Source organism: Deltaproteobacteria bacterium (assembly GCA_026388415.1).
Taxonomy (GTDB): domain Bacteria; phylum Desulfobacterota; class Syntrophia; order Syntrophales; family JACQWR01; genus JAPLJV01.
In genome coordinates this window covers 57,402-105,164 of sequence record JAPLJV010000043.1, presented here as the reverse complement: position 1 = coordinate 105,164, position 47,763 = coordinate 57,402, and the positions used below count along the sequence as shown (strand labels likewise).

Genomic DNA, 47,763 nt, shown 5'->3' with positions numbered 1-47,763 from the left:
TATTCATTAGTAAAATCCGGGCTTCACGACTGCGTGGCCGTAGTCGGCTTTCAGAAGATGTCCGAGATATCCTCTGCCGAGTCGCAGGAACGGATGGGACGCGGCGCCGACATTCAATGGGAGAGCCCCTTCGGCACCATGATGCCCGCTTACTACGCCACCTACGCCCAGGCGCACATGGCTAAATACGGCACAACCTCGGAAGACCTGGCCTTGATCCGGGTCAAGGCCGCCACCTACGGCCAGATCAACGAAAAGGCCGTTTACCGCAAGGCCGTAACCCTCGATATGTTTACCCAGCCCGAGGGCTCCATGGCGGGCCCCGTAGCGACCCCGCTGCGCGTAGGAGACTGTTGCGCCAATGCTGACGGCAGTTCCTGCGTAATCGTGGCCAGCGAAGAGAAGGCCAAATCCTTCTGCAAGAAACCCGTTTGGATCATGGGCCTCGGTTCGGCCACCACGGCGGTAAACATGGCGGGACGGGACCTGTTTACGGGTCTTTCTGCAGCCAAGGCATCCGGCGAGCAGGCCTACAAGATGGCGGGCGTTACCGCGAAGGATATTGATGTAGCAGAGGTGCACGACTGTTTCACGATTGCTGAACTGCTGGCCTATGAAGCCCTGGGTTTTGCCAAGCCCGGAGAAGGCATAGGCCTGATCCGGAACAAGGAAACCTACAAGGAGGGCAGGATCCCCGTGAATGTTGACGGCGGCCTGTTGTCCAAGGGGCATCCCATCGGCGCCACCGGCGGCTCGCAGATCAGGACGATCGTCCTGCAGCTCAGGGGCGAAGCGGGCGCGATGCAGGTGAAGGATCCGGCAATTGGTCTGGTGCATAACATCGGCGGCGTTGGTCTTTACGGCAACGTCACCATCTTGGGGAGGTAGAATAATGGCTGAGAAAAAAGAAGTAGATGCGCGCTTCAAAAAATTCGGGACGGTGAGCTTTACCTCCCTGACGAAAACAAATGATTTCATCACGAAACTCGAAGAGGGCAAGGTCACGGGCACCAAATGCAAGGTCTGCGGCATGGTGTTTTTTCCGCCCCGGGCGGACTGTTACAAGTGCCTTTCCAGCGATATGGAATGGTTCACGGTGACCGGCACGGGCAAGCTCGTTACCTACAGCAAGCTGCAGTATGCACCGGTAGGATTTGAGGGCGACTTGCCCTACTCCATTGCCCTTTTGGACTACGGAACCTACAAGGTATTCGGACGGCTCGCCGCCGATGTACCCGAAGCGGATATAAAAGTAGGCATGGCGATGAAGGCCGCGCCCAATCCCCTGCCAAACGGTCAGATTAACTATGTCTTTCATAAGGCATGAGGTGAATAATGGCGTACACATACATTAAAACGGAAAAAGATGGCGGCATTGCCCGCATTATCTTCAATCGGCCCAAACACAACATGCTGAGCATCGCCATGATGAAGGAAATCAACAGCGAACTTTCGGCGCTCCTGGCGGACAAGGACCTGAAATGCTTAGTCATCACCGGCGAGGGGCCCAGTTGGTGCGCCGGCGTAGATGTGGGTGACCATAAGCCGGAACTCGTGGACGAGATGATCGCCACCTTCAACCGGCTCTTTGAACTCATGGACAAGCTGGAGATCCCGACCATCGCAGCGGTGCACGGCGCCTGCCTTGGCGGAGGGATGGAGGTGGCCATCGCCTGCGACATGATCATCGCGGCCAAAGGCGCCTCCTTCGGCCAGCCCGAAATCAAGCTGGGCTTCTTTCCTCCCTACGCGGCCATCCGTCTGCCCAAACTGATTGGACAGGCCAAGGCCCTGGAAGTCTGCGTTACAGGCAAGCGCTACACGGCCGACGAGGCCCGCTCCCTGGGGTTCGTATCCCAGACGACGGACGATGACAAGTTTAGCGCGGAGCTGGAAAAACTGGTGGGCGAAATAAAATCAAGCAGCCCGCTCATCATTCGCCTCAACAAACGCGCCGTCCGGCAGAACCTGGATAAGGGATTTGCCGCGGCCCTGGCGGATGTGGGAAATCTCTTCCTGAACACCCTCATGAAGACCGAGGATACACAGGAGGGCATGAACAGTTATTTCGAGAGACGCAAGGCGGAATGGAAAAACAGGTAATGCCTTGTTTCTATTGTTGATTTAATAACCAGGGGCGCGGAATATCGCGCCCCTTTTTTACAGGAAACCACAAATTCCCCCTTTAGCAAAGGGGGAGTAAGGGGGATTTGATCTCCATTTTCAGGTCAATCGCTGATGACAGCATGCCATCACAAAGGACAAAGAAAATCTTCCCTACCCCCTCTTTGCCAAAGAGGGGAACCGTAAATTCCCCCTTTAGAAAAGGGGGAGCAAGGGGGATTTGATCTCCATTTTCAGGTGAAACTCTTTATGCCCCGCAGACTGAAATCCATTCTCACTCACCCCTTGATTACAGTGCTGCTTTACTGGATAGTGCGCTGCTATAGCCGGACTTTCCGGTTGACCGTGGAAAATGAAGCTGCCTGGCTTGCTTACCTGCAAGGGGGAGGGAAGGTCCTGTTGTGTGGCTGGCATCAGCAGTTTTTCGCCATCATCAGGCACTTTGAAAATTATCGTTCATACCGGCCCAGCATCATGATCAGTCAGAGTCAGGATGGGGAAATGATTGCCGGTGTTGCGGCGAAGTGCGGCTGGCTCCCCGTCCGAGGCTCCTCATCACGGGGAGGAAGTCAGGCGCTGAAGATCCTTGTGGAAAAATTAAAAGAAAACGGCCTGGCCGCCCATATCGCTGACGGTCCCCAGGGACCGGCGGGCAAACTGAAACGCGGCGCTATTTACCTTGCCCAGGCCACCGGCGCGTCCATTGTCCCGATGTATATTTCCGCCGACAAGGCTTGGCACTTCAACAGTTGGGACAGGTTCATGCTCCCCAAACCCTTTTCCCGCGTCACGCTGCGTTTCGGCGCCATGATCAATCTCACTCCTACGGATACCCCGGAGGAACTGGAAAGGCAGCGGAAATATGTTGAAGACATCATGTTGCCCGGCCTGATTTTGTAAAACCTGCCAGCATATTGCCATATTCATTGACAAAGGCCAGACTATGGAGTAGCTTGAACGCATAAACAAATCCTAACTTACTAAGAGAAAATCATGATCACCGTTGCCGAAGCCATTGAGCAAATATTGCAGACCATTAATCCCCTCGGCCTGGAAAGGGTAAATATCCTGGATGCCTTGGGCAGGGTTTTGGGTGAGGACATCACTGCGGGTCGCAATATCCCCCCCAAGGACAATTCCGCCATGGACGGTTATGCCCTCCGGTTTCAAGATACGATCGGAGCATCCCCGCATCATCCCGTCGTGCTTGAGGTAATTGAAGATATTCCGGCCGGCGCCATCCCCCAAAAAAGCATTGCCGCCGGCCAGTCGGCGCGGATAATGACGGGCGCTCCCCTGCCGGTGGGAGCCGATGCCGTTCTGAAAATGGAAGATACGGAAAAAGACGGGCAAAAAATCAGGATTATGGCGGAGGCCCAAAGCGGGCAGGACATCAGGCGGGCCGGCGAGGACGTGCGGGAAGGAGAGCTGGTTATCCCCCGGGGAACCAGCGTCCGGCCGGCGGGCATCGGCATGCTGGCCTCCCTGGGACGTTCCTTTGTCAGTGTCTATCAGCGGCCCTTAATTGCCGTTCTGGCAACGGGAAACGAGCTGTTGGATATAGACGAAAGCCCTTCGCCCTGGAAAATCATCAACAGCAATAGTTATTCTCTTGCCTCCCAGGCGCTGGACTGCGGCGCCTTGGTCATGCAAATGGGCATCGCCAAAGACAAGCGCGAAGACCTCCTCGCCAGGTTCCAGGCCGCCATGCGGGCCGACGTCATTATTTCCTCCGGCGGCGTTTCCGTGGGGGACTACGATCTGGTGAAGGACATCATGCAGGAAGTGGGCAGCCGGATGCAATTCTGGCAGGTCGCCATGAGACCGGGCAAGCCGCTTGCATTCGGGAGGATAGGCAATGTTCCCATGTTTGGTCTGCCCGGCAATCCCGTCTCCTCGATGATATCTTTTGAGCAGTTCATCAGGCCGGCCATCTTAAAGATGATGGGGCACCAGGAGATATTTCGCAAAACGGTCCGCGCCGTCCTGCAAGAAGATATTGAAAAAAGAAAGGGTTTTACGCACTTTATCAGGGCCCTTGTGAAGGCCGGCGCCGGTGGCTATACCGTCTCCACTACGGGTGAGCAAGGGTCGGGAATCCTGAAATCCATGGTCCGGGCCAATGGCCTTATAGTGCTGCCGGAGAACACGGAGAAAGTGAAGGCCGGCACAGAGGTCAAGGTGCAAATGCTCGACAATTCGCTGAGTTGGACGTCGCAGCCTGAATACCTGTGACCAGAACAGGAATTTATTGTTTATTTTGCGGAAGTGCCAAGGTCACTGGTGGGCCTCTCGGACTTCAAATCCGGTGTAGGGCGCTAAAACCGTCCTGGGTGGGTTCGATTCCCATGCACTTCCGCCAATTTATTAATGAATTTCGCATTTTAGCGAATAAATATTTTAACCTGTCATTAGCTTTTGTTAACCTTCGGTTTTTAGCGCCCATAACCGGACTTGAATTTGTCCGTATCAATATTATTCATGCTTTGAAGCAGGCGCATATCAACCTCATTGTGCAACAGGTACCCCAATTAACGTTTTATAGCCACTATGTCATTGACATACAAATCTGGTCTGCTTATACATATATTAAAAAATAATACCTTATCAAAAATTATGGCAAGTTCTTAAAATATAGGGCTTTCTGACTGCTGATGCATTACTCTGGAAGATATTTCTGTTTTACCTCGGGGCTGCATGAAAGGCTGACAAGTTGAAAAAAGAAAATCTTTACATTGCTCTTATAAACACTTTGATCGGAATGGGCCTTACCTCCCTTCTGAAGGGCAGTATCCTTGCTTACGCTCTCATCGTCATCTTAATCGTCACTATAATTTTCATAGAACGAGCATGGATTTTCGAGAACGTATTTAGAGGTAATAAACGTTATGCCGCAGCGGTATATTTCTTGTTGGCCACCATAATGCTTGTCGTTCTATTTTTTATTACTGCGCCCAACCGCGATACATCCACCATCGTCAAGCGGATAAATGTTTTTATGCAAAATGTCACGGCAGGTGAATATCAGGGGGCTTATGAACAACTCTCCGAGACGTCTAAAAAAACATATACCTTGAAAGATTTCGCCGACGATCATAAGGAAAAGCAGATAAAGTTCCAAAATTTCATCATCCATGAGGTCATATTTAACAAATACGATAATAGTCAAGCTGTAGCTACGCTTTCAAGCCCCTTCTTGCTCTATGGCCGCGAAACCTTAAACCTGGAGATGATCAAAGAGGGAGGAGAGTGGCGGATCGTTTTCAGCAGAACCATTATTCAACCCAACATTCCCAGCCGAGGGGCAAGTAAAAAGAATGGCGGCCTGATCACCAATTTCCTAAACAAACTCTTTTGATAAGATTTTGTGCGGTTTTTTTAACCATTAACTTTTGTTAAGCTTCGGTTTTAGCGCCCATAACCGGACTTGAATTATCCGTATCAATTATTCATGCTATTGAAATTGTACCACCCTCCACCTAAATATTACTCCTTAAAAATGGTACATTTTGCTTGACTTTGAAACCTTAACTCCGTATGAGCTCACTAATACTCGGTTTAATATAAAAATATCGCTATAAAGTTGAGCTGACAAGGGGAAAGGAGCTTGGGGGATGAAATGGCTTTATTTAATCGCGGCTTTCTTGTTGATTATGATTTGCACGATGATCTTTATCGAGAGACAAGAGAATGTAGTTGCTCAGGGACAAGGCCCGCAACTGCAGGTTTCGATTGATACGCTAAAAGACTTTCCAACGGCGGCAGGGAAAAAGAAGTAGGGCTCCTACGGATTCAACTTTTGTTAACCTTCGTTTTTTTTGCGCACCACACCGGACTTGAATTGTCCGTTTGATTTGATCAAGGGCAATCACAACATTATCTTCTGAAATAAAATCACTGATTTTGTTTTCTTCATAACTATGATAATAATAACCCACAGTTGTAGATATGATTTTGTCAACAGAAACGAAGAATTATATTAAATTTTGCCCCGAATAGAGGTTCATATAGTTGATAATTGGAAAACAGCCGGTAGCATTAACCTTTAATAACGGGAGATTGGTATTACCCAACCGTCATTTGCGGTAATAGATTTAGACCTCTTCATTACCTTGCAGCATATAACGCATCGTTCGGGAATGGGCAAAGCTGCTGTTTCGGCAACTTACCCGGAGAGTCTGGAGGTCGGCGATGGTATCAATATCCCGCCAGGGCAGCAGGACGGAGACGTTAAAGTTCGCACGCCGGAAAACCTCCCGGGTAAGCGAATAAACTTTCCACGTACTCCAGGGCATCCCGCAAAAAATAGCCGGGAGAAAGGCCTGCGACTGAAAACCCAGCAGATAATAACCGCCATCACAGGCCGGCCCGATGACGGCGGGGTGGGTGGTCAAGCGGGTCAATCCCTCGTTAATGATTTCACTTGTGAGGTCGGGGGTATCGCTCCCGAGCAGGATTGCCCGGCTGTATCCCGCCGCAAAGCTGGCCAGAAAGGCGTTTTGCATCCGTTCGCCCAGATCACTCCCCTGCTGGGGGACGCAGGTATAGGAGCTGCCCAGCCAAGCCCGGATCTCCTGCCCGGCCTCAGGGGGATAAAAGCACACCCACAGGTCATACTTGACCCTGGCTGTGATAGTGGACAGGGTATCCAGCATATCCAGGACAAAATTACGATAGAGTTCCCTCGCCGTTACTTCGCCGACCGCCTCTGCCAGCCGTGATTTAACGGTCGTCTGCTCCGGTGCTTTAACAAAAAAAAGGATGCAATCCTTATTTCTTTCGCTCGCCGCCATAATCTTCCTGCCTTCAATTCAGATCGTGATTTGCGTTTTTATAATAGCGGGCCAGCTTTTCCGGCGGTCTACCCAGCATATAGGCCGCCAGCAGCAGCCAGTTGCGCAGGGTGGCGCAGAGCACACCCTCGCTTTCCCAGCGGCGGGGGGAAGTAACGACCGGGCGGGGGATAATGGTGATCTTGCCACCCCTTTTCTTGATCTGACGCATCAGGGCGACATCTTCCATAATGGGTATGACCGGAAATCCCCCCAGATTCCGGAAGGCGGTGCGGCGGATAAAAATGGCCTGATCACCGTAAGGGATGCGGGTAAGACGGGAACGTAAGGAAGCAATCCAGGCAATTAACCGGTAAATCCATTTACCGGAACGGATGCCCAGGTTGAAGGCCCCTCCCCAATAAGCGGAGCCGGTCATCGCCCGGCCAATCAGCTGCAGGGCGTCGGTCGGCAAGCGGGTGTCGGCATGAAGAAAAATAAGGACATCGCCTGATGCCAAAGCGGCCCCCGCATTCATCTGCCGGGCCCTGCCGGGAGGTGAGGGAAGACAGATGACATCGCTTGCCGCGATGGGCAGCATGGTGTCCTGATCGGCGCTGCCATCTACAACGATGATCTCGCAGTGCCCGGCGTCTTTCAACCGGCGCAGATGATCAAGCAGATCATTTATTCCGGCGGCTTCATGCAGGACGGGAATAATTACGGAGAAACGCATGCTCATGGCGTTATTAACGAATGCCGGCTGCCGGTCATGGTTACCAGTGTTCGTAGCGCACCAGTTCCGGCAATAGTTTTCTGTGGTTCGCTTTTTGCTGGTTTGCTGCATAGCCGATGGGCGTTAAGGCAATCGGCTCCACACCCTCGGGCAGTTTCAGCAAGGCCCGCAGCTCCTGGGGGTTGAAGGCCGCGATCCAGCAGGTGCCCAGGCCCAGGTCAGTCGCCGCCAGGATCAGGTGATCCATGGCAATCGTGGCATCCACTTCGGCATAGTTCTTGTTGTCCATCCGCAGCCAGGCCCCTTCATAAACAGCGCAGACAACGACTATTACCGGGGCCTGACTTAGCCAATCCCGCTCGTAAATTCGCTTCAGTTCCTCTGTCCGGCCGGCGGTGTGCAGGACAATAAGCTGAAAAGGCTGGTAATTATGCGCCGTGGGGGCCAGCCGGGCGGCCTCGAGCACCTTCTGCAGCTTATCATCCGGCACCGGATCGGGCTTATAGGCCCGCACACTGTATCTCTTGCCGATCAATTCCTGAAAATCCATGACAATCCTCCAGTTTTCTAGGAGTTTAAGGCCAGAGGCCCTGTTTTGTCAAGAGGGATCGCCAATCGCTCTCAAGCGATGTTTGCCGGCCAGCGCGGCGACGAGCAGCATGGCCGCCAGCGCCAGCCCGATGTTGAACAGAAAGTAGCCATGGTAGCCCCACCGACCCACCAGGGCGCCGCCCAGTACGGGGCCGAGGAAATATGCCGCCTGAACGGCGAAGAGCATCAGGTTGGCATTAAAAGGGCGAAGCCGGGGGGCGGAAACCTCCAGCATCAAGCCGTTTAAACTCGGGTTCCCCATTCCCATACCCGCGCCAAATATTAGCGCCACCAGAGAGATCGCCCAGGCCCCCGGCAGGTGGTACAGCCCCAGATGTCCCAGGGCGATAATGGCAAAGGTGGCCGCCAGCATCCAGGCCTTGTCAACGGCATCGAAAAGTCGCCCTGCCAGCAGGCGGAGGACAATCATCACACCCATCTGCACCGAGAAAAAGGACCCCACGTTGATGATACCCTGCTGATCGGCAAACCCCTTGAATAAAAAGAATATACTGCTCCAGTTCATCATGTAGACGAGGTGCAGGAGCAGCAGAAGCGCCACCGGCAGTTGCGTTATATTGGCGCGGATGGCTGCCCAGCCAGGGAAATGCGTACTTTCCGCCTCGTCCGTCTGCTCACGGTGGCGGCGACGGATCTGCCAGGTAACCCACGCCGCCGGCAGCAGCATCACAGTAGCCCCCGCATAACCGTGCGGAGGAGTTGGGATAAAAAAGGTCAGCGCATCCATTACTGCCGGCACCGTCCCGAAGGGCAACAGCATGGCCACGGAGTAGATGGCAAAGGCTTGCCCACTTTTCTCCTTGGGAATGAAGGACACGAAAAGCGCCATCGTTCCGGCTCCCAGGAGAAACTGCCCGAGACCGTTCAACATGCGCAAGACGAGTAAACCCCAAAAGGACTGGACAAAAAAATAACAAAAGCCGCAGATGGCCAGCCCTGCCATCCCCGCCAGCATTGTCCGCGGCGCGTTGGCAGGGGTAAGAAAGGGGCTCACCAGCAGGTAGAGGAACATGGCGGTGAGCGAGTAGGCGCCGATCACCAGCCCACACAGGTCGGCCGGTATCCCGAGCGTCCGCAGATAATTGAACAGGTTGTAGAAGACCGAGATATTGCAGTAGGCCACGAATGTTACGAAACACAGACCCAGGAACTCAAAGGTCAAAAGTCGGCGGGGTTCAGTCATATTGTGGGCCTTTTTTTCTCTGCCCTATAACAGAAAAAGGATGATTGGGTAGCTTTCTTGTATGTCAATGTGCCCTGCATGTCAATGGAATAACTGACCATCGTTCATCGGTGTTAGGTTTTGACAATATACAAATAACATTGCGGAGAGGAACATCGGCGGACCGGGGGTGTTCTTTGTGAAGCAACTGATTCCCGCCATCCGGTACCGGTTGGAAGATGGACGGAACATCCTCACCCTTCCGACCGCCACCATGGCCGTGCTGTGAGAGAAGGGGGGCGCGTTATCAGGCGAAACTGACCTCCAGCATGGAGAAGTAGTCGTCTAAGGTCGCGATGCTAATCACCGATACGGGAGCAATCAAAAGGATGGATGTTCTGCACGGTAATTAACGCATCTAACCGACCTTTGGGGAATCATTTTTACTTGAGCACTAAATAAACAGACTTTCTCTTGGTAATCAGCGAATCCTCTTGCAGAAGGGCATGGGGATGGCAGAAAGACTCTCCACCTATAACTGTTGGGGACGGGGTACGATAAAATGTAACAATTACTGCTTGAGATGTTGAGAAATAACATCATGTCGTCTTTGCGTAAGATATTTATTTACGACCAACGAAACATCGGTTAGCGACGCCTCGCTGCCTGCGATGGCAGAGCCATCCGGAGCCACCCTGTAAAACATAAATTTTCTAAAGATTCGATCGTTGTCCAGCAGGGAGGAATGCACATTATTCCACTGAGCCTTTATTCCATTTGTATGAAGCGCATTATTTAATACTCTTTCCACATCTTTAGGAAACCCGGGATCAATCATTCTATCCAATGGAATGCCGCATTCCCTGTTTGTCAAACCTTCAGAGCTAAGCAAGTCGCATAAAGAATGTCTATAGACTTCGTATTCTGCTTCATATTTTGCCTGTGTTGCTAGATTTTCTAATACGCCAATTACTGCTTTGACCGCGCTATAAGCCGCGAAACACACTACGAAGGCAACTATATACAGACAACAATCATAGCAGATGTTAACCCACCGCCTTTCTTCTACCTTCTTTATAAAGGGGGTTTCATTGAGTTTATAATGGGTTTCGTCTCCCCACACGAGGTTCTCCTCTCAGATGCTCCTGTTTTCCTGTGACATGTTATTTTGAACCTTGAAATGGGCAAGGGCGTCCGATACGTACTTCGCTTCCTGATTTATTATCGTCAATGAATATTCTATTTTTTCTTTTGTATCCAAATCATTGACACGTCCTTTAAGATCTTGCAAAGTAACCGTCAACTTCTCATGATCTGTCAGCAGCTGCCCGATAATGCCCGCAATTCCATCGATCATCTTATTGATTCTATCACATTCCGCCTTGAAATAATCATGTTTCCTCAAATAGACCTTGCGCGTCAAATCTCCCTCGGCAAGCTTGTTGAAGGTACGAGTAAAGTTGAGCAGAGGGCCGCACATCCTGTGTGTCATAACAATCAAGCGCGCCATCAATAGAACCAGCATGATCAAAATAGCCGGAATCAACCATTGAATCAGCATGAGAAAAGTTTGCGCTGCACGATACTCACGGTCCAGATCATTTGAGAACATCATGTCGCGTACCAGAGGATAAAGGAGGATGCTCACCATTACAAATAAAATGGCGAGTACATAGATGAGGCTCTGGCGTATCAGGTGTAACTGCAGATCGGTATCTATAAGATAATTGCGAAAGCTCCTCTTGTATTCATTCCCCATGAATCAATGCTTCCTTTCCTTAGTTTGTCGCAATGTAAAATTGTATTCGTAGGCAAGATTTGAATGGACATGCCTGACTATAACCTTGAAGTCAGGTGGACCGGAAAACTTCAATCCGTTTCCCGAAATTATTTCAATCCGAATGCCCTCCGACGGGGTAAAGGGAAGGGCATTTGCCGACAGTGTTCCCGAGGATGGCTGGTCATATTGTACGAAATCGCCCGAAGCGCCGAGATAATGCCCGTGATCAATCATGTAATGCTCCTGCGCCTTAATAAAGTCTCTTAAATCATGCTGCATGGTGATTTTCCATGCTTTTGCGATAAATACCTGAAACGCGCCGATGGCAACCCCGACCATTATCGCCAGGATAATGATGCTTACCAGTAATTCGACAAGGGAAAAACCGCTCTTCTTTGTCGGCCAGAATAGTAAACCATGTTTTGACAGTTTTTTCATATATTTCAACCAGATATTATATCGTTAACTGCGGACTATTCCAAAAGAGATTGCCTGTTGAATCGAGATTCAGTCATAAGGCTCACGGGATTACAGGGGGACTGATAATGATTGAGGGATACTCCTACGGTACGTTGCTGTCAAGAAATATTTCCGTGAGCGATACAGTTCATTTCCACTTGAACTACATCCAGTTACCTAAAACCGTTACGGCGAGATTTTCCATTTGTATTCCATAGCCAAATTATTGTACAAAACCGCAGGCTGTTTAGAAATGAAGCAATGATAGAAAATCATAAAAGTATTTTCCAACTGGAGGCTCTAAATGGCGGATACATGTTGCGTATGTGGGAAGAAACTCACGAAACGGATGAAATAGAATGCAGAGCTCATTGATAGTTTTCTGTCATCTGTCCTGGCAAACAGGAAGATTGGCCCCATCCCCCTGTGTTCAAAGTGCATAGACAGGCGCCTGGTTTCCCCTTCTTCTTCCCCAACATACTTCTGCGCCTCCTTAAGGTACTCGTCGGATATCTTGTCTATTTTTTCTTTTTCATCGTCCCCAGGTTCCTCCTAGCTGCAAACCTTCAGGGCACACAGGGTGTACCCTTCGAAACCTTAATAATTACAAGCTGACCGTTTTCTGCAAATTCTTTAAAATAGATGGTTTTTTCACCAACGGTCAGTTTATGGTTCTCATAGTTGTGACTCCTGATCCTGATATCGCCTACCCTGCGATGCAACACAACACTACCCGAACCATCGGGTTGAAGTCCATAGTATTCAAATACCCCTGCAGAAGGACTCTCTACCATGACAACAGAAACACCCTGTGATTCCGTGTATACCAAGGTTTCACGGACAGGCGCAAGATATATGGAATTAATAAACTCAAAATAGAAGGGCATTCCCACTTCCAGTGGAAGGCAGGCTGATACCCTTTTCGAATCACCGCTTAAAACAGCCAGATATACAACCGGTCTGGCTACCATGGCTGTCTGCGAACAGATCACAATACCCAGAAAAACCCATATAGAAAGTTTATGCATTCGCCAATCCCTAGCCCAAATTCATGAAGGCAAGAATATTCGTCTATAATAACAGTAGCTTAAAGACAGCAAATCTCGTTTTCTGGCACTACATATTTTAGTGGTCATAGAATCTTTTTCACCACCCGTCCAGGCACGGAAGCAATATATGCGATCCATTAAATAAGTTGACATAAATGGTGACTATTTTTCCCATTATGCCATTTAGCATTATCGATGCACAAAGTTATTCGTGAGTAATTACTGTAACTTTCCTTTATCAGGTCCATGGTTGATATGAAGGTTTCCGCATTTCCTCTGGGGATTCTTCAAACTGCTGGGGCGACCGGAACGCTTTTCTTCACTCCTATGATGCCCTTCTCGTTCACCCGCTTTACCAGATCATAAATGCCTTGGCGAGACAAATTGTGCCTACGACTCAGATGATCAATCGGGGCCTTGTCCAAACTACCAGAAGACCGTTGCAGCCATCAACGTATCAGGTTTAGTATCCACTACCATCCTAAAGCGCCTTAAAAAGGAAATCGTTCCGGCAGTTATGAAAACTGATGCCCAGATATCTCTCGCTCTCGGCTATATTTCGGGCAAAGATGAAAGAAGGTCGGGGGAATAATAATAAAATTGGGGGTAAGCACTTGACTCAACCACCTCCTACATGTTACGCCTAACCGCGGGAGACTATCCACGCAACCCCCCGCCAAGCCGCTACGCCAGCGCCGGGTTCTGACAAACTAAAATCTGATCGCCCACGACATATTGTGGTCGGTTGAGCTAAGTGCATACCCCAATAAATAAAACATAGGGGGTGATCAGGAAATGGCAAGGTATTTTAATAATAAAAAGGAGGGTTTATCTAATGGAGAGCAATACGTTTTTTGACAAAGGCAAAGAAATTGATCGGCGGGATTTCCTCACACTCACATCAGCGGCAGCAGGAACGATCTTATTGGGCAATCCTCTCAGCCTCTTTGCCCTGGAGAAGAAAAGGATTTCTATCGCCACAGGGGGGATGGGGGGGGTCTATTTTGTAATCGGGGGAGGCATTGCGAGCATCCTCACAAAGTATGCCGGTGTAGAAGCTGCGGCGGAGGTAACTGCCGCATCGGTAGACAATTGCAAACTCCTTGGCGCAAAAAAATCTGACATCGCTATGGTTATTGCCGACACTGGATATGATGCATACAAAGGTTCGGGGAACTTCAAATTACCTATTCCCCTCCGGACACTATGCGTCCTCTATCCTCACATGAACCATATTGTGACGATAGATGGGAAGGGAATAAAAAAAGTAGCTGATCTCAAGGGAAAAAGGGTATCTACCGGCGCTCCGGGAAGCGGAACAGAGGTTATTGCCTTCAGAATACTTGAAGCAGCAGGTATCAGCCATGAAAAAGATATAAAAAAGGATCGTTTGGGCGCTTCAGAATCCTCAGGTGCACTGAAGGACGGAAAAATTGATGCCTATTTCTGGTCAGGAGGCGTTCCCACCTCTTCAGTTCTCGACATTGCTGCCTCTCCGGGGGTAAATATCTATCTTATCCCCCATGATGATCTTGTTGGCAAAATGACCGCCAAATACGGTCCCATTTATTATAAGTCGGTCATTCCCAAAAAGATTTATACCGGTATAGAGGTTGATACTCCCGTATCTGCCGTGAGCAACCTGCTCATGTGTCACCAGGATATGGATGAGCAACTGGCCTATGATGTAGTAAATACGATTTTTGGACACTTAAAAGAACTGGTCGCCATTCACAAGGAAGCGCAAAATATAATTATGAAGGATAATGGGTCAAATAAATTTGTCCCATTCCATAAAGGCGCTCAGAAATTCTTTAAGGAAAAGGGGATAAACGTCTTTGCATGAAACAAGTGTGAGCGTACAGGGGGATTGCCCGTCTCCTGTACGCTTTGTTCCGGTATATCTCAAAAACTTTCCGGAGGGATAATAATGGAGAAAGAAATAAGCTTGGTCGATAGCGCTTCCGATAGTCTTACTGAAGAACAAAGGAAAAAGATTGATGAACTCATTCAAGAGGAAGAAGGTATCACAAGAAAGGTAACAGGTTTCTGGGATATTGCAATCACAGTGCTTGCCGTATCAATGTCATTATTTGCAATATACTCTGCCATTTTTCCCGTAACAACCCAGATATTGCGCGGCATCCACGTTGCCTTTCTGCTTACTCTTTCCTTTCTTTACTATCCCATGGCAAAAAGGTTTAAAGGTAAGATTAATCTCATAGACATATTTCTTGCCCTTTTAAGCATTGCATGCATTGCCTATATGTTCATTGACTTTGAGGATTTTATCTACCGTGCAGTAACGCCAGAACCCTGGGATAAGATCTTCGGGATCATATTTATCCTCCTTGTCCTGGAGGCGACAAGGAGAAGTTCCGGTTTGATTATGCCCATCACCTGTATCATCTTTCTCGCGTACACCTATTATGGTCCGTTGCTTCCTGCGCCGTGGACACACAGGGGCTATGACATAGAACGTATCATAGGTCACGTTCTGTATATTCGGCGGCTTCCTCACCGTGTCCGGCGCAGGAAAATTCTTTGTTGACTTTGCCTTTACCGCCATGGGAGGAAAACCGACCGCTGCAGGCAGGTCTGTAGTTGCAACATCCTATCTTCTCGCAATGGCTTCAGGATCAGGGGTTGCAAATACCGTGGCAATAGGCTCCGTGGCATACCCTATGCTGAGAAAAGCAGGTTATGACAGGGACAATGCGGGCGGATTTCTCGCAGCAGGAGGCATGGGCGCTGTTATCACGCCACCCGTGATGGGCGCCGCAGCATTCCTCATTGCCGAGTTTCTCAAGATCAGCTACGTTGACGTGATTTTCCTTGCCACTATTCCTGCAGCCCTCTATTACTGGGGACTCCTCCTCATGGTTGAGTTTGATGCAAAGAAATTTGGACTCAGGGCTGTCCAGATCGAGAAAAAATATACCCTCTGGCAGCTCACAAAGATGTATGGCTTCCAGTTTCTCCCCCTCATTGCCATTGTCGTCTTTTTAGTGAAAGGTTTCACTCCCCAGGTTTCAGTCCTTGCCGCAATCATCACCTGTTTCCTGGTTTCCTTTATCAGGAAGGATACACGATTTACCCTACCTAAAATCATTCGGGCCTTAAAAGAGGGGTCTATCACGGTGCTTAATGTTGCAGCCATATGTGCAGCAGCAGGCATTATCGTAGGGACCGTAAGCCTCACAGGGCTCGGCCTCAAACTCTCTACAATCATAATTGGATACGCGGGAGGTAATCTGGTAATAACCGCCATTCTTGCGGGGGTCATTCTGTGGGTGATCGGCCTTGCCGTTCCCATTACCGCAACCTACATCATTGCCGCAGTCATCGTGGCTCCTGCCCTTACAAACCTTGGGGTGCCGGATTATGCAGCCCATATGTTCATCTTCTATTACGCATTGCTTTCGGAGGTATCACCCCCCACCGCACTATCGCCCTTTGCCGCGGCGGCGATTACCGGCGGCAACCCCTACAAAACCACAGTGATGGCATGGAAATATGCCATCACTGCCTTCCTTATCCCCTTTATTTTTGTACTCTTGCCCGGAGGGAGAGCCCTCCTAATGCATTTCGAAGGTATAGGCATACCTGAAGGGATCTGGACGATCTTTACCGCCTTTCTTGGTATAGGCATGCTTGCATCCGGCTGTTCGGGGTGGTTGCTGAAAAGACAAAATATCCTTGAACGGGTCATTACCATTATAGGTGCCTTGTGTTTTGTCTATCCTCATGCATTTGGTGATATCGTCGGATTCATCTGTCTTGCCCTTGTGCTTTTCATGCAGAAGGTATTAAGGAAGAATGATTCCGGCGCCGTACATGCCGCTGCATAAGGGATATACCGGCACACTATAATTATTAACCCTATCAACGGAGGAGGGGCCCATGAGTATGTACCCAGAGATAAACGATAAACTTATGACCCTTAAAGAGGCTGTGTCACGGTTTATCAAGGACGGCAGCCAGATCGCTATAGGCGGATTTACCGTGACACGGAACCCGATGGCAGTAATATACGAAATCGTGCGGCAGAAGATTAAAGACATCCATCTTGTCTGTCACTCACACGGTCAGGGGCTTGATGTTCTCATAGGCGCCGGTTCAGTCAAGAGGCTCGAAATCGCCTATGGCGGGAATGGCAGATACGCCCCCACCTGTATTCGTTTTAAAAAGGCCATCCAGGGTGGGGAGATAGAATTCGAAGATTATTCAAACTACCAGATGAGTCTGAGATTTCTTGCAGGCGCGATAGGCATCCCTTTTATATCGACAAAATCAGGCCTTGGCTCCGATATCCTGAACTACCAAGGGTTTTCTGAAGAAGTGCGGAAAGAAAGAAAGGTTGCGCGAAAAAAGTACGTTACCATTCAGAACCCTTTCAATGATATTGACGACAAGGTCGTGCTTCTCCCTGCCTTATCTCCTGATGTGGCGCTTATTCATGCCCAGTATGTGGGTGATGACGGCACGGTACGCATCAAAGGGCTAACCTTTGCCGATCTGGAACAGGCAAAATCAGCAGATACGGTCATCGTTACCTGCGAAGAGATTGTTCCCCGCTCCTTTATCCGCCTTGATCCTGATCAGAATTCACTCCCCCCCTTCCTTGTAGACGCCATCGTAAAGGTACCCCACGGAGCACACCCTACAGCATGTTTTTCCTTTTATGACTATGATCCCATACATCTCAACCTCTATAAAAAGATTGCCGGCGATGATGCCCTGTTCAGGGCATATCTCAATGAATGGGTCTATGGTGTCAATTCACACGAAGAGTATCTTGAAAAGATCGGCACGACACAGATGCAAAAGATAAAAGCAAACTCCGTGCTTGGTTACGCAGCCGGCCTTGACAGGAAATGAATCACCCTGCGGCTTGCTGCGGGTTAATAAGGAGATTCTCATGGCAGATTATACCGATAACGAAATGATGGCCATCAGTGCAGGGAGGCTAATCAAAAACGGCGATATTGTCTTTGCCGGCACCGGCGTTTCGATACTTGCGGCAACTGCGGCAAAAAGAATCTACGCGCCGAAGGCCGTTATTTTTTTTGAGACCGGCGGGATTGACCCCTCTTTGGAAGAGATACCCATGGCCGTTGCTGATCTCAGGGTTATGAGCGGGACCTGTCTCAATTCCGGACTCATTGATGCATTTTCCATTGCAGGCCACAGAAAGCTCAACACAATAGCCTTTCTTGGCGCTGCCCAGATTGATATATATGGAAATCTTAATACCACCTCTCTGGGCAATTACATGAGGCCAAAAATACGTTTTTCCGGAAGCGGCGGTGCCTGCGATGTCGCTTCTATTGCATCGGGTGTTATTACCTTTATGCAGCATGAGAGAAGACGGTTTGTCGAGAAACTTGATTATCTTACCAGCGTCGGGTGGTACAAGGGAGGAGACAGCCGCAGCAAGCTCGGCCTTGTCCGGGGAGGGGCAACCGCAGTTGTGACCAATCTCGGGGTAATGAAATTCGACGAGGAGACAAAAAAGATGTATCTTGCCGCATACTATCCCGGCATTTCTAAAGAAAGGATCATTGAAAATACGGGCTTTGATATTGACGTCTACCAGGCCAGTGAGTCCCCTGCTCCCTCCCGGGAAGAATTGAGGATATTAAGAGAAGAAGTGGACCCTCAGAAATTGATTCTTTAAGAGAAAGAATGATAAAGCTGCAATATCATATCATTAAAGAATGTGGATCGCGTGGTAAAACAATTTCGGCAGTATTTTTCGGGTAATACCGCAGAACCAAACATGAAAGGCGGGAAGTGGGAAATCACCACAAAGATGGAAATGAAAGGTGTGTCGTCTATGCCTGCTACGACAACAACGAGCTACCTTACACAAAAAGGCACGGTACCTCCAAACAAACAGAAACCAAAATAATTAGATGTTGTTTATTTCCGATTGTGGCCGCTACTTTTCAAGACATGCAAAGCCGTCGTAGAAATTGCCACAATCGAGATAGTGGTAAATAACCTGCTCGATATAGGGTTGGCAAAACCCATACTGATATGGATAATGTTCATCATAACTCAGGGGAAGGTCTCAAAATTGTTATCTACGCACTTTTAATAGCCAGGTAACTGTGGATTTATGCGGCGATTGATAGCGGCAGACAGTCATGGTCGGTATTGATAACGGGGGAAACAAGTGGGGCTTTCTTCTCAGCTCATGCGTAAGGAAGGAATTCTTTCCCTAAAAGTCCTTGACCTATTTCCATTTTTAGGGTGGCATTAGCAATTTGTATTGCTTTCACATCCCTGAGATAGCGCTCAAATGGGAGCTCCTTCGAATACCCCATTCCTCCGAATACATCCATTGCATTGTTAACTACTTTATAAGCGGTTTCTCCTCCGATTAAGTTGCCCATCGCCGCCCAAACCGAAGCTTCATCAGCGCCTTTCTCAATCAAAGAGAGTGCCCGATAGCATACAAGTTTTGCAGCTTCAAGCGAAGTAAAATCATCCGCCAGTCTAAATTGGATTCCCTCGAACTTCCCTAGAGGCTTCCCGAACACATTGCGTATCTTCGCATATTTTATAGCTTCTTCCAAGGCTTCTCTGGCGGTGCCCAAAGCGATGAGACCTGTTAAAGCCCTCTGTTCCTGTACTGTGTTTTTCAACATAGATAGGGCACTATTTTTTTCTCCGATGAGATTCGCGATTGGAACTTTCACCTCGTTAAAAGCAACGTTTCCCCATTTTGTGGCTTTCCAGCCAAAACCCTGAAGTAGTTTGATTTCTATTCCCGGTCTGTCAGCCTCTATAAAGATGCAACTGATACCTCTTCCTCCCTCCCCCTCTGTTTTTACAAGGACGATAAACCCTTGGGCAACTCCGGCAAAGGTGATCATTGACTTCTCCCCGCTCACTACATAAAAATCGCCCTCTACCCGTGCAACGGTTCTTGCTGCTCTGATGTCTGAGCCACTCTCTGGCTCCGTGGCACCAAACGCTACAATACTCCTGCCTTTTACGATATCGGTCAAGAAGGTATCTTTAATTTTTTCCGATGCCTGTAAAAGTACTCTCCCAGTAATGTTACAGGCGCAAAGGATGATGGCGCAGCTCTGGTCAAATCTGGCAACTTCTTCCAAGGCTATGCCAAAGGTTATCCGGTCGGCTCCTGCTCCACCATAAGCCGATGGCAGCCGTAAGCCCGTTAGCCCAATTTCTGCCATCTTCTTTACACAATCCCATGGAAACTCTTCAGAGGTGTCCCAATGAGAAGCCCGGGGAGCTAATTCTTTTTTAGCAAACTTATAAATGCTCTTCTTAATTAATTTTTGTTCTTCATTAAATTCAAACATAGCAGCTCTCCTAACTTTTTCAGAATTTCATTTTCCACGAGTAAAAGAATCAGGAGAGTTGTGCCTCAATAATCAAATTATTCACCTGTCCGGATGTCTCTTACTGCCTTTGTGGGTGGAGATTTACTTTACGATGTAGTCAGTCAAGGCGGCCTCCAAACTTGATATATTCGTCGGCTAGGCGTTTTATGCGGGTCAGAATACCTACCGCGAGACACAGGTCAGCGATACCCCCCCGTTCTTGTTTGCAAGAAAACGGGGTTGTATCAGCCAGTCCATATTCCCTCCACCATGGTTATACGGCATGGGACTTATTTAACGGTCTTTAATATTTCAGGATTCACTATCACAATTTATGTTCGAAATCTACTAATCAACAATAATTCGCGTCCACACACTTTTAGATGAAGTTGTTTTTGACTGCCTACCCCAATGATCCTTGACCCCAATCACCAGCAAAGTCGTCCTCCAAAAGCTGAACCTTTCGACCCGAAATAAACGGGTGAGATCACCGAATAAATGAAGTGTGCCGCCTAGTTACAGCACATACAAAGGCGTAACTTTCGATTCTGCGTTGAGGTGAGGAATACCGTTTGAACTCAAGCCTCCGCAAGCTGAAAACCTTTTTCCCGAAATAATTTCAGGCAGGCATCGGAGACGGTGCTATCGTAAAAGATCCCTCTGTTTTCCACGATTTCCTCCAGAGCTGCATCGATTCCCAAGCCTGGACGATAGGGCCTGTGCGAAGCCATGGCTTCCACCACGTCGGCAACCATCAGGGTGCGGGCCTTGATCAGAATTTCATCCCCTTCAGGCTCCTTGGATAGCCGGAACCGTCCATCCGCTCATGGTGCTGGTAGACAATCTCAGCCAGCGGCCAGGGCGATTCTACATCCTTCAGCATCTCGAATCGTTTTTGGACATGTTCTTTAATAGGGGCAAATTCAAGTTCAGACAGTTTTGTCGGTTTGGATAATATTTCCGCTGGGACGGATAATTTCCCGATGTCATGTATGGTCCCCGCCATGCGGATGCCGTCAATTCTCTCCTGGGATAGTCCCATTTCTATGGCCATTGCGCGGGCGAGATCTGCCGAACGGATTTGATGACCAGCGGTATAGGGATCTCTTGATTCAACGGCCGCCACCACCGGCTATACCGCGGCTGAAATGACGGCTGGCACAAAGTCGTTTAAATTGTTCTAACGAGAACCCTCGCGGTCGGCCGGCCTATAGAACCTGTCCATCGGTATTGAAAAATCTCTCCTGTAGCCCCCTTCAGGACTTCGGAAAGACATTCAGACGGGGCACACGCGGCGGCGCGATCCGGTGGGGATCGAGCGCACGGTTACACCCGGCACCAGGCCCGGGCGATGTGCAGATAGATCTCGGCTGCCCGGTGGATGTCGTCCACCCGGCACCATTCGTCGGTCTGGTGCGCCTGGGTGGCTTCGCCCGGCCCCAGGATGAGGACGGGAGGGTTTCCAAGTCCCGGGGCGAGTGTCGAGGCGTCGGTGAAGTAGTTGACATACCCCGGCCGGGCGGGGAAGTCTGCCGCTTCGAGCAGTTGCAGCACCTCCCGGATCCAGGGCTCGTTCTCGTCGGTGAGGACCGGGGGAAGGTCGAGCAGCTTCAGGATCTCCAGCGCGGGGCCGAGCCGGTCGCAGACCCGCCGGTAGAGCCATTCGTGCGACAGGCCCGGCACGGTGCGCATATCCACGGTGAATTCCGCCAGGTCGGGGACCATGTTGATTTTGGTGCCCCCGTTGAAGGTGCCCACGTTGAGGGTGGGCCGGCCCAGGCGGGGGTCGGCGGCGACCTCGTCCAGCAGGCCCTCCAGGGCGAGGATGGCGCGGGCCGCTGCGATGACGGCGTTCTTGCCCTGATCGGGCATGGATCCGTGGGCCGACTTGCCCCGGACGCGGCACTGGAGCCACAGGGTGCCTTTGTGTCCGAGGAACGGGACATTCCCCGACGGCTCGCCCAGAATCAGCGCCCCTGCCGGTGACGGCAGCACGCCATCGGTGACCATTCGGCTCGCACCTTCGCTGCCCGTTTCCTCCCCGGCGGTGAAGATCGCAACCACGTCGGCCTGCCGCCGGGGGACGGCGGCGAGGCGCAGGATGGCAGTCGTCATAGCGGCCAAGCCGCTCTTCATGTCGCTCGCGCCCCGGCCGATGATCTTGCCCTGGCTGAAGCGCGCCTCCAGGGGATGGCCCTGCCAGGCTGCCCCGCCTGCGGGTACCGTGTCCAGATGGCCGCAAAAACACAGGGCCGGCCTGTCTCCTTTGCCCGGCAGTGTGGCCACGAGGCCCCTGCGGCCGTCGGCCAGGGTATGATAGGCGACCCGCAGGCCGGCGGCGGCGAGGATTCCACCCAGAAAGTCCGCCGCGACCGACTCGTTGCCGGGCGGATCCATGGTGTCCAGTTCGATGAGCGAGCGGGTCAGGTCAACGGGGTCCGGGGGTTCGGGAAACTTTGTCATGGCTCCTCCTTAGCCGCTCTTAGCCGAAATAGGCCTGGCGGAATTCTAGGTTCTCGCTTAACTCCTGCGCGGGGCCCCGGGCCGCCACCCGTCCCTTGGAAAGGACGTAGCCGTAGGTGGAGACGGCCAGGGTCTGACGGACGTTCTGCTCCACCAGGAAGATGGTGATTCCCTCCTGGTTCAGGCGCTGGACGATACGGAAGTTTTCCTTGACCAGGAGGGGGGAGAGGCCCAGGGAGGGCTCATCGAGCACAAGGAGCTTAGGCGCCCCCATGAGTCCACGGCCGATGGAGACCATGGCCTGCTCGCCGCCGCTCATGGTGCCCGCGGTCTGGCCCATCCGGAGGCGCAGGGCCGGGAAGAGTTCGCAGACCCGCTCCAGCCGCCGTTCGATCTCGCCGCGGTCCCGTTCCTGGTAGGCACCGAGCCGCAGGTTCTCCGCTACGGTCATGGCCGGAAAGACTTTCCGACCTTCCGGGATGCTGGCGAGGCCCGCGCGGACGATGCGGTGGGTGGGCAGGTCAGTGATGTCCCGGCCGAAGAAGGTGATGCGGCCCGCGCGGGGACGGGTGAGCCCGAGGATTGAACGGATCAGGGTGGTCTTGCCCGAACCATTGGAACCCAGAAGACAGGTAACCGATCCCTCGGCGACCTCGAGCGTGAGGTCCTCCAGGACGTCCACGTGGTCGTAGGCTGTGTAGAGTCTTTCCACCGTGAGCGCGTTTGCAGCCATCAGTCCACCCCCAGGTATGCCTGTTGGACCTGCGGATCTGCCGTCACCTCCTCATAGGTGCCCTCGCAGATCTTCTGTCCAAAGTTGAGCACCACGCAGCGGTGGGTAATCCGCTCGATCACGGACATCTCGTGTTCGATGATGATAATGGTCAGATCCTCCACCCGCTGCTTGATCTCCAGGATATCGTCCACCAGGCTGAAGGTTTCCTCGTGGGTCATGCCTGCCGAGGGTTCGTCCAAAAGGAGGAGCTTGGGGCCGGAGATGAGGGCGCGGCAGATCTCGATCCTCCGCCGGGAGATCATGGGGAGGTTGGCCACGGGCTCGAACGGATTATCAGCGAGGCCCGGGTCGAAGATGGCGAGGAGCTCGCGGGTCCGCTCCAGGCCCTCTTCGAACTGGGCCTTGAGGCGCCGACGGCGGAAGAGGTTGTCCACAAGCCCGTCGTGGATGTGCCTGCGGTCCCCCAGGATGACGTTGTCGAAGATGGACAGGGGCAGCCAGAGCCGCGAGCGCTGGAAGGTGCGCGCGATGCCCGCCCGGTACACGGCCTGGGGGGAGAAGTTGGTTACGTCGCGGTCCTCGAAGCTCACCTTGCCCGACGTGACCGGATAGATCCCGGTGATGACGTTGAAGAAGGTGGTCTTTCCCGAACCGTTGGGTCCGATGAGCCCCAGGATAGCGTTGCGTTCCACCGCCATGTCCAGATTGCACAGGGCCGTGAGGCCCCCGAACATCCGGCATAGCGCTGCGGTGGTGAGCAGAGGTTCACTCATGGCCGCCCCCCCGCCTAAGCAGTTCGAACCGGCGCACCCGGCGGGGCAGGAGCCCCTGGGGCCTGAACAGGAGAATGACGATGACCAGGGATGCGTAGAGCAAGAAGCGGTACTCCTGGAGAATCTGAAACTTCTCGGGCAGGATGATGACGATGGCCGTGGCCACCACCGTGCCCCACAGAGACCCCAGGCCACCCAGGATGATGATGGAGATCAGGATGAGCGAGTCGCCGAAGGCAAAGTTCGCTGGTGCAATGTAGCCCAGGAGGGTGGCTAAAAACGCGCCAGCCACGCCGCAGTAAAAGTTGCCGATCGTGAAGGCCAGGATCTTCCAGCGGGGGATGGCGAGGCCGAAACAGGCGCTGCTCACCTCGTCCAGGCGTACCGCGTCGAGTTTGAGCCCGAGCCAGGATTCCTCGAGCCTCCGGGCCAGGACAAATCCCAGCACGACCAGCGTCAGGATCAGGGCGAGGTAGCTCAGGTAAAAGGAGCCTGAAGAGGAGCCGAGGGCGATGTCGCGGTTGAATTCCCAGCCCAGGAGCTTGAACCCGCCGCTTTTGAGCCCCTGTGGCCCGCCCAGGACGTCGTTTACCTCCAGGAAGACCTTGAAGAGGAGGGCGAAGGCGATCGTCACCAGGGCCGCGTAATGGCCCCGGGTCTTGAGCACCGGCACCAGGAGCATGCTCCCCACCAGGGCCGCGGCCAGCCCCCCGGCCAGCAGGACCAGGAGGTGGGGCATGGCCGTGTGCTTGGTCAGGATGGCAGCGGTGTAGCAGCCCACCCCCAGGAAGGAGGCCCCGGCGAAATTGACCACGCCCACGAAGCCGAACTGGATGTTCAGCCCGAAGCAAGCCAGCATGTAGACCATGACCGTGGCGACGAGGAAAAGCACGAAGGCGTCGTCGTGAAAACCGAGGCAGACGGCAACCGTGGCGGCCACGATTGCCATGCCGAAGGCACGCGGCCAGGCAGCGGCGCTACTGCCCACCCGGTCTAGCCACCCCAGACGGTGCGCCAGGAGGGTTCCCGCGCCCCCCCCCGCCAGCAGACCGAACACCAGGGCTTGTGATTCGCTCCCCAAGACGAGGGCGGCGAAGGCCGCGCTGATCAGAACCGCCGCAAGCGATGGGTGGAAGGAAATCGGGGTAGGTGCCTGCTGGTTCATGGTCTATACCCGCTGGGTTTCCTTCTCGCCCAGAAGCCCGGTGGGCTTTATGGCCATGATGAGGATGACGACCCCGAAGGCGAAAACGTCCTTGTAGGCGCTGGCAAAGGGGAGGACCGCCGCGCCGACGGTCTGCAGGAGGGCGAACAGGAACCCGCCGATGATGGCGCCGTAGAGATTGCCAAATCCCCCCACCGCCGCGGCGCTGAACCCGATGGCCCCGAGCATAAGCCCCATGTTGAAGGTAATTTCGTTGTAGTAGAGCCCGGAGACCACCCCGGCGAACGCGGCCAGGGCCGAGCCGATGGCGAAGGTGATGAACACCACCAAGTTGAAGTTGATACCCATCACCCTGGCCGTTTCCTCGTCCTGGCTCACGGCCCTAATTGCCATCCCCAGCCTGGTGTGCCGGATTGCGAGCTGCACGGCCACGATCAGGAGCAGCCCCGCGACCAGCAGGACCGTGTTATCGAAGCGGAGGGAAAAGTGCCCCCAGGACAGGCTCCAGTCCGGCAGCAGGGCCGGGAACCGCTTCGGGTTCGCGCCGTCGGGGAAGAAGAGCCGGATGGACTCGCGGAGTACCGTGCCCAGCATCAGGGTGATGAGCAGGACGTTCAGCGGCGGCGCGCCCTTCAGGGGAAGCACCAGGACCTTGGCGATGACCATGCCCAAGAGCGCCATGGCGGCCATGCTCAGGGCTCCGATGATGACCAGCATCAGGGGCTTCGATTCAATGCCCAGGGCCTGCAGACCCAGGAAGGCGGCGAAGGCGGTGAATACCCCGCAGGTGACCACGTCTCCGTGAGAAAACTTGATCACGTCCAGGACGCCGAAAAAGAGGGTGAAGCCTACGGCAACCAGGGCGTAGATGAGCCCCAGCATCAAACCGTTGACCACAAGCTGGCCGATGAAGGATAGATCCATTGGTTAGTGTCGCCTCATGCCGGACTGGGTCTGACCTCTACGGCAGCCTCTTGAGTTGCCGCTTGCCCGAGGCGTACAGGGACTCCTGCCAGGGCACCCACTTGCCGTCCTGGACCACGTAGCGGGTGATGGAGGGGTTGATGTTCTGGCCGTGGTCGTCGAAGGTAACCGCGCCGATGATGGCCTGGTGGTCCTTGACCTTTCTCAGGTATTCCGTGACTGCCTTCCGGTTCGGGCCGACCTTCTCGATGGCCTCCAGGACCAGGTTCATAGCTGAAAATGCGAAGGGGCCGAAGGCATCGGGGGCCTCCTTGTAGCCGGCTTTCCCGTATTCGGCCATGAACCACTTGCCTCCCGGCAGGTGCTCTACCGGCTCGCCCTCGCGGAACGCCAGGGTCCCCTCGCCCAGTTTGCCGGTCCCTTCGATGTAGGCGTCGGAGATGATGCCCGAGCAGCTCTGGAACTGCGATTCATTTCCCAGTCGGGCCATCTGCAGCCGGATGCGCACCCCCAGCGGGGTCAACCCGCCGAACCAGATCACGTCCGGGTTGCTCTGCTTGATCTGGGTGAGTTCGGCCGTGAAGTCCTGCTGATCTGCGTTGACTCCGTAGACCCCCACGATCTTACCCCCGGCCGCCGTCAGGTACTTCGAAAAGTAGTCCTTCATGCCCTTGCCGTAGTCGGTCGTGTCATGGAGCAGCGCCCAGGTCTTGTACCCCAGAGATGCCACGAACTTGGCGGCCAGGTCGTTCTGGTTGATCATGGTGCCGTTGACCCGGAAGATCTCCTTGTGATTGTGCCCGTAGGTGATGTCCGGATGCACCGCGCCCCATACGACCACCGGCAGGCCGAATTTATGGTATACGTCCACGCAGGCCAGGGCCACCACGGAGCAGTAGTGCGTGGCGGCGGCGATGATCTGCTTGTCTGCCGCAGCCTTGGTGGCGACCTGCACGCCGATGTTGGGTTTGCATTCGTCGTCCAGGACCAGAAGCTCATACTTGTACTTGGCCTTCGGGTCGGCGTTCTTGAGTCGAACCGCAAGCTCGGCCGAGTTCCTGCCGCCCACGCCGATGGCCGACACGCCGCCGGTCAGAGGGCTGATGAACGCCACTTTCACCGTGTCCTTCGCCGCGACAGGGACACTACACAACGTCAAAGAAATTCCAATAGCCAACAGGATGAGACTTTTTTTCCGCATACGACCCTCCTCTGTATAAGGTTGATGCCCCCTGCCGGGGGGGTCCGAACCGCACCGCTTGGCAGCTCATATTTTAGCGGCAGCTATACTGGAATGGGGGCATACATGTCAAGGAATTTTTGGACTGAATTGAATTGAATTGATTGATAATCGATTGATAAGACATTGCTTCTCACGGCTTGGAGTATAGGAGCGCTGTTTTTTCGTGTCAAGGGATATTTTCCATCGAAAATCAGGGGCTGGCGATGCTATTGGGTAAGGAAGGTGGATCGGTGGCCGCTCTATTGCGGGATTAGCATCATTTATTTCCGTTCGAAGTCAAGAGTTTTCTGTAAGGTTGACATTTTGTGGACTTCAGGAAGTTGTCCCCGCCCCAGCTCATCCGAAAAACCGCCGCCCCAAAACTGTAGCTTTCAGCCGGTTATCGTTAAAAATTCAGAAAAAGTCCACAGGTTTTTTATCCTGGGTTGGCGGCAATATAATTACTTTTGGAGTGAACATGTGCAAACGAACCATGCTCAAGCGGATACTGTTCACGCACATCCTCAAAGCGTATATCAAGGCCGAGGAGTACGTGAAAATGTATTGACACAATAGAGGGTTCTTGCCATATTGGGGGTAAAGGTAAGGTGCGTTAGCCCTGAGCCCTCCGACGTTGCTCAGGACATGCTTGTCTAAGGACGTAACGCACCGAAAATGCACTGAATTTAAAGATGGATTACGCTCCGCTAATCCAACCGGCATACTTTTCGATGTAAAATAGATGCAAAATATCCATTGACAAGCAAAAACAGCCTCCCCTATGCTTCTGCCATGGAAAAGCAACTCGACTCAATTTCGTCGCGAGGTTCAAATCAACCCGGCTTTTATGGCACCATCGAAGGAGGGAAGCATGAAGAATAGATTATTCCGCCTGTTCACCCTATTGTTCGCAGTTGCCGTGCTGTTAATGCCGTCGAGCGGACAGGCCGCGCAGACAAAAATTCAGGCCAAAAACGTGATCCTCCTCATTGGCGACGGGATGGGCCCGAGCCAGTTCGGGGCGGCCTGGATCTACAGCAACCGGGTCCTCAACCGGGATCTACGCATGTCCGAACTGATGAAGCAGTGGCGGACCGCCTATCTCATGAACGATACGGCCGACGCGATCGTGACCGAGTCGGCCGCCGCCGCCGGCCAAATCGCCACAGGGAAACGCATGACCGCCCGCGCGATCAGTATGGCTGCCGACGGCAATACCCCCGTCAGGACGATCATGGAGATGGTCAAGGAAAAGAAGCTGGCGACGGGACTTGTCACCACTTCCGGAATCACTGATGCAACTCCGGCAGCCTTTGCCGCGCATGTGGCCCACCGTTCCAACGAGGAGTCGGTCGCGGAACAGGAACTGAAGTTCGGTGTTGATGTACTCATGGGAGGACGCAAACAGTTTTTCCTCCCCGAAAGCGCCGGCGGAAAGCGCAAGGACGGCCGCAATCTTCTGGAAGAGGCGGAAAAAGCGGGCTACACCGTCGCGGGAACGGCCGAGGAGTTGAAGGCGGCATCAACCGGCAAGGTGCTCGGTCTCTTCAACATGGGCAACATGAGCTTCGAAATAGACCGGGCCGCCACCCATGAGCCGAGTCTGGCCGAGATGACCCGCAAGACGCTGCAGATCCTCTCCAAAAACAAGAGCGGCTTCTTCGCAATGATCGAGGGTGGCAGGATTGACCATGCGGCGCACCGCAATGACGCCCCCGCCACGATCCGCGACACCCTGGCCTTCGACGAGGCGGTCGGCGTGGCCATGGACTTCGTCAAAAAGAACCCCGCCACCCTGCTGATCGTTACGGCGGATCATGAGACCGGCGGCATGGCCCTGATCGGTCACAGCAAGGAAAGCAAGGAGTATATCGGCATCAACCTGAAGTACATTGAAAAGGCGACGGCCTCCTTCGAGGTGATGGTCGGGAAATGGGGCAAGAAGCCAACACCGGAGAAGATCAAGGAGGACGTCGAGCAATTCCTGGGCATCGCCCTGACCGATGACGAGGCCCAGACGGTGGCCGACGACACCATGAAGAAGCTGGATCCGTACAACTACAATTACGACTATACGCACTCGCTGGGCTTTGTGCTTCGGCCCTACCTGCGGGTGGGCTGGGGCAGCCAGACCCATACCGCTTCGCCGCTCTTCCTGTTCGGGAGCGGGCCGGGTTCCGGGAAGATCGGCGGGTTGCTGCACAACACAGAGATATTTACGCTGATGAAGGCTGCGCTCCGGTTGAAGTCAACCCGTTCGGAAAAGTGAGGCGCTTCAGATATCCAGCTTGGACAGGAGGCCTTTGTGCCTGCGGTACCAGAGATTGGGGATGACCTTGTATAAGGCCCGCGAAAGGGGGCCGATATACTCTTTTCTCCTTTTATCGAACTGACAGGCCTGGATGATCTGTTCCTTGATTTCCTTTCTGTTTACGCCTTCGTTGAATATTTTATAGGCGCAATGGAAAAGGGGGCTGTACATGTTTTTCATTTCTAAATACCGGTGGACGTTTCTGATGGTGTTCGGCCCTTCCGGCGTACCGTCAATCTGCGCCCGCACCTTGATATCGGTCTCAATGGGATTGCCGCTGAATAACTCGTAGAATAGTCTTCCATAGCGATAATTTTTGCTGGCCTCGGAGGAAACGGTGACATACATGTCTCCCACGCCGGCCTGGCTGTGAAAGGCCTGGAAACTGCCTCCCAGCAGCATGGAGAGCGACCTGATCTCGACGCCTGATCTGGCAAAGATGGTGCCGGGAATGGAATCCCCCAGTTCCAGGCGATCCGTCAGACCTTTGATGTTGGCGACAATGTTTTTCAGGGAGCCGCAAGCCTCGATGCCGACAATGTCAAAATTATAATAGGCATACAATTCCCGACGGTTGAATCGGGTCAATTCCTGGATAATCAGTCTGGAGATGCCACTTGGTCCGGCAACGGTGACGCAAACCGGGTTTCCTAAAGCGATATCCATATCAAAAAAGGGGCCGCCAACGCACACCACCTCGTATTTATAGGAAAGATTGGACATATAGGTGTTGATCAGTTGGGAGGGGGTAATCAGTTCTTTCGTGATTTCGTCAGAGATCAAACCCTTCATGGGAGAGATGATGCAGGTATCGCCGCCTTTTTTTTCTATCAAGGGTTTAAGATAATTAAGCAGTTCGGGGAGCCGGTCCATCGTTACGGCCAGGAAGATAAAATCATTATCCTCTACGGCCCGTTCCAGATCATTGGTGGCAAATACGCGCGCTGACAGCCGGGGGACATTATCCATGCCCCCCAGCCTGGTAGCCATATCGTGCGTCAGGTGCTTGGGATTCAAGTGCTCCTTATTGATTTCCCGACAGATTTCCGTATTGTGATAATACAAGGTCACCCCTTTATTATCTCTGCCGAACTTGTACGCAAAGGAAGTCCCCAAGCGGCCCGGGCCGATGATCGCTATTCTGCTGCAGTCCAAATTGGTCAAATTCATCTGCTGAGAAACCCCCCTGCCTGCTTTGATAGGGCAAATTCGTGGGGCAGTATAGGGAAGGGAGTGCTGCCTGTCAAGGGCAAAGCGGTTGCATTCAATGATTTCCAATAGATAACTAATTGAAGCTTGACATTGAGATGGCTTTTATGAGACAAACACACTGGTAATTTGTTTTTACGTATGCTCGTCTTGTTTCAAGTAGGCCGGGTGACCCGACCCGGCGTGAAGCCTTATTGTTTCCCTGCTGAACAGGAGGAGGGGGGGGTATCATGCGTGTCCTGATGTTTGGATGGGAATTTCCACCCGCCATAAGCGGCGGCCTGGGCACTGCCTGTTTCGGAATTACCCGGGGGTTGACGGAACTGGGGCAGGAAGTTATCTTCGTTCTTCCCCGGATCAAGGATAAAATAAACCATGCCCGCATGAAGTTCCTTGCGGCGGAGGAATATCCTTTTTCCGAGTGGAGAGAGGCGACATCTTTTGGCGCTGTGTGGGAAAATTTGAAAGTGAGGATTGTAGATTCCGCACTGCGTTCATATATGAACGAGAAACAGTATCAGTCGCTGCTGACCAAAGGCGATCATAAGGGCACCTCCCACTTCGCCATGTCCGGCACTTACGGCCCCAACTTGCTCGCGGAAATCTGGCGTTATGGAAAGGTGGCGGAAGGCATCGCTCAACAGGAAAAATTCGATATCATTCACGGTCATGACTGGACCTCTGTTTTGGCCTGTGTCCGCGCCCAAAAGATAAGCGGCAAGCCCTATGTCTATCATGCCCATGCCCTGGAATTTGACCGCAGCGGTGAAAATATCAACCAGATTGTTTACGATATGGAGAAGTACGGCATGGAAACGGCGGATCATGTAATCGCCGTGAGTCACTATACAAAAGAAAATATCATCCGCCGTTACGGCCTGAGCCCGGAAAAGATCACAGTGGTGCACAATGCTGTTTCCCGCGGCGAAAGTGAGGTGCTTGCCCGTACCAATAAAAAGGACGCCGAGAAGTTAGTCCTTTTCTTGGGCCGGATTACCTTTCAAAAAGGGCCGGACTACTTTGTGGAAGCGGCCTCCCTTGTGTTGCAGAGCATGGCCGGGGTCCACTTTGTGATGGCCGGCGCCGGCGATATGATGCCGCAGATGATCGAAAAGGTGGCCGGTCTGCATATGGGCTCCCATTTCCATTTTACGGGCTTTCTGCAGGGGCAGGATGTGGAACGGATCTTTGCCATGAGCGACCTCTATGTCATGCCCAGCGTCTCCGAACCCTTTGGCATCTCCCCGCTGGAGGCCATGCTCTACGATGTTCCTGTAATTATTTCCAGACAGTCGGGGGTAGCGGAAATTCTGCATCATGCCCTGAAGGTTGATTTCTGGAATGTCCGGGAACTGGCCGATAAGATGATTGCCCTCTTAAGGCATCCTTCCCTGGGCGATGAGATGAGCGCCCGCGCCCGCGAAGAGCTGAAGAATATCAAGTGGGAACAGGCGGCCGAAAAGATCATCGCTGTCTATCGGCAGGCGCTGAATGACTGAATCAGTTAGGCCCAGTTAATAACGAGCTGTTCCTTGCCGGCCGGGAGCGTAACCGTCGAGATTAACGGGGAGGAGCAGATAGTCTCCCCCGGCCTGACGCTTTCGGTAATAAAAACGCTGACGGTTGAGCACCCAGCACTCAGCACTCAGCCTTCCATGGTGTTACCCTCTTTCTTATCAAAGTTAATGTTTCTCTGCAGCCCATGCGGGTGGTTTGCTGAACACCGGCATCCGGGTGGCGATCCATCTGAATACCCAGACCTCGGTCAATATGATGGCCAGGGTGATGACAATTTCCATCCAGGAAGGGAAATATCTCTCGCTGAATGGTATCCACCATTTATACGCGATGATGGAAATATTAAGCCGGTTGATGATAATTCCGATCATCGCCAGGATGGCTGCTATCCGGATGAGAAGCAGGTTTCTGTATCGAACACCCCGGAAAAACATGAGGCAGGGGATCGCTACGAGACCAATGATCTCGACAAGATACCAGTAGCCCAGGGGGGTGTTTAAGAGCGCCCAGTGCCAGCCATGAATGAAGACGAGAACTTGCGCAAAGAAGTAAACTAACATGGCCACCGCACATCCCTTGCTTAAGCCGATGATGATATCATCATAAGCAGCATGATCTTCATGGGCGATCTGATCGCTGAAGACCCGATGGCTGATGGTTCCTTCAAATATCACCATGGACAGTCCCGCAAAGATGCTGGAAACAAAGAACAGAACGGGGATGAACTCCGTGTACCAGATAGGATGGATCTTCCCTTTAGCCATCATGAACAATGCCCCGATACCTGCCTGATGCAGTGTGGAGAGGGCAATGCCAACGACTGCTGCTGCTACGGTAAGCGAGCTAAGGAACTTTCTGAGTTTTCTCATGCCGAGCCACTCGGCAATGGTCGGGGAGAATTCGACAAACTCGGTGATCGTATAAAGCAAAAAGTACCAGGCAAAAAGGAAAAGCACGGAATTAACGCCGAATTCATTTCCATAGAACGGGTTTGCTATGTTCCACCAGCGACCGAGATCAAGGAAGACGGCGCCGCCATAAAAGACATAGGCCAGGAGGCCGTTTAAGACGGTGGCCCTGATGATGGAATGATATTTTTCCACCTGCAGAATATAGACCACAAAGGTCAGAACATATGCCCCCCCGGAAAAGGCGACGCCTACCATGACATCAAATCCGATCCATATCCCCCAGGGGAATTCCTGGGAAAGATTGGTCACGGCGCCCAGACCATTGACAAGCCGGTAAACAACAAGGATAGCGCCCAGAATGATTATCGCGCCGGAGATTATATTGAAGGGTGTTAAGAGCTTCCCCTGGGGCTTCAATTCACTGTGAATGAAGGCCAGAATATCTCTTAACTCCCGTTTTTCTTCTGTTGCGATCACTGTATTCATTTTTCCCTTCCTTCCCTGCTTTGAAGTTCATCTTTCCGACTGGTCATGGTTTTTACTCCGATCAAAAATGCAGGCCAGAGAAGCAGGACAATGGGAACAGAATAGAGAAATCCCTTGCTGAACTCTGGATAAGAGGTTGTCCCCAGATCGGTCCGGAAGCCGATCTGTTCAAATGGAACCGCGGAAATATAAAGATACCCGGTGCCGCCTACCTCGTGCTCTCCGTAAATGTGGGAGATATATTTCCCTGATTCCGTGTAGATTCGGTGATTTGCCTCTTCAATGAGCTGCCTCCGGGCGCCGAAGGTGAGGGCCTCCGCCGGACAGGCTTCCACGCAGGCAGGCTTTTGTCCTTTCTTAAGTCTCTCCCAGCAGAGGGTGCATTTCAGGATTTTGGGGGTAGCGCTCTGATATTCAAACTTGGGAATGTCAAAGGGGCAGGAAACCATGCAAAACCGGCAACCCATGCAATTGGTGTCCCAGGTAACCGCTCCGTCCACCCTCTTTTTCATCGCATTAACCGGGCAGGCCGAGACACAGCCGGGCTGATTGCAGTGCATACATTGCTTCTTCGCAAAAACCTCTCCTTTGTCCGTTTTGTAGCGATTGACCACGGTCAATTGCGTTACAGATGTCTTACGGATTTTATTCAATGCCGATGTATCACCTATATCCGGGATCGGCAGCGCATTCACCTCAGCGCAGGCCGCCTCGCAACTGCGGCAGCCGATACACCGCGTGGTATCAACAAGAACTCCCATAAATTTCTTACCGGCGGCAACCTCTTTGGCCTCCAGGCTGCCTGTCAGCAGGGAACTGCCCGGTACTGCCGCCGCGATCCCTGCTCCCATTCCCTTTAGAAAAGTCCTTCGATCCATTCCCATAACTATTTAGTTCCTCTCTAACTACAAAAAGTTGCAGCCCCATCAACGCCATTATGAATATTAGTGTTAACAATATAAACAACCGAGATAATTTGCAATACGTTTTGTCATGCCCGAATGCTCCTATCGGGCATCCATGATTTTAGGCAGTGACAAGCTGGATTCACGCCCAGACACGTCCCCGAAGTTATTTGTCGGGGAAACGTCGCGAGAATGACAGAATTGGGGGTTGATAATGGACTCAACCAATATATGGAAACACTGCTTGACTAAACGATTATTTACGTTTAAGCGTGACGAGAATGCAGAAATTTAAAATTTTTTCCGAATATAAACCCAGTGGCGATCAACCCCAGGCGATTGCCAAGCTGGTGGCCGGGATAGAGGGGGGCGCGGGCCATCAGGTGCTCCTCGGCGTCACTGGCTCGGGCAAGACCTTCACGATCGCCAATGTCATTGAGGCGGTACAGCGGCCGGCCCTGATCATCGCCCACAACAAGACTCTGGCTGCCCAGCTTTACGGTGAATTCAAGCTGCTGTTTCCCGAAAATGCCGTCGAGTATTTCGTGAGTTACTACGATTACTACCAGCCCGAGGCCTATCTTCCCAGCACGGATACGTATATCGAAAAAGACTCGGCCATCAATGACGAAATTGACAAGCTGCGCCACAGCGCCACGCATTCCCTCCTGGAACGCCGCGATGTCATCATTGTCGCGAGCGTTTCCTGCATCTACGGGCTCGGTTCCCCCGAGACCTACCACGGCATGCTGCTGGCGTTGGCGGAAGGAATGGATATAGCCCGCGATACCATGCTCCACCGTCTCGTTGAAATGCAGTATGAACGCAACGACATTGATTTTCACCGCGGCACTTTTCGGGTGCGCGGAGACATCGTCGAGATCTTCCCCCCTTACGAACAGGAAAGGGCGATCCGGATCGAGTTCTTCGGAGACAACATTGAGGCTATTTCTCTGATTGACCCGCTGCGCGGCAGAAAGCTGGACCGCCTGACCAAGATTGCCCTCTACCCCAGCAGCCATTATGTGACGACGAAGGATAATCTTAAAAGGGCCATTGTGGCGATCCAGGATGAGCTGGGGCTCCGGCTCCGGGAATTAAACGGGCTCAACAAACTCGTCGAGGCCCAGCGCCTGGAGCAGCGCACGCATTTCGATATCGAAATGATGGAGGAGATGGGCTACTGTCAGGGTATCGAGAATTATTCCCGCCACCTGACGGGCAGAAAGCCCGGCGAGCCGCCGCCCACCCTGATGGAATATTTTCCGGCCGACGCTTTGGTCGTCATTGACGAAAGCCACGCCACTCTCCCCCAATTGATCGGCATGTACCGGGGTGACCGGTCCCGCAAGACGACGCTTGTGGAATACGGTTTTCGCCTGCCTTCGGCGCTGGACAACAGGCCGCTCCGCTTTGAAGAATATGAAGCGCTGCCGAATCAGAGGATCTATGTCTCCGCCACCCCGGCCGTCCTGGAATTGGATAAAGCCGGGGGAACCGTGGTGGAGCAGATCATCCGGCCGACCGGGCTCATGGATCCGGTTATTTTGATCAGGCCCGTCGAGGGCCAGGTGGACGATCTCCTGGGCGAGATCAGGGAACGGGCAACAAAGAGCGAACGCGTACTAGTTACGACGCTGACCAAGAGGATGGCGGAAAATCTGACCTCCTACTACGAGGGCTTGGGCGTCAAGGTCAAGTATCTCCATTCCGATGTGCATACGCTGGACCGGGTGGACATCATCCGTGACCTGAGGCTGGGCAAGTTCGATGCCCTGATCGGGGTGAATCTGCTCCGGGAAGGGCTGGACATCCCGGAGGTATCGCTCGTCGCGATCCTGGATGCGGACAAGGAGGGCTTCCTCCGTTCCGCCCGCTCGCTGATCCAGACCAGTGGCCGGGCAGCGCGAAACGTTGCCGGTCAGGTGATCATGTACGCCGATAAGATAACGGATTCCATCGCGGTTTGCCTGCGGGAGACGGAAAGAAGACGGAATATCCAGGCTAACTATAACAGGCAAAACGGCATTACGCCCGAGAGCATCCGCAAGTCAATCCATAATATCCTCGCTTCCGTCTATGAAGCCGACTATCTCAAAGTGCCCACAGTGGACGAAAAAAACGCCGCCTATATGTCGGAAAAGGAACTGCCGGAAATCATCCGCAAGCTGAAGGCAGAAATGAAGGAAGCCGCCGGGGAGCTCAATTTCGAAAAGGCGGCCGAGCTCCGGGATCGGATCAAGGAACTTTCCGCTTTACTGCTGGAGATGTGACGCCTCCCTACCCGCACTCGGCAAACAATTTCAGATAATCATTATCTTCTTCCAGCGCTTCCTCGACCAGCCTGCGGTTGGTGATCTAAATCCTACGTGACTAAAATTTAAGCATTTATAAAAATTTATCAAGGCTTCATAGTTTTTTGTTGTCACTTTAAGGTAAAAATGTTAGGAGCACCGCAAGAAGATTACTGGTTAAGATAATTGTCCTGAATCAGGAGGAGACGGTTATGAACGTTGTTGTTCTGGTAAAACAGATCCCGGACCCGGAAGCTTTGGTGGCTATCGGCGGCGACGGGGTAAGTCTCGATATAGAACAGAAGTTTGCCTTGAACCTGTTTGACGAATTTGCCATTGAAGAAGCACTGCGGATCAAAGCGAAACACCCTGGAAAAGTGAAGGTTGTGGCCCTGGGGAGCGGGAAGGCAATTGAGGCCTTGAGGACCGGCATTGCCATGGGAGCCGACGAAGCGGTGCTCCTGGAGGACGAGGCTTTTTTAGACGGCGACGGGTATGCGACGGCGCTTGCCTTGAGTCGGGCCATAGCCAAAGAACCCTTTGATATCATTCTCTGTGGCAGGCAGGCTATTGACGCTGATCGCGGAGAAGTCGGGCAGATGGTAGCCCAGTTGCTGGGACTGCCGCATGTAGGCGGGATTGTGAAGCTTGATGTGGCTGATGGTAAGGCCATCGCGGAGGTTGCTGTAGAGGGGGGCAAAGAGACGGTGCAAGTGCAGTTGCCCGCAGTATTTACCGCTCAGAAGGGACTGAACGAACCGCGAGTCCCTCTGATTACGGGTGTTATGAAGGCCATGAAGGTTCAGGTAGCGAGAGTAAAGGCCGCCGACCTGGGGCTTACGGCTGATCAGACCGGCCGGACAGGGTCGAAGGTAAAGGTGGTGCAATACTCGCTGCCGAAGAAAAAACCCGCCGTGCAGCTCATTCCCGGTACGCCTGCCGAGGCCGCTGTGGAAGCGGTAAGGATTTTGATGGACGTAGAAAGGGTATTATAAAATATATGGATAAGATACTGGTATTTGTAGAGGCCAAGGGTGACGAGCCGCGGAAGGTTTCCCTGGAAATGCTTTCGGAAGGTTTGAAGCTTGCCGGAAGCGGGCGGTTCAGCATGGAAGCCGTGTTTCTGGGGAAGCTGTCCGGCACGGTAAAGGAAAAGGTTCTTAATTATACGGAAAAGCTCATCCACGTTACGGACCCCGTGCTGGAGAGCTACACGGCCGAGGGCTATGCACTGGCGCTGGCCGGTTACGCGCGGGAGGCAGGCGCGAAGCTGATCCTGGCCGGGGCTACGCAGCGGGGGCGCGACTTCCTGCCACGGGTGGCAGTGCTCCTGGAGACGGGCATTGCCTCGGATGTGACCGCAGCCAACTGGGACAAAGACCCCCTGACGTTTGTCCGACCCATGTACGGCGGCAGGGTCCTGGCCGAGGTCTCTTTTTCCGCTTCTCCAATTATCGTGACGACGCGGCCCAATAGCTTCGCAGTGGGTGAACCTCTTGCCAAAAAAGGGGAGTTGGCAGAATTTCAGGCCGGCATCACACCTGCGCAGTTAAAGACGACAGTCATCAAGACCGAGGAGACCACCCTGGGCAAAGTTGACCTGACGGAGGCAGACCTGATTGTGGCCGGTGGCCGGGGGCTGAAAGCCGCCGAGAATTTCCGGCTCATCGAAGAGTTGGCCGCTACTATCGGCGCCACCGTAGGGGCAACGAGGTCCATCGTGGATGCCAAGTGGCGGGATCAGGCCGACCAGATCGGCAAAAGCGGGAAAACCGTTTCGCCGAAGTTTTATCTGGGGGCGGGCATTTCGGGTGCGATCCACCATATCATGGGAATGGACACCTCCAAGGTCGTCCTGGCCGTCAATAATGATCCGAATGCTATCATTTTTAACTACGCAAATTACGGTATCGTGGGAGACCTCTTTGAGGTGTTGCCGGCGATGACTGAGGAACTGAGAAAAAGGCGCGGGAAATAGACTGATTCCCATAGATATACTCAATGGACAAAGTGGATGCAATCATCGTAGGTGGGGGATTGGCCGGATTAACGGCGGCCTACCATCTCGCCGATGCCGGTCGGCAGGTAATACTCCTGGAGCGGGGAGACGTTCCGGGGAGTAAAAATGTGACGGGCGGCAGAATGTATGTAGAGCCCATCAGGGAATATCTTCCCGGGATCATTGCGGAGGCGCCATTTGAACGGCATGTCGTGAAAGAGATCATCACGGTGCTCGATGAGGACGCATCCGTGCAGTTAGAATATGCCAATGACAGTTGGCGCCGCGAGCCCTACATGAGCTATACCGTGCTGCGGGCGACCTTCGACAGTTGGCTCGCGGAAAAAGTGGGCGAAAAGGGTGCCTTTGTTATCCCGAAAAAGAAGGTTGATGCACTCCTGTGGGAAGATGGCCGCGTGGCGGGGATCAAGGCGGGGGACGAAGAGATCGGTGCCCATATCGTCATCGCAGCCGACGGGGCGCTCTCCTTCCTGGCGGAAAAGGCCGGTCTCAGAGAGCCCTTGGAACCGCGCAACTACGCCGTGGCCGTCAAGGAAATTTACCGGCTGGACGCAAAGACCATCGAAGATCGTTTCGGCCTGCAACCGGGGGAAGGGGCCGCCAATCTCTTTGTCGGCGCCATTACCAAGGGCATGTTCGGAGGCGGGTTTCTCTATACGAATCGCGATACGCTCTCCCTGGGGATCGTCGTAAGCATTGGCGACTTGATCAAGCAGAAGAATCCTGTTGCCGCCTCCCAGCTCATGGAGGAGTTTTCAGCGCGGCCGGAGGTGCAGCGATGGATACGAGGGGGTGAGCTGAAGGAATACGCGGCCCATATCATTTCTGAGGCCGGAGCAGGGGGTGTTCCAAAGCTTTACACGGGCGGAATGCTCGTCACCGGCGATGCCGCCGGTTTCTCACTCAATCTCGGGTTGACGGTAAGGGGCATGGAATTTGCCGTTGCCTCGGGGGCAATAGCCGCCGGGGTGGCCGATGAAGCCCTGACCCAGGGGGACCTGTCGGCAGCTTTCCTCTCCCGCTACGAGCAGAAGCTCCGGGCTAGTTTTGTGCTTGCTGATATGGAGACCTTCCGTCACACCAGAGATGTGCTCGAAAATAAAAGACTCTTCACCGTTTATCCCAAATTCATTTCCGAACTGCTCGCGGCATTGTTCACCATCGGCCCGGGTAAAAAAGAGCCCTTGTACGCAAGCGCCAAGGCGGTCGCCAGGAAATATATCCTCAACTGGGAAGCGTGCAAGGACTTGTTAAGCATGAGGAAAATGTAGTCATGAAAGTGGCAGAAAAGATAGCGCTTAACGCGATGAAAAACGATCGCGAGAGCCATATCAAACTCGACCAGAAAATCTGCGGTACCTGCCCGGAGCGGATGTGCATCCCCGTGTGTCCGGGGCACCTCTATTCCTTGAATGAGGAGACAGGCGAAATGGTCGTGGAATATGCGGGCTGCCTGGAATGCGGAAGCTGCAAGATTGCGTGCATCTATAAGTCAGTAGACTGGGTTTACCCGGCCGATGGATGCGGCGTCCAGTACAGATACGGATAGTTCATCGGGGTAAGGAGGCGATAACAGTGGCAAGAAATATCAGGATACTCATAGCGAAACCGGGACTTGACGGGCATGACCGCGGGGCAAAAGTCGTGGCGCATGCGCTCATGGAGGCGGGTATGGAGGTCATCTACACGGGCCTGCATAGAACGGTGGATCAGATTGTTACGGTTGCCCTCCAGGAGGATGTGGATGTAATCGGGCTTTCCATCATGAGCGGCGCCCATATCCCCATCGCGGAGAAACTCGTACAGAAGGCCCGCGCGGCGGGAATTGGCGATAAGATGGTTGTTGTAGGGGGGGTAATCCCCGGCCGCGACATCCCGAAGCTCAAGGAACTGGGGGTGCAGGGCGTCTTCCCGGGCGGGACGCCGTTCGCGGAGATTGTCAGTGTAATCAAGGAAAATGTGAGAAGAGGATAGGAGGCGAAATGGGCGTAGCAAAGTATACCAAGGATGCGAAAGGCCAGATTACTGATGTGACCCTGCAGTCGGGCATCCATGTCAAACCGTTCTACGGTCCCGGGGATCTGGAGCGGGTCGGTTTTTCCTATGAAAAAGACCTGGCCGATCCCGGCGCCTACCCCTTTACGCGGGCCATCCATCGCCAGGGCTACCGCAGCCGGGCCTGGACAACTCGACAATACACGGGTTTCGGGACGTCCTACGAGACGAACGAACGTTTCAAATTGATGATCGCCCACGGCCAGACAGGTTTGAACGTAGCCTTTGATCTGCCCACCCAGATGGGCTATGACTCTGATGACCCCATGGCGGAAGGAGAGGTGGGGCGTGTGGGCATGGCGGTTGATTCCCTGCGCGACTTTGAAGTCGCCTTCAAGGACATCAATCTGGCCGAGATCGGCTCCGGTTTGACCATCAACGCCGTGGCCTCGATTATGCTGGCCATGTACCAGGCCGTGGCCGAAAAGTACGGCTATGACGCCAAGGTGATTTCCGCGACGCCGCAAAACGATATCTTGAAGGAAATGATCGGCCGGGGGGCCTGGGTTTTCCCCGTTGAGCCGGCGGTGAAGCTTATCGGCGATACCATCGAATATTCCATGACCACCATGCCGCGCACCAATCCGGTTTCCATCTGCGGGTATCACATCCGGGAATCGGGGGCTACTCCCGCGCAGGAGATCGGCTATGCCATTTTGATTGCCAATGCCTACATTGATAATGTCCTGCCGCGCGGCTATGATGTTGACGAATTTGTGGGCCGGTTCTCCTTTAATTTTAATGTCTTCGGCAATATCTGGGAACAGGTAGCGAAGTTCCGGGCCGCCCGGAAACTCTGGGCGAGGAACCTGAAAGAAAAATACGGCGTCAAGAAGGAAGCCAACATGTTCATGCGCGGGCTCTTCGGCGGCGGCGGCTACGGCCTTACCAAGGCGCAGCCCGAGAACAACATCATGCGCGGCGCCTATTACGCCCTCTCCGCTGCCCTGGCCGGGGCTCAGACTACCGCCCTGTGCAGCTACGACGAGGCCTATACCATTCCGACCCCCCACTCGGCCGTTATCTCGCTGCGGACCCTGCAGCTCCTCATGGACGAGATCGGCCTGCGGGATACCGTTGATCCGCTGGCGGGAAGCTACTTTATCGAGACGCTGACGAAGGAGATGGAAGGGAAGATCGAGGAGGAAATGGCAAAAATCGAGAAGGTGGGCGGGATTGTCCCGGCAGTCGCCACGGGCTATATCCAAAAGCTTGTCTCTCAGCAGGCCTACGAATTCGAAAAGGGAATCCAGTCCGGGGAGCTCCTCAAGGTGGGCGTCAATATCTATACCGAGGGAGAGTCGAAGGACGTGGAACTGCACGAATATACCGGGGAGACAGCCGAGAAGCAGATTGAGGAATTAAGGCGGGTCAAGCGGGAACGCGACCAGCGCGAGACGACCCGCACCCTTCAGGAGCTGGAGAAAGCGACCCGGGCGGGCAAAAACGTCATGCCCTATCTGGTAGGTTGCTGCAAGGCCTACGCTACGGTAGGCGAGATGACAAGTATTTTCCGGAATGTATTTGGGGAGTTTGCAGAACCGGGTTTATTTTAGGTAGGGGGAGGTATCAATGAAAGACAAGCATTACCGGCTGGGCTGTGACATCGGCGGCACGTTTACCGACTTTGTCCTGCTGAACGATCAAACCGGGGAGATCAAGACCGGCAAGTGCCTGACCACTCCTGGTGATCCCTCCGATGCCGTGGAAGAGGGGATCAGAGAGCTGGAAAAGACGGCGCCGGACTTTATCGCCCGGTTGGAGGAGCTGATTCATGGCACAACCTTAGTCATCAATTCCATCATCGAGAGAAAGGGCGCCCGGACAGGGCTCATCACGACCAAGGGCTTCCGGGACATCCTGGAAATTGGCCGCGAGATGCGCTACGCCCCCTATGACGTATTTGCCGAGTTTCCCCAGCCGCTGGTTCCCAGAAGGTATCGCCTGGAAGTGGACGAGAGGGTCCGCAGCGATGGGAGCGTTATCAAAGCCCTGGACCCGGAAGAAGCAAGACAGACCATCCGCGCCCTCCTCAAGATGGGTGTCGAGTCTATTGCCGTCTGTCTCATTAACTCCTTTGAAAATCCAACCCATGAGCTGATGCTCGAAGAGATCATCGCGAGTGAAGCGCCAGGGGTTTCCGTGTCGATTTCCTACCGCGTACTGCCGCAGATCAAGGAGTATGAGAGAACCTCTACCACCGTTACCAATGCCTACGTCAAGCCCCTGACGGGGCGATATCTGTCCAAGCTGGCCGGCCGGCTGAAGTCCATCGGCTTTCAGGGCAAGCTCTTTATCATGCTTTCGAGCGGTGGGGTGACATCGGTTGAAACGGCGGCCGAGTTTCCCGTCCGCATCATCGAGTCGGGACCGACCGCGGCGGTCATTGCCGGCCAATACTATGGCAAGCACTTCAATATCTCGGAGATGTTCTGTTTCGATATGGGGGGCACGACGGCCAAGTCCTGCCTGATCCAGAAAGGCGTCGCCGGCGTTGTGCCGACCTTCGAGGTCGGACGTGTCCAGCGTTTCATGAAGGGCAGTGGTATCACTATCCAGGTGCCGGTTGTTGATTTGATGGAGATCGGAGCGGGCGGCGGCAGCATCGCGAAGGTAAGCAAGATGGGCACGCTGCAGGTGGGGCCGGAAAGTTCCGGCGCGGCGCCCGGACCCATCTGTTACGGGAGAGGGGGAACTGATCCCTGCGTGACCGATGCCGATCTGCTGCTTGGTTATTTGGACGAGAAATATTTCCTCGGCGGCGGGATGAAGTTAGACAAGGAGGCGGCCCGGCGCGGCGTGGAAGAAAAAATTGCCAAGCCACTCGGAGTTTCCTTTATCCAGGCTATCTGGGGGATCCATGATCTCATCAACGAGACGATGACGGGGGCCGCCAAGACGCATATTGCGGAAAAAGGCGGAAACCCGAGGATCGTAACGATATCCGCCTTTGGCGGGGCAGGTCCGGTTCACGCCTACGGTCTGGCGAAGAAACTCGGCGCCCCCCGGATGCTGATCCCGCCGAATGCCGGGGTTGGTTCGGCCATGGGCTTTTTCACCGCCCCCCGGGCCTTTGACCTCCTCCGCAGCCACAAGGTTTCCCTGTCCGGCGTCGCCTTTCCGGAGATAGAGGCCATCTTCCGGGGGCTGGAGGCGGAGGCGGCGAAAATACTCAAGAAGGAAGCCGCCGACGATATTATCCGCTATGAACGATCTCTCGACATGCGCTTTGTGGGACAGGGGGCGGAGATCAATGTTCCTGTGCCGGCCGGTGACTTCACTAAACTCCAGCGAACGGACGTGCGGAGATTATTCGACGATGTCTATGAGAAGCTCTACGGCCGGACCTATCCGGAATCGGAGGTGGAGTTCATCAATTTCAAGGTGCGGGCCAGCCTGCCGGAGCGGCTCCTGCAACTGCCCAAACTTGCGGTAACTAAAGGGCAGACGTTAAGCAAGGCGATTAAGGGAAAACGCCAGGCCTACTCGCCGCTGGCTAAGGATTTTATCCCCTATACGGTTTACGATCGTTATCAACTCTTTCCCGGCGCTCAGTTTCAAGGTCCGGCCATTATCGAAGAGAAGGAGTCAACCCTCATTGTGGGCGAGGATGCCCGCGCAACGACGGATGAGTTCGGATTTCTGTGGATTGATCTTAAGGAGGTATGAAAATGGGGCAGACTTTCGATCCCATCACGTTAGAGATATTATGGCGCCGGCTTATTTCCATTGTAGATGAGGCTGACGGCAGCGTCGCCCGGACGGCCTTTTCGAGCCTGCTCCGGGATGCCCATGATTACACCTGCATGTTTACCGACCGGAAAGGACGGGAACTGGCCCAGGGTAGCTTTGCCACACCGGGCCAGTCAGGCGCCATGGCCCTGGGGGTCAAGAATCTCGTCAACCGGTTCCCCGTGGACTACTACCAACCCGGCGATGCCTTCATCACGAATGACCCCTGGGCACTGGCGGGCCATCTTAATGATGTCTGTGTCATGAGCCCCATCTTTTACGAGGGTAAACTGGCCGCCTTCACGGCCTGCGTTTTTCACCACTCCGACATCGGCGGCCGTGTATCGTCCGATAATCAGGATGTTTTTGAAGAAGGCTTGTTTATTCCCGTCGTGAAGCTCTATGACCGGGGAGTACTGAACGAGTCAGTCATGGATATGATCCGGTGGAATGTCCGGACGCCCGATGAGGTGATCGGGGATATCCGGTCGCAGATCGCGGCAAATCACGTCTGTGCGGATAAGATTTGCCAGATGCTCAAAGAAAGCGGCCTTGCCAGCCTCGATGACCTGGCGGACCAGATTATCAGCCTCACCGAGAAAAGCATGCGCAAGGAAATCGAGAAAATCCCTGACGGCATCTATCCGGCCCAAGGCATTGTCGAGCAGATGAAGGCCAAGGAAGACATTATTATTCAGGCCAAGATCGAGGTCAAGGGAAGCGACATCAGCGTGGACCTCACCGGCTCTTCGGGGCAGGTGAATTGGGGCGGCAACGTGGTTTATAATTTCACCTATGCCTATGTCTTCATGGCGATCAAGAGCATGTTTGCCCCCGATATCCCCAATAACGAAGGCTGCGCCAAGCCGATACGCCTGCGCGCCCCGGAGGGCAGCGTGGTCAACTGCAAATTTCCGGCCGCCGTGGCTGCACGTCTCGTGGTTGGTCATTTCATCACGGAAGTCATTTACCGGGGCCTTTCCGGTGTCCTGCCCGGCAGCGTCATTGCCGGATCAGGCGGCACGCCGGCGGCCATGAACGTGTTTTACGGGAAAAGGAAAGACGGTAAGCCCTGGCATTCCGTGATCATCCGGGGAGGCGGCATGGGGGCAGGCGCCAGCAATGACGGGAATTACGTCTACATCTTCCCGGCCAACGGCGCCAATACGCCCGTGGAGATCTTTGAAAGCGACACCCCGCTGATTGTGGAGAAGAGAGAACTGCTCGCCGATTCGGGCGGCCCCGGCAAGATGAAGGGCGGCCTCGGCAAAAGGGAACTATTCCGCGTGCCCGACGACGAATATGCCCCCCTCCCGCCCGTCAATCTGGGTATCCAGGCGGGCCGGTTTGTCTACGCGGCGGAAGGGCTTTTTGACGGCAAGCCCGGCGCCAGGGCACAGTTCCTGGTCAACGGAGAATCAGGTAATGCCTATGGATTAACGCGGTTGCAACCGGGCGACGTGGTGACCATTGACGCCCCCGGCGGCGGCGGCTACGGCAATCCGCTCGCCCGCGATCCCGAGATGGTGTTAAGCGATGTGACCGAGGGTTATGTCAGCATAGCAAGCGCCGGTGCCGACTATGGCGTTATCATCAACCCGGAGACACTGGCGATTGATTGGCCGGAGACCAATAAGGCGCGATCCTAGTGCAGAATAGGGGCGGCGCAAGCAGCGTCATTGCCCCTATCCTCCCGAAAGCATGACAAAAAGGTGGATATCGTCGCCATCGTTAACGGCCTTGCCGAGTTCATCGGGGTATGCGCTGGCATTATTTACATAAATTTCAACCGTGTTTAGCAGTTTATCTCTTTTTGCAAAAAGCGCCTTCTCCATGCCGGGGAACTGCCTGATTAGCTGTGCCAGACATTCGGCCACTGTTTTTCCTTCTGTGGCAACAATCTCCAGGCCATCGGTAAATTGCGTATGAGTGGTATGAACGTGCACCTTGACTGCCATGTTTGACTCCTTTCCTATTTACTCCTGAATTATGTCCCTTATATGCCGAATTCCAGCCTTCAAATGGCGCAGGGGGCGGCCCGTCCGGCCAGCATCGCAATCCGGTATTTGCGGATTGGCAGGGTCTCCTGCGCCAGCTCGGCATGGATGACGCCGAGGGGTACGGCCCGATAGTCCATCGCCACGACCTTCTCCATTAGCTTAACAAACCAGTCCTGCCGGATGCCGCCTTCCACCTCGGCATGGAGGGGCAAGACGTGCATGCCCCCCGACTGCAATATACCGGCGATGATGTCGGCGCCGCGCTCCGCACCCATCTCCTCCAGACAGGGCAAATCGGAAGGTATCTCGACGAGGCCGCAACCTTCATGGATGAACGGTTCTTTAGCCCGGGTGCAGCTTAAATATAAGAAATTGTAAGCCTTCACGATCTCCATAACCCGCTCGTCCACCAACCAGGCCGGCGCCCCGAAGGACGTCGGCGCCTGACCGGTCAGCTTGATGAATCCTTCCACCCCCCGGGCAAACCACTCGCCGATCCAGGCGGCGGAATGGCGATCAATGTCATCCTGCCAGCGCCGGTGATCCCAGGCATGGAACTGTACTTCGTGACCCTGCGCAATGATCTCCTTGACCAGGTCCGGGAAGGAAAGGGCAATGAGGGGCGAAGGCAGCAGGGTCCCGTAGAGGGCGGTTTTCAGGCCATAGAGGCCAACGGCGTTGGTGCGCCACATCTTTTTCAAAAAAAGCGGGTTGCGCAAGAGCGTCAGCATCGCCCGACCGGAGGCGTCTGGTCCGATACTGAGGTAGAACGTTGCTTTAAAGCCCGATTTTGCCAATACCTTAAGGAGGGAAGGCACACCTTTTTCCATTCCCACGTAGGTATCCACATCAATCTTCAGGCCCAGCAGTTTTTTCAAGGGAGCATGCCTCCTTCGACCAGCTCAGGATGAGCGGACTTCCGCGGCATTTTCTTCCAGAAAGGAATAGAGGGTCCGCTTTAACGCGTCTTCCAGCCCGACGGAT

At 53.5% G+C, this 47,763-nt stretch carries 45 protein-coding genes, 1 tRNA gene and 1 pseudogene (1 of these 47 cut by a window edge); 24 read left to right on the top strand and 23 right to left on the bottom strand.

The annotated features are described in order from the left end of the window. The 8 genes from NT140_09700 to NT140_09665 form a co-directional block, all read left to right on the top strand. Positions 1-888: acetyl-CoA acetyltransferase (locus NT140_09700; GenBank protein ID MCX5832141.1), on the top strand; the 888-nt coding region annotated here is incomplete at its 5' end. 4 nt (positions 889-892) lie between these two features. Continuing rightward, positions 893-1,327, top strand: coding sequence for a Zn-ribbon domain-containing OB-fold protein (locus NT140_09695; protein MCX5832140.1), 435 nt, complete (start codon positions 893-895; stop codon positions 1,325-1,327). Between the two features lie 8 nt (positions 1,328-1,335). Next, positions 1,336-2,103 (top strand): enoyl-CoA hydratase/isomerase family protein, encoded by a 768-nt coding sequence (locus NT140_09690; protein MCX5832139.1) that lies wholly within the window; start codon positions 1,336-1,338, stop codon positions 2,101-2,103. A 270-nt stretch (positions 2,104-2,373) separates the two neighbouring features. Further along, positions 2,374-3,024 carry a lysophospholipid acyltransferase family protein gene (locus tag NT140_09685; protein ID MCX5832138.1) on the top strand — a complete coding sequence of 217 codons (651 nt, stop codon included), beginning with the start codon at positions 2,374-2,376 and terminating at the stop codon, positions 3,022-3,024. Between the two features lie 93 nt (positions 3,025-3,117). Further along, complete coding sequence (locus NT140_09680) at positions 3,118-4,359, top strand: molybdopterin molybdotransferase MoeA (protein MCX5832137.1); 1,242 nt, start codon at positions 3,118-3,120, stop codon at positions 4,357-4,359. Positions 4,360-4,388: 29 nt separating this feature from the next. After that, positions 4,389-4,486: transfer RNA gene (locus NT140_09675), tRNA-Sec, on the top strand. Positions 4,487-4,837: 351 nt separating this feature from the next. Continuing rightward, a complete protein-coding gene (locus NT140_09670) occupies positions 4,838-5,482 on the top strand; it encodes a hypothetical protein (GenBank protein MCX5832136.1) in 645 nt (214 codons plus the stop codon). 256 nt (positions 5,483-5,738) lie between these two features. Then, complete coding sequence (locus NT140_09665) at positions 5,739-5,903, top strand: hypothetical protein (GenBank protein MCX5832135.1); 165 nt, start codon at positions 5,739-5,741, stop codon at positions 5,901-5,903. Positions 5,904-6,218: 315 nt separating this feature from the next. Here NT140_09665 and NT140_09660 read toward each other — a convergent pair whose 3' ends face one another. The 8 genes from NT140_09660 to NT140_09625 all read right to left on the bottom strand — a co-directional run bounded on the left by NT140_09660 (position 6,219) and on the right by NT140_09625 (position 12,616). Next, complete coding sequence (locus tag NT140_09660; protein ID MCX5832134.1) at positions 6,219-6,917, bottom strand: TIGR04282 family arsenosugar biosynthesis glycosyltransferase; 699 nt, start codon at positions 6,915-6,917, stop codon at positions 6,219-6,221. 13 nt (positions 6,918-6,930) lie between these two features. Further along, the gene (locus NT140_09655) at positions 6,931-7,632 is read right to left on the bottom strand and encodes a TIGR04283 family arsenosugar biosynthesis glycosyltransferase (GenBank protein MCX5832133.1); all 702 of its coding nucleotides are present in this window, start codon (positions 7,630-7,632) and stop codon (positions 6,931-6,933) included. Between the two features lie 40 nt (positions 7,633-7,672). Continuing rightward, on the bottom strand, positions 7,673-8,182 hold the full coding sequence (locus NT140_09650; GenBank protein ID MCX5832132.1) for a nitroreductase family protein: 510 nt from the start codon (positions 8,180-8,182) through the stop codon (positions 7,673-7,675). 48 nt (positions 8,183-8,230) lie between these two features. After that, positions 8,231-9,427, bottom strand: coding sequence for an MFS transporter (locus NT140_09645; protein MCX5832131.1), 1,197 nt, complete (start codon positions 9,425-9,427; stop codon positions 8,231-8,233). Between the two features lie 550 nt (positions 9,428-9,977). Then, on the bottom strand, positions 9,978-10,529 hold the full coding sequence (locus NT140_09640; GenBank protein ID MCX5832130.1) for a hypothetical protein: 552 nt from the start codon (positions 10,527-10,529) through the stop codon (positions 9,978-9,980). Positions 10,530-10,541: 12 nt separating this feature from the next. Continuing rightward, complete coding sequence (locus NT140_09635; GenBank protein MCX5832129.1) at positions 10,542-11,165, bottom strand: methyl-accepting chemotaxis protein; 624 nt, start codon at positions 11,163-11,165, stop codon at positions 10,542-10,544. Positions 11,166-11,168: 3 nt separating this feature from the next. Beyond that, entirely contained in the window at positions 11,169-11,624 is a 456-nt protein-coding gene (locus tag NT140_09630) for a type II secretion system protein (GenBank protein MCX5832128.1), read from the bottom strand. A gap of 587 nt (positions 11,625-12,211) precedes the next feature. Beyond that, positions 12,212-12,616 carry a hypothetical protein gene (locus NT140_09625; GenBank protein ID MCX5832127.1) on the bottom strand — a complete coding sequence of 135 codons (405 nt, stop codon included), beginning with the start codon at positions 12,614-12,616 and terminating at the stop codon, positions 12,212-12,214. A 913-nt stretch (positions 12,617-13,529) separates the two neighbouring features. Between NT140_09625 and NT140_09620 the strand changes: the two genes are divergently transcribed. The 5 genes from NT140_09620 (at position 13,530) to NT140_09600 (ending at position 18,374) form a co-directional block, all read left to right on the top strand. Further along, entirely contained in the window at positions 13,530-14,540 is a 1,011-nt protein-coding gene (locus NT140_09620) for a TAXI family TRAP transporter solute-binding subunit (GenBank protein ID MCX5832126.1), read from the top strand. Between the two features lie 84 nt (positions 14,541-14,624). After that, on the top strand, positions 14,625-15,245 hold the full coding sequence (locus NT140_09615; protein MCX5832125.1) for a hypothetical protein: 621 nt from the start codon (positions 14,625-14,627) through the stop codon (positions 15,243-15,245). Next, a complete protein-coding gene (locus NT140_09610; protein ID MCX5832124.1) occupies positions 15,217-16,545 on the top strand; it encodes a TRAP transporter fused permease subunit in 1,329 nt (442 codons plus the stop codon). The genes NT140_09615 and NT140_09610 overlap by 29 nt, the downstream gene beginning before the upstream one ends. Before the next feature lie 52 nt (positions 16,546-16,597). Then, positions 16,598-17,575: a CoA transferase subunit A gene (locus NT140_09605; GenBank protein ID MCX5832123.1), complete on the top strand. Its 978-nt coding sequence runs from the start codon at positions 16,598-16,600 to the stop codon at positions 17,573-17,575. Positions 17,576-17,615: 40 nt separating this feature from the next. Further along, complete coding sequence (locus tag NT140_09600) at positions 17,616-18,374, top strand: ketoacid-CoA transferase (protein ID MCX5832122.1); 759 nt, start codon at positions 17,616-17,618, stop codon at positions 18,372-18,374. Positions 18,375-18,894: 520 nt separating this feature from the next. Here the strand turns inward: NT140_09600 and NT140_09595 are convergent. The 9 genes from NT140_09595 to NT140_09555 form a co-directional block, all read right to left on the bottom strand. After that, a complete protein-coding gene (locus NT140_09595; protein MCX5832121.1) occupies positions 18,895-20,034 on the bottom strand; it encodes an acyl-CoA/acyl-ACP dehydrogenase in 1,140 nt (379 codons plus the stop codon). 599 nt (positions 20,035-20,633) lie between these two features. Continuing rightward, positions 20,634-20,786: a hypothetical protein gene (locus NT140_09590; protein ID MCX5832120.1), complete on the bottom strand. Its 153-nt coding sequence runs from the start codon at positions 20,784-20,786 to the stop codon at positions 20,634-20,636. 41 nt (positions 20,787-20,827) lie between these two features. Continuing rightward, on the bottom strand, positions 20,828-21,184 hold the full coding sequence (locus NT140_09585; GenBank protein ID MCX5832119.1) for an HD domain-containing protein: 357 nt from the start codon (positions 21,182-21,184) through the stop codon (positions 20,828-20,830). Positions 21,185-21,381: 197 nt separating this feature from the next. Beyond that, a complete protein-coding gene (locus NT140_09580) occupies positions 21,382-22,518 on the bottom strand; it encodes a M20 family metallopeptidase (protein MCX5832118.1) in 1,137 nt (378 codons plus the stop codon). A gap of 19 nt (positions 22,519-22,537) precedes the next feature. Beyond that, positions 22,538-23,251, bottom strand: a complete 714-nt coding sequence (locus tag NT140_09575) for an ABC transporter ATP-binding protein (protein MCX5832117.1) — start codon at positions 23,249-23,251, stop codon at positions 22,538-22,540. Next, positions 23,251-24,027 (bottom strand): ABC transporter ATP-binding protein, encoded by a 777-nt coding sequence (locus NT140_09570; GenBank protein ID MCX5832116.1) that lies wholly within the window; start codon positions 24,025-24,027, stop codon positions 23,251-23,253. Before NT140_09570 ends, NT140_09575 begins: the two co-directional genes overlap by 1 nt. Then, complete coding sequence (locus tag NT140_09565; protein MCX5832115.1) at positions 24,020-25,192, bottom strand: branched-chain amino acid ABC transporter permease; 1,173 nt, start codon at positions 25,190-25,192, stop codon at positions 24,020-24,022. Before NT140_09565 ends, NT140_09570 begins: the two co-directional genes overlap by 8 nt. Before the next feature lie 3 nt (positions 25,193-25,195). Continuing rightward, the gene (locus tag NT140_09560; GenBank protein MCX5832114.1) at positions 25,196-26,116 is read right to left on the bottom strand and encodes a branched-chain amino acid ABC transporter permease; all 921 of its coding nucleotides are present in this window, start codon (positions 26,114-26,116) and stop codon (positions 25,196-25,198) included. Between the two features lie 37 nt (positions 26,117-26,153). Continuing rightward, positions 26,154-27,317, bottom strand: coding sequence for a branched-chain amino acid ABC transporter substrate-binding protein (locus tag NT140_09555; protein MCX5832113.1), 1,164 nt, complete (start codon positions 27,315-27,317; stop codon positions 26,154-26,156). Positions 27,318-28,266: 949 nt separating this feature from the next. Between NT140_09555 and NT140_09550 the strand changes: the two genes are divergently transcribed. Further along, positions 28,267-29,607: an alkaline phosphatase gene (locus tag NT140_09550; protein MCX5832112.1), complete on the top strand. Its 1,341-nt coding sequence runs from the start codon at positions 28,267-28,269 to the stop codon at positions 29,605-29,607. A gap of 6 nt (positions 29,608-29,613) precedes the next feature. Here NT140_09550 and NT140_09545 read toward each other — a convergent pair whose 3' ends face one another. Next, positions 29,614-30,819 (bottom strand): NAD(P)-binding domain-containing protein, encoded by a 1,206-nt coding sequence (locus NT140_09545; protein ID MCX5832111.1) that lies wholly within the window; start codon positions 30,817-30,819, stop codon positions 29,614-29,616. Positions 30,820-31,088: 269 nt separating this feature from the next. On the opposite strand from NT140_09545, the gene NT140_09540 reads away from it, so the two are divergent. Beyond that, the gene (locus NT140_09540) at positions 31,089-32,357 is read left to right on the top strand and encodes a glycosyltransferase family 4 protein (GenBank protein MCX5832110.1); all 1,269 of its coding nucleotides are present in this window, start codon (positions 31,089-31,091) and stop codon (positions 32,355-32,357) included. Positions 32,358-32,540: 183 nt separating this feature from the next. On the opposite strand, the gene nrfD is transcribed toward NT140_09540, so the two are convergent. After that, positions 32,541-33,773 (bottom strand): polysulfide reductase NrfD, encoded by a 1,233-nt coding sequence (gene nrfD / locus NT140_09535; GenBank protein MCX5832109.1) that lies wholly within the window; start codon positions 33,771-33,773, stop codon positions 32,541-32,543. Next, the gene (locus NT140_09530) at positions 33,770-34,657 is read right to left on the bottom strand and encodes a 4Fe-4S dicluster domain-containing protein (protein ID MCX5832108.1); all 888 of its coding nucleotides are present in this window, start codon (positions 34,655-34,657) and stop codon (positions 33,770-33,772) included. Before NT140_09530 ends, nrfD begins: the two co-directional genes overlap by 4 nt. Positions 34,658-34,959: 302 nt before the next feature. Between NT140_09530 and uvrB the strand changes: the two genes are divergently transcribed. The 9 genes from uvrB (at position 34,960) to NT140_09485 (ending at position 46,428) form a co-directional block, all read left to right on the top strand. Then, entirely contained in the window at positions 34,960-36,951 is a 1,992-nt protein-coding gene (gene uvrB, locus NT140_09525; protein MCX5832107.1) for an excinuclease ABC subunit UvrB, read from the top strand. Between the two features lie 233 nt (positions 36,952-37,184). Beyond that, positions 37,185-37,967, top strand: coding sequence for an electron transfer flavoprotein subunit beta/FixA family protein (locus NT140_09520; GenBank protein MCX5832106.1), 783 nt, complete (start codon positions 37,185-37,187; stop codon positions 37,965-37,967). Between the two features lie 5 nt (positions 37,968-37,972). Next, positions 37,973-38,950, top strand: coding sequence for an electron transfer flavoprotein subunit alpha/FixB family protein (locus tag NT140_09515; protein MCX5832105.1), 978 nt, complete (start codon positions 37,973-37,975; stop codon positions 38,948-38,950). A 23-nt stretch (positions 38,951-38,973) separates the two neighbouring features. Further along, entirely contained in the window at positions 38,974-40,263 is a 1,290-nt protein-coding gene (locus NT140_09510) for an FAD-dependent oxidoreductase (protein MCX5832104.1), read from the top strand. Positions 40,264-40,265: 2 nt separating this feature from the next. After that, entirely contained in the window at positions 40,266-40,541 is a 276-nt protein-coding gene (locus tag NT140_09505) for a 4Fe-4S dicluster domain-containing protein (protein MCX5832103.1), read from the top strand. Positions 40,542-40,567: 26 nt separating this feature from the next. Further along, positions 40,568-40,966 carry a cobalamin B12-binding domain-containing protein gene (locus tag NT140_09500; GenBank protein ID MCX5832102.1) on the top strand — a complete coding sequence of 133 codons (399 nt, stop codon included), beginning with the start codon at positions 40,568-40,570 and terminating at the stop codon, positions 40,964-40,966. An 8-nt stretch (positions 40,967-40,974) separates the two neighbouring features. Beyond that, positions 40,975-42,603, top strand: coding sequence for a methylmalonyl-CoA mutase family protein (locus tag NT140_09495; protein MCX5832101.1), 1,629 nt, complete (start codon positions 40,975-40,977; stop codon positions 42,601-42,603). A gap of 16 nt (positions 42,604-42,619) precedes the next feature. Next, positions 42,620-44,716, top strand: coding sequence for a hydantoinase/oxoprolinase family protein (locus NT140_09490; GenBank protein ID MCX5832100.1), 2,097 nt, complete (start codon positions 42,620-42,622; stop codon positions 44,714-44,716). A 2-nt stretch (positions 44,717-44,718) separates the two neighbouring features. Next, on the top strand, positions 44,719-46,428 hold the full coding sequence (locus NT140_09485; protein ID MCX5832099.1) for a hydantoinase B/oxoprolinase family protein: 1,710 nt from the start codon (positions 44,719-44,721) through the stop codon (positions 46,426-46,428). Positions 46,429-46,464: 36 nt separating this feature from the next. Here the strand turns inward: NT140_09485 and NT140_09480 are convergent, their stop codons facing one another. The 3 genes and pseudogenes from NT140_09480 to arnA form a co-directional block, all read right to left on the bottom strand. After that, the gene (locus NT140_09480) at positions 46,465-46,737 is read right to left on the bottom strand and encodes a MoaD/ThiS family protein (protein MCX5832098.1); all 273 of its coding nucleotides are present in this window, start codon (positions 46,735-46,737) and stop codon (positions 46,465-46,467) included. 59 nt (positions 46,738-46,796) lie between these two features. After that, entirely contained in the window at positions 46,797-47,657 is an 861-nt protein-coding gene (locus tag NT140_09475) for a polysaccharide deacetylase family protein (GenBank protein ID MCX5832097.1), read from the bottom strand. Between the two features lie 24 nt (positions 47,658-47,681). Then, a pseudogene (gene arnA, locus NT140_09470) lies at positions 47,682-47,763 on the bottom strand (bifunctional UDP-4-amino-4-deoxy-L-arabinose formyltransferase/UDP-glucuronic acid oxidase ArnA) (it continues 1,876 nt past the right edge of the window).

Excerpts from the sequence above, each read along its gene's own strand:
- NT140_09695 (MCX5832140.1), top strand. The coding sequence starts at position 893 with ATGGCTGAGAAAAAAGAAGTAGATGCGCGCTTCAAAAAATTCGGGACG.
- NT140_09690 (MCX5832139.1), top strand. The coding sequence starts at position 1,336 with ATGGCGTACACATACATTAAAACGGAAAAAGATGGCGGCATTGCCCGC.
- NT140_09685 (MCX5832138.1), top strand. The coding sequence starts at position 2,374 with ATGCCCCGCAGACTGAAATCCATTCTCACTCACCCCTTGATTACAGTG.
- NT140_09680 (MCX5832137.1), top strand. The coding sequence starts at position 3,118 with ATGATCACCGTTGCCGAAGCCATTGAGCAAATATTGCAGACCATTAAT.
- NT140_09665 (MCX5832135.1), top strand. The coding sequence starts at position 5,739 with ATGAAATGGCTTTATTTAATCGCGGCTTTCTTGTTGATTATGATTTGC.
- NT140_09660 (MCX5832134.1), bottom strand. The coding sequence starts at position 6,917 with ATGGCGGCGAGCGAAAGAAATAAGGATTGCATCCTTTTTTTTGTTAAA.
- NT140_09655 (MCX5832133.1), bottom strand. The coding sequence starts at position 7,632 with ATGCGTTTCTCCGTAATTATTCCCGTCCTGCATGAAGCCGCCGGAATA.
- NT140_09650 (MCX5832132.1), bottom strand. The coding sequence starts at position 8,182 with ATGGATTTTCAGGAATTGATCGGCAAGAGATACAGTGTGCGGGCCTAT.
- NT140_09645 (MCX5832131.1), bottom strand. The coding sequence starts at position 9,427 with ATGACTGAACCCCGCCGACTTTTGACCTTTGAGTTCCTGGGTCTGTGT.
- NT140_09635 (MCX5832129.1), bottom strand. The coding sequence starts at position 11,165 with ATGGGGAATGAATACAAGAGGAGCTTTCGCAATTATCTTATAGATACC.
- NT140_09630 (MCX5832128.1), bottom strand. The coding sequence starts at position 11,624 with ATGAAAAAACTGTCAAAACATGGTTTACTATTCTGGCCGACAAAGAAG.
- NT140_09625 (MCX5832127.1), bottom strand. The coding sequence starts at position 12,616 with ATGGTAGCCAGACCGGTTGTATATCTGGCTGTTTTAAGCGGTGATTCG.
- NT140_09620 (MCX5832126.1), top strand. The coding sequence starts at position 13,530 with ATGGAGAGCAATACGTTTTTTGACAAAGGCAAAGAAATTGATCGGCGG.
- NT140_09615 (MCX5832125.1), top strand. The coding sequence starts at position 14,625 with ATGGAGAAAGAAATAAGCTTGGTCGATAGCGCTTCCGATAGTCTTACT.
- NT140_09605 (MCX5832123.1), top strand. The coding sequence starts at position 16,598 with ATGAGTATGTACCCAGAGATAAACGATAAACTTATGACCCTTAAAGAG.
- NT140_09600 (MCX5832122.1), top strand. The coding sequence starts at position 17,616 with ATGGCAGATTATACCGATAACGAAATGATGGCCATCAGTGCAGGGAGG.
- NT140_09595 (MCX5832121.1), bottom strand. The coding sequence starts at position 20,034 with ATGTTTGAATTTAATGAAGAACAAAAATTAATTAAGAAGAGCATTTAT.
- NT140_09590 (MCX5832120.1), bottom strand. The coding sequence starts at position 20,786 with ATGGCTTCGCACAGGCCCTATCGTCCAGGCTTGGGAATCGATGCAGCT.
- NT140_09580 (MCX5832118.1), bottom strand. The coding sequence starts at position 22,518 with ATGACAAAGTTTCCCGAACCCCCGGACCCCGTTGACCTGACCCGCTCG.
- NT140_09575 (MCX5832117.1), bottom strand. The coding sequence starts at position 23,251 with ATGGCTGCAAACGCGCTCACGGTGGAAAGACTCTACACAGCCTACGAC.
- NT140_09570 (MCX5832116.1), bottom strand. The coding sequence starts at position 24,027 with ATGAGTGAACCTCTGCTCACCACCGCAGCGCTATGCCGGATGTTCGGG.
- NT140_09565 (MCX5832115.1), bottom strand. The coding sequence starts at position 25,192 with ATGAACCAGCAGGCACCTACCCCGATTTCCTTCCACCCATCGCTTGCG.
- NT140_09560 (MCX5832114.1), bottom strand. The coding sequence starts at position 26,116 with ATGGATCTATCCTTCATCGGCCAGCTTGTGGTCAACGGTTTGATGCTG.
- NT140_09555 (MCX5832113.1), bottom strand. The coding sequence starts at position 27,317 with ATGCGGAAAAAAAGTCTCATCCTGTTGGCTATTGGAATTTCTTTGACG.
- NT140_09550 (MCX5832112.1), top strand. The coding sequence starts at position 28,267 with ATGCCGTCGAGCGGACAGGCCGCGCAGACAAAAATTCAGGCCAAAAAC.
- NT140_09545 (MCX5832111.1), bottom strand. The coding sequence starts at position 30,819 with ATGAATTTGACCAATTTGGACTGCAGCAGAATAGCGATCATCGGCCCG.
- NT140_09540 (MCX5832110.1), top strand. The coding sequence starts at position 31,089 with ATGCGTGTCCTGATGTTTGGATGGGAATTTCCACCCGCCATAAGCGGC.
- nrfD (MCX5832109.1), bottom strand. The coding sequence starts at position 33,773 with ATGAATACAGTGATCGCAACAGAAGAAAAACGGGAGTTAAGAGATATT.
- NT140_09530 (MCX5832108.1), bottom strand. The coding sequence starts at position 34,657 with ATGGGAATGGATCGAAGGACTTTTCTAAAGGGAATGGGAGCAGGGATC.
- uvrB (MCX5832107.1), top strand. The coding sequence starts at position 34,960 with ATGCAGAAATTTAAAATTTTTTCCGAATATAAACCCAGTGGCGATCAA.
- NT140_09520 (MCX5832106.1), top strand. The coding sequence starts at position 37,185 with ATGAACGTTGTTGTTCTGGTAAAACAGATCCCGGACCCGGAAGCTTTG.
- NT140_09515 (MCX5832105.1), top strand. The coding sequence starts at position 37,973 with ATGGATAAGATACTGGTATTTGTAGAGGCCAAGGGTGACGAGCCGCGG.
- NT140_09510 (MCX5832104.1), top strand. The coding sequence starts at position 38,974 with ATGGACAAAGTGGATGCAATCATCGTAGGTGGGGGATTGGCCGGATTA.
- NT140_09505 (MCX5832103.1), top strand. The coding sequence starts at position 40,266 with ATGAAAGTGGCAGAAAAGATAGCGCTTAACGCGATGAAAAACGATCGC.
- NT140_09495 (MCX5832101.1), top strand. The coding sequence starts at position 40,975 with ATGGGCGTAGCAAAGTATACCAAGGATGCGAAAGGCCAGATTACTGAT.
- NT140_09490 (MCX5832100.1), top strand. The coding sequence starts at position 42,620 with ATGAAAGACAAGCATTACCGGCTGGGCTGTGACATCGGCGGCACGTTT.
- NT140_09485 (MCX5832099.1), top strand. The coding sequence starts at position 44,719 with ATGGGGCAGACTTTCGATCCCATCACGTTAGAGATATTATGGCGCCGG.
- NT140_09480 (MCX5832098.1), bottom strand. The coding sequence starts at position 46,737 with ATGGCAGTCAAGGTGCACGTTCATACCACTCATACGCAATTTACCGAT.